The 57,671-nt window shown below is 33.8% G+C and carries 50 protein-coding genes (2 of these 50 only partly in view); 24 read left to right on the top strand and 26 right to left on the bottom strand.

Annotation, left to right across the window (positions count from 1 at the left end; genetic code table 11):
* From H600_RS0105935 to H600_RS0105910, 6 genes are all read left to right on the top strand, one after another.
* Positions 1-637: the 3' portion of an acyl-CoA dehydrogenase gene (locus H600_RS0105935; RefSeq protein ID WP_026727926.1), read on the top strand. The gene continues 506 nt to the left of window position 1, outside the view; 637 of the gene's 1,143 nt are visible here — the last part of the coding sequence; its start codon lies off the left edge, out of view; its stop codon occupies positions 635-637.
* Positions 638-779: 142 nt separating this feature from the next.
* A complete protein-coding gene (locus tag H600_RS0105930) occupies positions 780-1,757 on the top strand; it encodes a M28 family peptidase (RefSeq protein ID WP_026727925.1) in 978 nt (325 codons plus the stop codon).
* A 38-nt stretch (positions 1,758-1,795) separates the two neighbouring features.
* Entirely contained in the window at positions 1,796-2,473 is a 678-nt protein-coding gene (locus tag H600_RS0105925; protein ID WP_026727924.1) for an SDR family NAD(P)-dependent oxidoreductase, read from the top strand.
* A 27-nt stretch (positions 2,474-2,500) separates the two neighbouring features.
* Positions 2,501-2,866, top strand: a complete 366-nt coding sequence (locus H600_RS0105920) for a four helix bundle protein (RefSeq protein ID WP_026727923.1) — start codon at positions 2,501-2,503, stop codon at positions 2,864-2,866.
* Between the two features lie 22 nt (positions 2,867-2,888).
* Positions 2,889-3,485 carry a SprT-like domain-containing protein gene (locus H600_RS0105915; RefSeq protein WP_026727922.1) on the top strand — a complete coding sequence of 199 codons (597 nt, stop codon included), beginning with the start codon at positions 2,889-2,891 and terminating at the stop codon, positions 3,483-3,485.
* A 150-nt stretch (positions 3,486-3,635) separates the two neighbouring features.
* Complete coding sequence (locus H600_RS0105910; RefSeq protein ID WP_026727921.1) at positions 3,636-4,355, top strand: hypothetical protein; 720 nt, start codon at positions 3,636-3,638, stop codon at positions 4,353-4,355.
* Positions 4,356-4,446: 91 nt separating this feature from the next.
* On the opposite strand, the gene H600_RS0105905 is transcribed toward H600_RS0105910, so the two are convergent.
* The 6 genes from H600_RS0105905 to gcvP all read right to left on the bottom strand — a co-directional run bounded on the left by H600_RS0105905 (position 4,447) and on the right by gcvP (position 12,399).
* Positions 4,447-5,208, bottom strand: coding sequence for an ABC transporter ATP-binding protein (locus H600_RS0105905; RefSeq protein WP_026727920.1), 762 nt, complete (start codon positions 5,206-5,208; stop codon positions 4,447-4,449).
* Entirely contained in the window at positions 5,208-5,954 is a 747-nt protein-coding gene (locus H600_RS0105900) for an MlaE family ABC transporter permease (RefSeq protein WP_026727919.1), read from the bottom strand. Before H600_RS0105900 ends, H600_RS0105905 begins: the two co-directional genes overlap by 1 nt.
* An 81-nt stretch (positions 5,955-6,035) precedes the next feature.
* On the bottom strand, positions 6,036-6,884 hold the full coding sequence (locus H600_RS0105895; protein WP_026727918.1) for a glycosyltransferase family 2 protein: 849 nt from the start codon (positions 6,882-6,884) through the stop codon (positions 6,036-6,038).
* Between the two features lie 94 nt (positions 6,885-6,978).
* Positions 6,979-7,506 (bottom strand): methyltransferase, encoded by a 528-nt coding sequence (locus H600_RS0105890; RefSeq protein ID WP_026727917.1) that lies wholly within the window; start codon positions 7,504-7,506, stop codon positions 6,979-6,981.
* 338 nt (positions 7,507-7,844) lie between these two features.
* Positions 7,845-8,903, bottom strand: coding sequence for a 3-oxoacyl-ACP synthase III family protein (locus H600_RS0105885; protein WP_026727916.1), 1,059 nt, complete (start codon positions 8,901-8,903; stop codon positions 7,845-7,847).
* A gap of 646 nt (positions 8,904-9,549) precedes the next feature.
* Positions 9,550-12,399 (bottom strand): aminomethyl-transferring glycine dehydrogenase, encoded by a 2,850-nt coding sequence (gene gcvP, locus H600_RS0105880; RefSeq protein ID WP_026727915.1) that lies wholly within the window; start codon positions 12,397-12,399, stop codon positions 9,550-9,552.
* 196 nt (positions 12,400-12,595) lie between these two features.
* Between gcvP and H600_RS0105875 the strand changes: the two genes are divergently transcribed.
* The gene (locus H600_RS0105875; protein WP_026727914.1) at positions 12,596-13,408 is read left to right on the top strand and encodes a UbiA prenyltransferase family protein; all 813 of its coding nucleotides are present in this window, start codon (positions 12,596-12,598) and stop codon (positions 13,406-13,408) included.
* A 230-nt stretch (positions 13,409-13,638) separates the two neighbouring features.
* Here H600_RS0105875 and H600_RS0105870 read toward each other — a convergent pair whose 3' ends face one another.
* The 4 genes from H600_RS0105870 to H600_RS0105855 form a co-directional block, all read right to left on the bottom strand.
* Positions 13,639-14,544, bottom strand: a complete 906-nt coding sequence (locus tag H600_RS0105870; protein ID WP_026727913.1) for a TIGR01777 family oxidoreductase — start codon at positions 14,542-14,544, stop codon at positions 13,639-13,641.
* Between the two features lie 102 nt (positions 14,545-14,646).
* Positions 14,647-15,465 carry a thiol-disulfide oxidoreductase DCC family protein gene (locus H600_RS0105865; protein WP_026727912.1) on the bottom strand — a complete coding sequence of 273 codons (819 nt, stop codon included), beginning with the start codon at positions 15,463-15,465 and terminating at the stop codon, positions 14,647-14,649.
* A 72-nt stretch (positions 15,466-15,537) separates the two neighbouring features.
* A complete protein-coding gene (locus H600_RS0105860; RefSeq protein ID WP_026727911.1) occupies positions 15,538-15,867 on the bottom strand; it encodes a hypothetical protein in 330 nt (109 codons plus the stop codon).
* A 55-nt stretch (positions 15,868-15,922) separates the two neighbouring features.
* Positions 15,923-16,426: a GbsR/MarR family transcriptional regulator gene (locus tag H600_RS0105855; RefSeq protein WP_026727910.1), complete on the bottom strand. Its 504-nt coding sequence runs from the start codon at positions 16,424-16,426 to the stop codon at positions 15,923-15,925.
* A 138-nt stretch (positions 16,427-16,564) separates the two neighbouring features.
* Here H600_RS0105855 and H600_RS0105850 point away from each other — a divergent pair, with 138 nt between their 5' ends.
* The 3 genes from H600_RS0105850 (at position 16,565) to H600_RS0105840 (ending at position 18,608) form a co-directional block, all read left to right on the top strand.
* On the top strand, positions 16,565-17,827 hold the full coding sequence (locus H600_RS0105850) for a cation:proton antiporter (protein ID WP_026727909.1): 1,263 nt from the start codon (positions 16,565-16,567) through the stop codon (positions 17,825-17,827).
* 186 nt (positions 17,828-18,013) lie between these two features.
* On the top strand, positions 18,014-18,256 hold the full coding sequence (locus H600_RS0105845; RefSeq protein WP_026727908.1) for a type II toxin-antitoxin system HicA family toxin: 243 nt from the start codon (positions 18,014-18,016) through the stop codon (positions 18,254-18,256).
* Between the two features lies 1 nt (position 18,257).
* On the top strand, positions 18,258-18,608 hold the full coding sequence (locus H600_RS0105840) for a type II toxin-antitoxin system HicB family antitoxin (protein WP_026727907.1): 351 nt from the start codon (positions 18,258-18,260) through the stop codon (positions 18,606-18,608).
* Positions 18,609-18,642: 34 nt separating this feature from the next.
* Here the strand turns inward: H600_RS0105840 and H600_RS0105835 are convergent, their stop codons facing one another.
* From H600_RS0105835 to H600_RS0105795, 9 genes are all read right to left on the bottom strand, one after another.
* The gene (locus H600_RS0105835) at positions 18,643-19,302 is read right to left on the bottom strand and encodes a SanA/YdcF family protein (RefSeq protein WP_026727906.1); all 660 of its coding nucleotides are present in this window, start codon (positions 19,300-19,302) and stop codon (positions 18,643-18,645) included.
* 143 nt (positions 19,303-19,445) lie between these two features.
* Positions 19,446-21,473: a M3 family metallopeptidase gene (locus tag H600_RS0105830; protein ID WP_026727905.1), complete on the bottom strand. Its 2,028-nt coding sequence runs from the start codon at positions 21,471-21,473 to the stop codon at positions 19,446-19,448.
* Between the two features lie 36 nt (positions 21,474-21,509).
* Positions 21,510-21,797: a type II toxin-antitoxin system RelE/ParE family toxin gene (locus tag H600_RS0105825; RefSeq protein WP_026727904.1), complete on the bottom strand. Its 288-nt coding sequence runs from the start codon at positions 21,795-21,797 to the stop codon at positions 21,510-21,512.
* Positions 21,797-22,024, bottom strand: coding sequence for a hypothetical protein (locus H600_RS0105820; RefSeq protein WP_026727903.1), 228 nt, complete (start codon positions 22,022-22,024; stop codon positions 21,797-21,799). Before H600_RS0105820 ends, H600_RS0105825 begins: the two co-directional genes overlap by 1 nt.
* Positions 22,025-22,184: 160 nt before the next feature.
* Complete coding sequence (gene purE, locus H600_RS0105815) at positions 22,185-22,670, bottom strand: 5-(carboxyamino)imidazole ribonucleotide mutase (RefSeq protein WP_012022518.1); 486 nt, start codon at positions 22,668-22,670, stop codon at positions 22,185-22,187.
* A gap of 122 nt (positions 22,671-22,792) precedes the next feature.
* Positions 22,793-23,944 carry a 5-(carboxyamino)imidazole ribonucleotide synthase gene (locus H600_RS0105810; RefSeq protein ID WP_026727902.1) on the bottom strand — a complete coding sequence of 384 codons (1,152 nt, stop codon included), beginning with the start codon at positions 23,942-23,944 and terminating at the stop codon, positions 22,793-22,795.
* A gap of 193 nt (positions 23,945-24,137) precedes the next feature.
* Positions 24,138-24,689 (bottom strand): hypothetical protein, encoded by a 552-nt coding sequence (locus H600_RS0105805; protein WP_026727901.1) that lies wholly within the window; start codon positions 24,687-24,689, stop codon positions 24,138-24,140.
* A 24-nt stretch (positions 24,690-24,713) separates the two neighbouring features.
* Positions 24,714-26,816 (bottom strand): TonB-dependent receptor, encoded by a 2,103-nt coding sequence (locus H600_RS0105800; protein ID WP_026727900.1) that lies wholly within the window; start codon positions 26,814-26,816, stop codon positions 24,714-24,716.
* A 184-nt stretch (positions 26,817-27,000) separates the two neighbouring features.
* Positions 27,001-28,269, bottom strand: a complete 1,269-nt coding sequence (locus H600_RS0105795; RefSeq protein ID WP_026727899.1) for a PQQ-dependent sugar dehydrogenase — start codon at positions 28,267-28,269, stop codon at positions 27,001-27,003.
* Positions 28,270-28,436: 167 nt separating this feature from the next.
* Here H600_RS0105795 and hpt point away from each other — a divergent pair, with 167 nt between their 5' ends.
* From hpt to H600_RS0105770, 5 genes are all read left to right on the top strand, one after another.
* Positions 28,437-28,967, top strand: coding sequence for a hypoxanthine phosphoribosyltransferase (hpt, locus tag H600_RS0105790; protein ID WP_026727898.1), 531 nt, complete (start codon positions 28,437-28,439; stop codon positions 28,965-28,967).
* Between the two features lie 70 nt (positions 28,968-29,037).
* Entirely contained in the window at positions 29,038-29,610 is a 573-nt protein-coding gene (locus H600_RS0105785) for an adenylate kinase (RefSeq protein WP_026727897.1), read from the top strand.
* 197 nt (positions 29,611-29,807) lie between these two features.
* Complete coding sequence (locus H600_RS0105780; protein ID WP_084157355.1) at positions 29,808-31,082, top strand: hemolysin family protein; 1,275 nt, start codon at positions 29,808-29,810, stop codon at positions 31,080-31,082.
* Positions 31,083-31,224: 142 nt separating this feature from the next.
* A complete protein-coding gene (obgE, locus tag H600_RS0105775) occupies positions 31,225-32,226 on the top strand; it encodes a GTPase ObgE (protein ID WP_026727895.1) in 1,002 nt (333 codons plus the stop codon).
* Between the two features lie 238 nt (positions 32,227-32,464).
* Positions 32,465-34,609 (top strand): S46 family peptidase, encoded by a 2,145-nt coding sequence (locus H600_RS0105770; RefSeq protein WP_026727894.1) that lies wholly within the window; start codon positions 32,465-32,467, stop codon positions 34,607-34,609.
* Positions 34,610-34,688: 79 nt separating this feature from the next.
* On the opposite strand, the gene H600_RS0105765 is transcribed toward H600_RS0105770, so the two are convergent.
* Positions 34,689-41,162, bottom strand: coding sequence for an alpha-2-macroglobulin family protein (locus tag H600_RS0105765; RefSeq protein WP_026727893.1), 6,474 nt, complete (start codon positions 41,160-41,162; stop codon positions 34,689-34,691).
* A 132-nt stretch (positions 41,163-41,294) separates the two neighbouring features.
* Between H600_RS0105765 and H600_RS0105760 the strand changes: the two genes are divergently transcribed.
* From H600_RS0105760 to H600_RS0105740, 5 genes are all read left to right on the top strand, one after another.
* Complete coding sequence (locus H600_RS0105760) at positions 41,295-41,981, top strand: tetratricopeptide repeat protein (protein WP_026727892.1); 687 nt, start codon at positions 41,295-41,297, stop codon at positions 41,979-41,981.
* A 56-nt stretch (positions 41,982-42,037) separates the two neighbouring features.
* Positions 42,038-43,393: a UDP-N-acetylmuramate--L-alanine ligase gene (locus H600_RS0105755; protein ID WP_026727891.1), complete on the top strand. Its 1,356-nt coding sequence runs from the start codon at positions 42,038-42,040 to the stop codon at positions 43,391-43,393.
* A gap of 178 nt (positions 43,394-43,571) precedes the next feature.
* The gene (gene radC, locus H600_RS0105750) at positions 43,572-44,261 is read left to right on the top strand and encodes a RadC family protein (RefSeq protein ID WP_026727890.1); all 690 of its coding nucleotides are present in this window, start codon (positions 43,572-43,574) and stop codon (positions 44,259-44,261) included.
* A gap of 3 nt (positions 44,262-44,264) precedes the next feature.
* Positions 44,265-44,951: a YjjG family noncanonical pyrimidine nucleotidase gene (locus H600_RS0105745; RefSeq protein ID WP_026727889.1), complete on the top strand. Its 687-nt coding sequence runs from the start codon at positions 44,265-44,267 to the stop codon at positions 44,949-44,951.
* 2 nt (positions 44,952-44,953) lie between these two features.
* Positions 44,954-45,751 carry a hypothetical protein gene (locus H600_RS0105740; protein ID WP_026727888.1) on the top strand — a complete coding sequence of 266 codons (798 nt, stop codon included), beginning with the start codon at positions 44,954-44,956 and terminating at the stop codon, positions 45,749-45,751.
* A 13-nt stretch (positions 45,752-45,764) separates the two neighbouring features.
* Here the strand turns inward: H600_RS0105740 and H600_RS0105735 are convergent, their stop codons facing one another.
* Positions 45,765-47,042, bottom strand: a complete 1,278-nt coding sequence (locus tag H600_RS0105735) for a replication-associated recombination protein A (protein WP_026727887.1) — start codon at positions 47,040-47,042, stop codon at positions 45,765-45,767.
* A gap of 181 nt (positions 47,043-47,223) precedes the next feature.
* Here H600_RS0105735 and H600_RS0105730 point away from each other — a divergent pair, with 181 nt between their 5' ends.
* Positions 47,224-47,988: a rhomboid family intramembrane serine protease gene (locus tag H600_RS0105730; RefSeq protein ID WP_026727886.1), complete on the top strand. Its 765-nt coding sequence runs from the start codon at positions 47,224-47,226 to the stop codon at positions 47,986-47,988.
* Positions 47,989-48,052: 64 nt separating this feature from the next.
* Positions 48,053-48,556 (top strand): hypothetical protein, encoded by a 504-nt coding sequence (locus H600_RS0105725; protein ID WP_035108381.1) that lies wholly within the window; start codon positions 48,053-48,055, stop codon positions 48,554-48,556.
* 6 nt (positions 48,557-48,562) lie between these two features.
* On the opposite strand, the gene H600_RS0105720 is transcribed toward H600_RS0105725, so the two are convergent.
* The 5 genes from H600_RS0105720 to H600_RS0105700 form a co-directional block, all read right to left on the bottom strand.
* Positions 48,563-49,366 (bottom strand): DUF2490 domain-containing protein, encoded by an 804-nt coding sequence (locus tag H600_RS0105720; RefSeq protein ID WP_026727884.1) that lies wholly within the window; start codon positions 49,364-49,366, stop codon positions 48,563-48,565.
* Between the two features lie 52 nt (positions 49,367-49,418).
* A complete protein-coding gene (rlmB, locus tag H600_RS0105715) occupies positions 49,419-50,153 on the bottom strand; it encodes a 23S rRNA (guanosine(2251)-2'-O)-methyltransferase RlmB (protein ID WP_026727883.1) in 735 nt (244 codons plus the stop codon).
* A gap of 87 nt (positions 50,154-50,240) precedes the next feature.
* Positions 50,241-51,728, bottom strand: coding sequence for a SusD/RagB family nutrient-binding outer membrane lipoprotein (locus H600_RS0105710; RefSeq protein ID WP_026727882.1), 1,488 nt, complete (start codon positions 51,726-51,728; stop codon positions 50,241-50,243).
* A 10-nt stretch (positions 51,729-51,738) separates the two neighbouring features.
* Complete coding sequence (locus H600_RS0105705) at positions 51,739-54,969, bottom strand: SusC/RagA family TonB-linked outer membrane protein (protein WP_026727881.1); 3,231 nt, start codon at positions 54,967-54,969, stop codon at positions 51,739-51,741.
* Between the two features lie 85 nt (positions 54,970-55,054).
* Positions 55,055-56,773, bottom strand: coding sequence for a BamA/TamA family outer membrane protein (locus H600_RS0105700; protein ID WP_026727880.1), 1,719 nt, complete (start codon positions 56,771-56,773; stop codon positions 55,055-55,057).
* 167 nt (positions 56,774-56,940) lie between these two features.
* Here H600_RS0105700 and rpsL point away from each other — a divergent pair, with 167 nt between their 5' ends.
* Positions 56,941-57,324, top strand: coding sequence for a 30S ribosomal protein S12 (gene rpsL, locus H600_RS0105695; RefSeq protein WP_007136570.1), 384 nt, complete (start codon positions 56,941-56,943; stop codon positions 57,322-57,324).
* Between the two features lie 24 nt (positions 57,325-57,348).
* Positions 57,349-57,671: the 5' portion of a 30S ribosomal protein S7 gene (gene rpsG / locus H600_RS0105690; protein ID WP_026727879.1), read on the top strand. 154 nt of this gene lie beyond the right edge of the window; 323 of the gene's 477 nt are visible here — the first part of the coding sequence; it begins with the start codon at positions 57,349-57,351; its stop codon lies off the right edge, out of view.

The following is a 57,671-nucleotide window of genomic DNA, read 5'->3' as shown; positions in this document are numbered from 1 at the left end:
TGCTCAAACGCATCCTGAATTGAAACACAAAGGAATCAACGCTTTGATTATGACCAAAGATATGCCAGGTTTTTCTGTTGGTCCAAAAGAGCAAAAAATGGGAATTCGTGGTTCTGACACACATTCCTTAATGTTTAGTGATGTAAAAGTTCCGAAAGAAAACAGAATTGGAGAAGATGGTTTCGGATTCAAATTTGCAATGAAAACGTTGGCTGGAGGAAGAATCGGAATTGCTTCTCAAGCTTTAGGAATCGCTTCTGGCGCTTATGAATTGGCTTTGAAATATTCTAAAGAAAGAAAAGCATTCGGAACTGAAATCTGCAATCATCAGGCAATTGCTTTCAAATTGGCGGATATGGCTGTAAATATCGAAGCGGCGCGTCATTTGTGTATGAAAGCGGCTTGGGATAAAGATCAGCACAAAAACTACGATGTGAGCGGTGCTATGGCAAAATTGTTTGCTTCGCAAGTAGCAATGGACACGGCTGTTGAAGCGGTCCAAATTCACGGAGGAAATGGATATGTGAAAGAATATCATGTGGAACGTATGATGCGCGACGCAAAAATCACTCAGATTTATGAAGGAACTTCTGAAATTCAGAAAATTGTAATTTCAAGATCAGTTATCGCAGAATAAATTTAGATTTCAAATAAAATAGAAATAAGAACCCTTTCAGCTTTTTGAGCTTCGAAAGGGTTTTTTGATTTTTTTTGCTATTTTTCAGCAACTTAATCTTTAAAAAACATTTGTTTTTTATTAAACCAAACTAGCATCTTTTATGAAAAAACTATACTTTCTTTTTGTTCCACTGGCTTTGTTTGGCTGCAAATCAAATCCTTCTGTCGTAACTGAGGCAATAACTGATTCAAGTTCAAAAAAAATAGAAATCAGTTATAAAGTAAGTGAATCTGAAGTGTCAGATTTCTTGAAGTATCTTTCTTCGGATGAATTAGAAGGACGTGAAACTGGGACAAAAGGAATTGAAAAAGCTGCAGCCTTTTTAGAAGATTTCTTAAAGAAAAATAATATAGAGCCTTATTTCGCTTCTTATCGCGATACGTTGACAAATTTTAAATCGCCGGCATACAATATTGTTGGGGTTCTAGCAGGAACAGATCCTGTTTTGAAAAAAGAATTTGTGGTCTTGAGTGCACATTATGATCATATTGGAATTGAGAAAAAAAAGCAAGCCGATGTTATTAATAATGGTGCCAACGACGATGCTTCGGGCGTAACGGCAGTTGCGCAATTGGCGAAATATTTTGCGACAACAAAATCGAATAAACGCAGTATTCTAATTGTGTTTTTTGCAGGAGAAGAAAAAGGATTGCTAGGCTCTAAAAGTCTTGTTCCGAAATTAAAAAAGAGAGATTTTAATTTATATACGCAATTGAATATTGAAATGATCGGCGTGCCGATGAAGCGCGATTTTTTGGCCTACGTTACAGGTTTTGATAAATCGAATATGGCACAGAAAATCAACGAATACACAGGCAAAAACACCATTGGATTTTTGCCGAAAGAAGCAGAATACAAATTGTTTTACAGATCTGATAATTATTCGTTTTTTGAAGGCTTTGGAAAACCTTGCCAATCAATAAGTACTTTCGATTTTGAAAATTTTGAATTTTATCACCATGTTTCAGATGAATTCAAAGTAATGAATATTCCGCATATTACTGCATTTGTGCAAGAATTATTGCCGGCGGTGACTCAGATAGCGATTACTCCAACGGAAGAAATTACAATGAATTAATAACACAGCCTTTTATTGGTTTTGTTTATTTTTGCAACATGAAAAATATTATCGTTACAGGAACCAGCCGAGGAATTGGATATGAATTGGCATTACAATTTGCAAATGCTGGCCATCAGGTTTTGGCAATTTCCAGAAAAATACCGCAATCTTTATTAGAGCATCAAAATGTTACTTGTCTTTCAATTGATTTGGCAGATGAAAGTGCTTTGAGCGAAGTAGAGCATTTTCTGTCATCGACTTGGAAAAAAGTTGACGCGGTGGTTCATAATGCAGGAGCTTTAATCTGGAAGCCTTTTGCAGAAACCACTCAAGCTGATTTTGAAAATATTTATAAAGTGAATGTTTTTGCAGTAGCAAATTTGACCAGAATTTGTTTGCCGTATTTAGAAAAAGGAAGTCATGTCGTGACGATCAGTTCGATTGGCGGCGTTCGTGGAAGCTTGAAATTTGCAGGTTTAGCGGCTTATAGTTCTAGTAAAGGAGCTGTAATCACTTTGACTGAATTATTAGCAGAAGAATATAAAGAAAAAGGAATTTCGTTTAATGTTTTAGCGTTAGGTTCTGTTCAGACCGAAATGCTTAACGAAGCTTTTCCCGGATATCAGGCGCCAATTTCTGCTGAAGGAATGGCAACTTATATTTATGACTTTACTATTAATGGAAATAAGTATTTTAATGGGAAGGTGTTAGAGGTTTCTTCAACAAATCCGTAATTAATTATGAATTATGAGTTATGAATTATGAGTGAAAGTACTGTGAAAACCAAAAGTTTTGAATTAAATATAAGAGGAGTTAATTTTTATAAATGGTTAGTTGCCGAAAAGAAAGAATTTGTAATGAGTAAGCAGTTTTTGCGTTCAATTACATCGGTTGGTGCAAATGTTCGAGAAGCTGTGAATGCTCAAAGTAAAGCTGATTATATTCATAAATTATCGATTTCTCAAAAAGAATGTGATGAGTCAATGTATTCGCTGGAAATATTAATTGCAACGAATTATATTTCTAAAGCTGAATTTGAATCGATGCACAATCAATGTGAGGAAGTGCTAAAAATCATAAAAAGCATAATCATAACGTCAAAGAAGAAACTTATAACTCATAACTAAAAACTCATAATTCATAATTACCTTGAACGAAACATTAGCTAAATATATTCCTGAACATGCTGTAAAGCCTGTTTTTGATTTGATTGTTTCCAATCAGGTGCACTTGAAAATCGTAAATGAACGCCAGACGCGTCATGGCGATTATCGACGAGGACCGAGTGGAAAACATGAAATTACCGTTAATGCAAGTTTGAATAAATATCGTTTTTTAATTACGCTCATTCATGAGATTTCGCATTTGGTTGCATTCGAAAAATTTGGACGAAATATAAAGCCACATGGGAATGAGTGGAAATACACTTTTCAACGTTTGATGGTTCCGTTTATTCGTCCTGAGATATTTCCAAGTCAAATTTTGCCTTTGTTGGCGAGGCACTTCAAAAATCCTTCAGCGAGCAGTGATACTGATACTACTTTGTCATTGGCATTAAAACAATATGACGCAAGTAGTGATAAAAACTATATTTTCGAAATTCCATATGGAAGTGTTTTCAGAATCAAAAATGGCAAAGTATTTAAGAAGTTAGCCGTGAGAACAAAACGATTTGAATGTATCGAAATAAGCTCAGGCAAAACGTATCTTTTTAATCCAAATGCTGAAGTTGAGCTGATTGATTAAGGTTTAAATATCTCAAAATAGAAAAATCCAAATTCCAATTTTATGTAAGATTGGAATTTGGATTTTTTTTAATTTGTTCGTTTACAAATATTTAATGTGTAGCGCTTTGGGTATTAAAATAAATTTTGCATTTTTGACAAAACAATTTTTATGAGAAAAATATTGCTTTTAGTCTTATTGTTTGCATTAGGATCTTGTGATAAAGATCCTGTATTAATTCAATCAGGAATTGAAACCAAAGTTCACGGCAAAGTTACAGATGATCACGGCGTTCCAATTTCAAATTTAATTGTCAAAGTTGGAGAGTATAAAGTGACGGGTACTGGCTCTTATATTATGTCCTATAATGATTATGAGTTTGTGAAATGGGCTGATTCGACTCATACGGATACTAATGGAGATTATAATTTTACCTTTAAAACAAGTGGTAAAGGAAATTTTTATGATTTGGTTATAGGTGAAGAAGTAAAACTGCACGAGTCTCCAGTTATATTTTCAGAATTGAATGTTCGTATTACAGAAAGTGCAAATGATATGACATTTATTGGTAAACAATTTGAGTTTAATACAAATGATTTAATTCGATTATATCCATGTCAAATAACATTTAAGCTCAATAATATTGAAACTTTTCCTGTTCAAATTAGGCATGATTTTACAAACGCATCTAATCTAACTGATCTTACCGCAAATGGGACTTTTGAAAAAACGATATATATACAGCGTTATAATAAAGAAAAAATTACTTTGTCAAGGATGAAAAATGGAATTAGGCAGATAGCGTTATATGAGTTTCCTGCAAGTAATGTAGAAGGAATAACATATCAAACAATAACAGTTTTAGAAACAGATTTTAAAAATATAAAGTAACAAGAATAAATGAAAAAATCCCAAATTCCAGTTTTCAAAATTGGAATTTGGGATTTTATGCCGAGGCTTTGGGATGAGATTTAAAAGGCGTTTAACCTTTCAAATAAGCTTCTCTTACTTTTTTAAATAAATTAGAAGAATAAACAAACTTTACAACTGCCTCATTGTCGGTTGTAAAGATTTCCTCTTTAGTTCCTTGCCAGGCTTTTAATCCTTTCTTTAAGAAAACAATATTTTCGCCAATTTCCATCACCGAATTCATATCGTGTGTATTAATTACGGTTGTAATGTTGTATTCTCTAGTGATTTCTTGAATCAAGTTGTCGATCAAAGTTGAAGTATTTGGATCAAGACCAGAGTTTGGCTCATCACAAAACAGATATTTTGGATTGTTTACAATAGCACGTGCAATGGCAACACGTTTCTGCATACCTCCAGAAATCTCAGAAGGTAATTTTTTATGAGCATCAATCAGATTTACTCTTTCTAAAACAAAATCAACGCGTTCTTGAATTTGAGCTTTGTTTTTGTTAGTAAACATTCTTAACGGGAATGCCACATTTTCTTCAACGGTCATCGAGTCAAATAAAGCACTTCCTTGAAATACCATTCCGATTTCGGTTCTTAACTCACGTTTTTCATCTTTATCTAAATCAGAATAAACTCTTCCGTCAAATTCAATTGTTCCTGAATCTGGCGTGTGAATTCCTAATAAGGTTTTCAATAAAACTGTTTTTCCAGATCCACTTTGTCCGATAATCAAATTGGTTTTTCCAGTTTCAAAGACCGTCGAAACGCCTTTTAAAACTTTGCTGTCGCCAAATGATTTTTCTATGTTTTTTACTTCTATCATTATCCTAATAATAATTGGGTTAATATATAATTTAGAAGGATAATAGTAACAGATGTCCATACGAATGACGTTGTACTTGCTTTACCAACTTCTAATGCACCACCTTTCATGTAATAACCATGAAAAGACGGAATTGTTGCCAATAACATGGCAAAAATTAAAGTTTTGATAAAGGCATACGTAATATGAAAGGGTATGAAATCTTTCTGAGCTCCCATAATAAAATCGGCACCAGTTGAAAATCCTCCGTAAGCACATGCAAGCCATCCTCCAAAAATCCCTAAAAACATACTAATCCCGATTACAAATGGATACATTAATAAGGCAATAATTTTTGGGAAAACAAGATAATTTACTGAATTAACTCCCATAACTTCTAAAGCATCAATTTGCTCTGTAACGCGCATTGTTCCAATACTTGAGGTAATGTAAGACCCCATTTTTCCGGCCATAATTACCGAAATAAAAGTAGGGGCAAACTCCAAGACTACAGATTGACGTGTAGCAAAACCAATTAGATATTTTGGAATTAAAGGGTTTGTTAAGTTTAATGCTGTTTGAATGGCAACAACTCCTCCGATGAAAAAAGAGATAAAGCAAACAATCCCAAGTGAGTCGATAATTAAATCGTCGATTTCTTTGAAAATTAATTTTTTCATAACAGACCATTTGGTCTGTTTATTGAAAATTTCTTTCAGCATTAAAAAATATTTTCCTATTTGGGATAAATAACGAATTAGCATCATAAGTTTTACAAATATTGGCTAAGGTAAAAAGAAGTTATGAGTTTTGAGTTATGAGTTAAGAGTTTTCGGCACGTTTCCGAATCAAATTAACTTTTTTTTCATTTTTTGCAAACGATAATTTCTAATAAACTTAGCTTGTTCAGAAGTCACTAATAAAGGAGTTTTTGCTTTTTTAGCTTTCATAAATCCTTTAATGTAATCTAAAAATAAGAATGGTTTTTTCTTCATCATTGCCAATTTTGCCGAAGCAATTGCAGTAATCCAAAAACCATATCCAAGTGTATAAAAAGCTTCGCCTTGTTTATAACGAGCTGTTTTGTTGTAGTTTGCGCCGGTTGGTTTTAAATGTTTTACATGTAAAGATTCATCGGTAACTACTTTCCAATCGTAATATTTACAAAGCAATTCATCGACCGTATCCCAACCCATTGCAGGTCGTAATCCGCCAATTTGCTGAAAAGTTGCTGCACGGTATGCTTTTAAAGCGCCACGAATATGATCTTTATCAGTCAGGTTTTCTAAAACCCATTCGCCATTTTTATCGATGTAACAAAATCCGCCAGCCATTCCAATTCTTGAATCTGACTCGAAATGTTTGATTATAGTTTCGAAATAATTAGGTGGAAAAATTAAATCACCGTCAATTTTTACAATAATATCATAATCAGAATCTAAAGTTTCAAAACCTTTTTGAAAAGCCTGAATTACTTTGCTTCCCGGTAAATGAATCGCATCTGAAGTTTTGTTTACAACAGAAATGTATGGATTTACTTTTGCAAATCCTAAAACAACTTCTTCTGTTTTATCAGTCGAATTGTCATTTACAACTACAATTTTTGAAGGCAAAACAGTTTGAGAAACCAAAGACTGCAAGGTTAAACCAATTAAATCTTGCTCGTTGTGTGCGGGAATGACGATGTAATATTTCATGATAAAAATTTTAGTTCCGAAGCCTCGGGATGAGATTTTAGATTTTAGATTGTTGAGAGGTTGTCTAAAAATCAAAAACCTTTAATCTGCAATCTTAATTCTTAACTTTTTCCGCAACAACAAGGTAATATCTCGGAGTGAAGTATCTTAATAAAGGTCTGAATCCAAACTTTTTTACCGGATGTGTAAATTGAAGACGATCTGTGATTTTCCAGCCTGTTTTTTCTAAAAGCCAGTCTAATTGCCAGTCTTCAAATTCGTGGTAATGTCTGTCCCACATATCTGTTTTAGAGCGATATGCTGGTGAAAACCATAAACGTAGCGGAATCGAAATCAACAATTTATCGCATTTTACGTTTTCTAAAACCGTGTACGGATTAAGTAAATGTTCGAAAATTTCAAATGCCGTAAAAACAGTGTATTCTTCTGTTTGTAGAGCCGTATGATCGTTATCTAAATCTTCGCCTTTAGTGTTTTTTACGGTATAGCCGTTTTCTTCCATTATTTTAGAAAAGGGATTTGGAACACCAAAATCAAAAATAGTTTCAGATGTGCTAACGTGCTTTTGCAAAAATTCTAAAGTAAGCTTGAATCTTTTATTCGGAAACGTTTTTTCGTACATAGTAATTGCGAACGAATCAATCTCTCGTTCTTGATTTTAATTAGGTCGCAAATATACAAAGTTATCTTCTTTTTTATGTTTTTTAATTGGAAGGAAAATGAAAGTCCGCATTTAAAATATTATTTTTAAATACGGACTTTTATAAGTTTTTATATGATTTTAAATATAGCTTCTTAGAAGCGTAATATTTATAGCTAATTTTATAGTTCTCATAAAGAAGCTCCATAGGAGCGAAATCTTTTTGTTTGTATAATCATGTCGCTCCGATGGAGCTTTTTCTGAATCCAGATTATTTGTTCTATAAATATGGCGTCCCTCTGGGACTGGTGTTTTATAAATTAATATCTATAAACAAAAGCATTAATATTCATTCCCGCTCCAACCGAAGCAAAAATTAAAACATCTCCTTTTTTGATTTCTTGATTTTCGATTTTTCCTTGAAGAATTAAATCGTATAACGTTGGGACAGTTGCAACACTGCTGTTTCCTAAATCATGAATGCTCATTGGCATAATGTCTTTAGGTGCAGTTTTATCGTATAATTTGTAAAAACGATCGATGATAGCTTCATCCATTTTTTCGTTTGCCTGATGAATAAGGATTTTTTTAACCTCACTGATATCAATATCGCTCTTGTCTAGACAGCTTTTCATGGCGCACGGAACGTTGCTCAAAGCAAATTCGTAAATTTTACGTCCGTACATTTTGATGTATTTTGTATCCGGATCTAAATCTGGATTGTATGATTTTCCAAAGAAAAGGAAACCAGCTTCATCAGTTGCAAAGGTGGCGCTTTCGTAAGCTAATAATCCAGTTTCATCAGTTGAAGCTTCTAAAATTGAAGCTCCAGCACCATCAGAATAAATCATCGAATCACGATCGTGATCATCAACAACTCTTGATAAAGTTTCGGCTCCAATTACTAAAACTCTTTTGGCCATTCCAGATTTAATGAAAGCATTGGCTTGTAAAACACCTTCAATCCATCCAGGACATCCGAAGATAATATCGTAAGCTACACACTTTGGATTTTTAATTCCTAATTTGTTTTTAACGCGCGTTGCCAAACTTGGCAGCATGTCAGATTGTGTAGTTCCGATTTTTACATCTCCAAAATTATGGGCAATGATAATATAGTCTAAAGTTTCGGCGTCAATTTCTGCGTTTGCAATTGCTTTTTGCGCGGCAAAAAATGCCAAGTCTGAAGCTGTGTATTGAGGTTCGGCATAACGACGGTTTTGAATTCCGGTGATGCCTTTGAATTTTTTAATAACAACTTCGTTCGGATAGCCAAAAGGAGTTCCATCTTCATTTAAAAAAACATGTTTGTCAAAATCTGTGTTTTTTACTTCTAAATTAGGAATATAGCTCCCAATACCAATAATTTTTATTTTCATTTTTCCCGTAATTATCCGATAAATTTGGTGCTAAAATAGAAATAAAATAATGATAACTATCATAAAAAATACTATGCGTGCATATAATTGTGAAATAACAGATTTTTTAATGATAAACTGATTATTTTTTAATGATTTTTTAATTTTTCCGATATTTCAAACGTTTGAGATTGATTATCGAGCTTATTTTTATTTCGCTGTTTTATTTTGAAATGTTATAAAAATAAGTAAAGTTGCAGTTAATGTTATAAAAAGATGAAGTGTTGTTTTTTTTGTTTCAAGTTTTAAGTTTCAGGTTTCAAGTTATAGTTGAGCCTGAAACAAAAAAAGCCGATAGGTTTTAAAAATCTGTCGAGTTTATCGGCAGATGATTCGCGTGAGGGATAGGAGCAAACTGCCGAAGCAGTGCGGATAGCCCGACAGCATCCCGATAAAAGGGCGTGTATGCGCAAACTAAGTTGTCCTTTTATCGGGATGGTGGCACGCCCTGATGATTTTTTTGTTTGTTTTGTTTCAAGTTTCAGGTTTTACGTTATGTTGGAACCTGAAACTTGGAACCTGAAACTTGAAACCTGAAACCAAAAAATAAACCCGACAGGTTTTAAAATCTGTCGAGTTTGGAATAATATGTAAAGAAAACTATTTCTTAGTTTTCCATGTAAGCTTCAATAGGAGCACAGCTGCAAACTAAGTTTCTGTCACCGTAAGCATCGTCTACACGACGAACTGATGGCCAGAATTTATTTTCGGCGATGTAATCTAGCGGATAAGCTGCTTTTTCTCTAGTGTAAGGGAAATCCCAAGAATCTGTAGTTAACATTGCCAACGTGTGCGGTGCATTTTTCAATACATTGTTTTTGTCATCAGCGGTTGACGCTTCAATCTCTTTTCTGATTGAAATAAGAGCATCACAAAAACGATCTAATTCAGCTAAATCTTCAGATTCTGTTGGTTCGATCATTAAAGTTCCGGCAACTGGGAAAGAAACCGTTGGAGCGTGGAAACCGTAATCCATTAAACGTTTTGCGATATCACCAACTTCGATTCCGTTTTCTTTAAATGCACGGCAATCTAAAATCATTTCGTGAGCTGCTCTTCCGCATTCTCCAGTGTAAAGAATTGGGTAGTGTCCTTCGAAACGTGCTTTCATGTAGTTAGCATTCAAGATTGCGTGTTCAGTAGCGCTTTTTAATCCTTCAGCACCCATCATAGTGATGTAACCGTAAGAGATTAAACATACTAAAGCAGATCCGTAAGGTGCAGATGAAATAGCAGTAATTGCTTGCTCACCACCAACATTTAAGATTGGGTTTGTTGGCAAGAACGGAACTAATTTTTCGTTCACGCAAATTGGTCCAACTCCAGGTCCACCGCCACCGTGAGGAATAGCGAAAGTTTTGTGTAAGTTCAAGTGACAAACGTCAGCGCCAATTGTAGCCGGATTTGTTAATCCAACTTGTGCGTTCATGTTTGCACCGTCCATATATACTAATCCGCCGTTTTCGTGGATTAATTTTGTGATTTCGATAATCGAAGATTCGAAAACTCCGTGAGTAGAAGGATACGTTACCATTAAACAAGATAAATCATCTTTGTGTTCAATCGCTTTTTCTCTTAAATCTTCTACGTCAATGTTTCCTTCTGGAGTTGTTTTAGTAACAATGATTTTCATTCCGGCCATCGCTGCAGAAGCAGGATTGGTTCCGTGAGCCGATGAAGGAATCAAACATACATTACGATGACCTTCGTTTCTTGACATGTGGTAAGCACGAATTGCCATTAATCCAGCATATTCTCCTTGCGCTCCTGAGTTGGGCTGTAAAGTTGTTCCAGCAAATCCAGTAATTACATTTAATTGCTGCTCTAATTTTTTAAGCATTGTAAGGTAACCTTCAACTTGGTCAACTGGTGCAAACGGGTGAATGCTGTTCCAGTTTGGCATTGATAAAGGCAACATTTCTGAAGCTGCGTTTAATTTCATTGTACAAGAACCTAATGAAATCATTGAGTGATTCAATGATAAATCTTTACGCTCTAATTTTTTGATGTAACGCATCAACTGGCTTTCTGAATGATGATTGTTGAAAACATCATGAGTCAAGAAAGAAGATGTTCTTTCTAATGAAGCCGGTAATTGACTTGTAGCAGTTAATTCAGAAACCGTAACAGTTTCTTTTCCTAAAGCTTCAGCAAAAATCGCAACGATTTGGTTGATGTCTGCAACAGAAGTTGTTTCGTTTAATGAAATTGAAACCGAATCAGCATCAGGATAGAAGAAGTTTACTTTGTTTTGTTCTGCTACAGCTTTTACTTTTTGAGCATCCGCTTTTACTAAAATAGTATCAAAGTAAGCCGTGTTGGTTTGGTGAACTCCTAATTTATTTAAAGCTTCAGCAGTAGTAACCGCCGATGCGTGAACTTTGTTTGCAATATATTTTAATCCTTCTGGGCCGTGGTAAACTGCGTACATTCCTGCCATAACAGCTAATAAAACCTGAGCAGTACAAATGTTAGAAGTCGCTTTTTCACGTTTAATGTGCTGTTCACGAGTTCCTAAAGCCATACGTAAAGCACGGTTTCCGTTTGCATCAACAGATACTCCAATGATACGACCCGGCATAGAACGTTTGTACTCATCTTTAGTTGCAAAGTAAGCAGCGTGAGGTCCACCGTAACCCATTGGTACACCAAAACGTTGTGTTGTTCCGACTACTACAGCAGCGCCCATTTCTCCCGGAGAAGTTAAAGTTGCAAGTGATAAAATATCAGCAGCAAAGGCAACTTTGATTTCGTTTTCTTTTGCTTTAGCAACAAAAGCACTGTAATCGTTTACTTGACCATATTTTCCTGGATATTGTAAAATAGCTCCGAAAAACTCATTTGAAAAATCAAATGTTTCGTGGTTTCCAACTACTAATTCAATTCCAATTGGAGTCGAACGAGTTTGTAAAACCGATAAAGTCTGAGGTAAAATTTCTTCAGAAACGAAGAATTTGTGTGTATTGTTTTTCTTTTGATCTCTCGTACGAACATCAAATAATAAAGCCATAGCTTCTGCAGCAGCAGTTCCTTCATCAAGTAAAGATGCGTTTGCAATTTCCAGTCCTGTTAATTCAATAACAGTAGTTTGGAAATTCAAAATTGCTTCCAAACGACCTTGAGCAATTTCTGCTTGGTAAGGCGTATAAGCTGTATACCATCCTGGGTTTTCAAAGATATTTCTTTGAATTGGAGCCGGAACGATAGTTGGGTGATAACCCAAACCAATGTATGATTTAAATGTTCTGTTTTTCTTTCCTAATTCGCGAATATGATTTGCATATTCGAATTCTGTCATAGCAGGATCTAAATTCAAAGGCGCTTTTAAACGAATATCGTCCGGAAGGGTTTCATAAACAAGTTGTTCGATTGAGTCAACTCCAATAGTTTTCAGCATGTGCTGAAGATCAGTTTCTCTTGGACCAATGTGTCTTAAAGCAAAAGCATCTGTTTTCATGTAGCTATCTAAATTTTTTAAATTAATGTGTTCGTACACCATTTTGACATACGAATCACATTTAAAAGTAAATGTGTTGTTTTTTTGTGGCGCAAAATTAAGTATTATTAATAATTTAATGGGTATTTTTAACTTCAATTTTTATCAAATTTCTAACTAATGATATGATTTGTTAATAAATGATTAGATTTGAGATATGAAACTTCTAAAACAAATTTTTGATTTTTATTTGAACAGCAGTATTCACGTGGCTTTGTCGTGTTATGCTTTGGTCCGAATTACGTTTCATGTATTTCATATTCAGTACGATGAGCCAATGGCTTTGTTTACTTTTTTCGGAACAATTGTAGGATATAATTTCGTAAAATATGACGCATTGGTTCGCGTAAAGAAAAATCCAATCGGAACACAATTAAAAATTATCGCCGTTTTGAGTTTTATTTCGGTGATTTTGGTTGGCTATTATTTTTTCCATTTAAAGCGGATTACACAAATTGTCTCTGTCGTAATTTTTCTGATTACTGCACTTTACACACTTCCGTTTTTCCCAAACAGAAAAAATGCCCGAAACTGGGCTGGCGTAAAAATTTATATTGTGGCACTTTGCTGGGTAGGAGCGACTTTGGTTCTGCCTTTAATAAATGCCGAAATTCCGTTTACAACAGATTTCTTTATCAAATGCATTCAGCGGTTTGTATTGGTTTTTGTCTTGATATTAGTTTTTGAAATCATCGATTTAGCCAATGACGATCCACATCTTCAAACCGTTCCGCAAACCATTGGAGTGAAAAAAACCAAACTTTTAGGATTTCTATTGCTGATTCCGTTTTGGTTTTTAGAAGTTTTTATTTCAACATTCAATTATCATGATGCGATTATAAATCTGATTATGGTCGTCATGCTGATGTTATTTATCTTTTTTGCCAATCCAAATCGCTCTAAATATTACACTTCCTTTTGGGTCGAAAGTGTACCAATATTTTGGTGGCTGATGATTTTGTTTTTATAAATAAGGCATTCAAGTTTCTAAATAATTTGGGCGTGCCACCATACTTGATAAAAGGGCAAATTCACTTTGCGCTTATACGCCCTTTTATCAAGATGCTGTCGGGCTATCCGCGCTACTTCGGTAGCCAGCTCCTATCCCTCACGCAATAACGTAAAACGAGGAAATTCATTTTCAAAAGAAGATTTGTTGCCACAATCTTGTCATTTGACAAAACTATGTGAATTTGGGTTCTAAATTAAATCTCGAAAAGCCTCATCAATTTCCCCAAACTTAAATTCAAACCCATTTTTCAAAAGTCGTTTCGGAATCACATTTCTACTTTTCAAAACCAATTCCGTTTCTGTTCGAATAAAAAAAGATCCAATTTCAAGAAAGAATTTATTGATCGGAATTCCAAAAGGAAAACCAACAGCTTTTCGAAGTTTTTGCATAAAATCAACATTTCGAATTGGTTCCGGAGAAACAATATTGATAACTCCAGTCATTTCTTTCTGAATAATAAAATCCACCGCATTAGCAAAATCTTCCTCGTGAATCCAGCTTATAAACTGATTGCCGCCTCCTTGTTTTCCTCCAAAACCAATTTTTGCCAAAGTCTTTAACGGAATAAAAGCGCCTCCATTTTTCCCTAAAACAATTGAAGTTCGCAAAGCTGTTTTGATGGTTTTAGGAGTTTCGGTTTTAAAGAAAGCTTTTTCCCAAGATAAAGCGACATTTATAGAAAAATCATTACCAATTTCGCCATCAACTTCATCCATTTGTTTGTCTAATGAAAAACGATAAATCGTAGAAGTTGACGAATTCAGCCAATGTTTCGGCGGATTTTTACAATTCAAAACTGCTTTGTTTAGAATTTTTGTGCTGTCAATTCTAGACCAAAGAATTTCTTTTTTATTCTTTTTCGTATAACGGCAATCAACAGATTTTCCTGCGAGATTAATTAAAACTGAAGCATTTTCCAATTCTTTTTCCCAACCAGTAAAAGTTTTGGCATTCCAGTTTACATATTTAATTCCGTCAATTGTCTGAGATTTTCCTCGGGTCAGAATTATAATTTCTTCAAATTTATTTTTGAAATGATGGATTAAAACTTGTCCTAAAAATCCAGTGCCAGATGCGATTATAAGTTTACTCATTGTTGTGTTTTTTTATAGCCACGAATTGCACTAATTTCCACTAATTTTTTTAGTATTTTGGTAAATAGTAATTCGTGAAAATTCGTGCAATTCGTGGCAACTTTAATTTATAATTAAAATCAAAGCAAGAATTCTGTATAAAATCCAAGTGAAAGATAAGTAAAAAGGAAGTTTTAAAAGTTTTACCCTTCTAAAATGTTCCAAAAACATAATCAAAACCGTCACTCCAAACCAACTTAAAACAATCATTTGCGGAAGCTGGAAAAACTGACTTAAAATCAAAATCGGCATCAAAATCAAACTTCCCATCAAAGAAACTGTCATGATATTCCCAGTATAATTGATAATCGTTTGTTTGTCAAATTTTAAAAGAAATAAAGATTGAAAAACAATTTGTCCCAAAGATAAAATAAGTTCTCTTGCAATACTACTTTTTGGGAAATTCAAAATCAAATTAGAATACCCAAAAAGAATAAAAGTCGTTATAGTCAATCCGAATCCGATAAACAGAAATCTGTATTTATAATTGAAATCGGGAGTGCATTGCAATTTGTTTTCCTCTTTTACATTTCCCGGAATAATTACTTTTCTGTTATAAGAAACGAAAGAATACAGCTTTTTCAGAACGAAATGAATTGGTTTTACAGTCGCAATTTTTTCAATTAAAGGAAAAGAAAAACCAATAACTTTTATCAAACTATCAATTCCGTAAATAACGGTTTTGGTTTTATTATCGACCAACGCAATTTCGTTTGGCGCGCGTTTTAAATCCACAAAACTTTGCTCTTTTTCAGATAATTGACAATATGATTTTCTTCCGTTTTCATCAAGCATTCCGCTTTTTACAAATCCAGTCGTGTATAAACTGCAAAGCGGACAATCTTCATCATAAAGTAAGGTTTGGTTTTCTAACGTTTTCATGATTTTTGGTTTTAAAGATGAATAGTTTATGCGTATAATTCTTCTTCAACGGGAATCAGATGAAGTTTTCTTTTATTCTTTATAAATTATTACAGATAAATAAATTGCGAGTATAAGAGGGATTGGAAATAAGATAAAGGTTAAGAAGTTATTATAGCCAATTAGATGGTTTACGAACCAAAGTCCAAAGAAGAAAAAAACACCTGATATATAGATTTGCAGATTTCTGTCTTTTGGATTATCAACTAACATTTTAATGCCCAATAACACTTGAAGAAGACCTGTAACCATAGTTGATAGTAAAGCAAAAAATATTGCTCCTTCTCCAAATACAACAGCTGATAGAAAAATAATAAACGGAAGTGCAATTGCAAATGTGTTTATGTGCATTATAGTTCTCATAATTATTGATTGTTTTAAACTTTCAGAAAAAAATGAAAGTTTAGATTAAATTTTTTTATTTCATCATTTTGATGACCAATTTTCCTAACCAATTTTCATTGAATTCAGTCATTTTATCTAACATGTTATCTGCTTTCAAAACGAAGTCATACAATTTAGTTGTTTGATCCACAAAGTGTTTTTCTTCAGCAGAATCTTTTGCTTCAATCGTCGATACTTCTTTTAAGATTTTAAGAGTAGGTTTGATTTCTCTTTTGCTTCTTTCTCTGGAAATTTTAACTGCCAATTCGTCTAAATCTTTTTCGGCAGTAAAGAATTCTTTTCTTTCTCCGGCTTTAAATTCTTTATAGACAATTCCCCAATCCATCAAGGCTCTTAAGTTCATGCTTGCATTCCCGCGGGAAATCTGCAATTCTTCCATAATGTCTTCCATAGAAACAGGCTCGTTCGAAACCATTAATAAAGCGTGGATCTGTGCCATCGTTTTATTAATTCCCCATTGAGAACCTAATGCTCCCCAGGTTTGTACAAACTTATTTTTTGCTTCTTTGAATTCCATGGATCAAATGTAAGTAAAAGTTTTTAAACTTTCAAAAATAATTGAAACTTGTTTAGCGAATTGTAAAGTTATGTTAATTCAAACCGTGAAATTTTCGATTAAATAATGATACCGCTATTTTTGTAAAAATCACTTTTTATGGAATTATACTACACATTTTCGGTGCTAATTGTATTGGCATCATTCTTCGCCTATTTGAATTTAAGATTTTTAAAACTTCCGGGAACCATCGGAATCATGATTATTGCGATGTTGGTTTCAGTAGGAATTCGTCTTTTGGGAGATTCTTATTTTCCTGCAACGACCAAACATTTTTTTGATTTGATAAAAGAATTTGATTTCAATGAAATTCTGATGGGAGCAATGTTGAATTTTCTTTTATTCGCTGGAGCTTTACATGTAAACATGTTTGACCTTAAAGAACAAAAGGTTCCGATAATGATTTATTCGACAGTCAGTGTCGTTTTATCAGCTTTAATTATTTCTGTTTTACTTTATTATATAGCACCATTTCTCGGAATTACTATTCCTTACATATTTTGTTTGGTTTTCGGAACCTTAATTTCTCCAACCGATCCAATCGTAGTTTTGGGAGTTTTAAAGGAAGCTAAAGTCCCAAAAAGAATAGAAACTAAAATTGTTGGCGAATCGTTGTTTAATGATGGAGTAGCGGTTGTAATGTTTGCCGTTGTTCTAAAAATGGCAACCGATCCAACATTTGATGCTACTTTTGGTTCGATTAGCTGGCTATTTATAAAAGAAGGATTTGGCGGACTTTTATTAGGAGCCATTTTCGGATTTACGGCTTCAAGGGTCATGAAGAAAATAGACGACTATAAAGTTTCGGTTTTAATCACACTTTCTATTGTCACAGGAGGATTTTTGGTTGCTCAGGCATTACACGTTTCTAGTCCGCTGGCAATGGTTGTGGCGGGATTGATTATTGGAAATTATGGCAAAAAAGTTGCCATGAGCGAAGTCACTAAAGATTATCTTGGAAAGTTTTGGGAACTTATCGATGAAATCCTGAATGCAGTTTTGTTCTTATTTATTGGTTTTGAATTGTTGCTACTTCCAAATTTGGACAAACAATTATTGACAGGAGTTATTGCCATCTTCATTGTACTTTTTTCAAGATTAACGTCGATCGTTTTACCGTGGAAATTCTTCGATATTTTTAAATTTTTCGGAATTAGATCAGCCTACAACAAAGGTTCTCTGATGGTTTTGGTTTGGGGCGGAATTCGTGGTGGAGTTTCTATTGCTTTGGTACTTTCAATGCCTGAAGGAGAATATAAAAACCTTTTACTTGAAATAACTTATATCGTGGTATTGTTTTCAATTGTAGTTCAGGGACTGACTGTAGGGAAATTGGCGAATAGAGTTTTGGAGAAAGAGTAAAGAGAATAGAACAAAGAGTAAAGATTTTTTAAAGACTGGCATGAATTCTTGCTGGTCTTTTTTATTTGTCTCTAATTACATTTTTAAAAATATTAATTAAATTGAATGATTTTTCCTATTTTTACATCTTGCTTTTAATTTGTAACTATATTTTAGTTGCAAATTAAAAATTAATGGTAAATTTGTATGAGTAAGATTGATAAACTTATTGAAAGGTTAAAATCAAAACCAAAAGATTTTTCTTGGGATGAAATGCTGAAAGTTCTGAATCATTGTGGTTATAATCAGATTTCACAAGGAAAAACAGGTGGTTCAAGAAGGAAATTTGTGAATGAAAATAAACAGATTATAAGTCTACATGAACCACATCCGCAAAAAGTTTTGAAAGGATATCAGCTTGATATTATTATTGAATATTTAGAATTGTAAGATGAAAAACTATTTAGAATTTAACGGATACATTGGTACATTAGAATTTTCTGCAGAGGATAAAATATTCTTTGGAAAAATCCATGGTATAAATGATTTGGTAACCTTTGAAGGATCTTCAGTTACAGAATTGGAAGAATCTTTTAAAGAAGCTGTTAATGATTATTTAGAAACCTGCAAATTGTTGAATAAAGATCCAGACAAAACATATAAAGGTTCTTTTAATGTGAGAGTTTCGCAGGAATTACATCAAAAAATAGCGCTCTTAGCGACAAGAAAAGGCTTAAACTTAAATGAAGTTGTAAAAGAAGCTCTATCTTATGTTGTAAAACATGAAGAAGTTTTAAATTAGAAAACCCGAAACAGAAAATTGTTTCGGGTTTTCTTTATCGTTTATCTTCTTTAGAATAATTAGATTCACCATTTATATTAATTTCTCCACCTAAAAAGCGTGGTTCGCGATTTCTCAAAACATCAAAAAAGGATTTAAAAATAGAACCGTATTCTCTAAACGTTACATATTTATATCCTAAATATTCTCCATTGTTTGCAGAATATCCAACCGATTTAATTCCGAGTTTTTGCCCGATATAAATTGCTCGGTTTAAATGATATTCCTGAGAAATTAAAGTTGCTTTTTTAATCTTGAAAATATGTTTCGCACGATACATCGTCGAATAGGTATCGAAACCAGCATAATCGATAAATATTTTTGTGGTGTCAACTCCGTGATTGAAACAGTAGTTTTTCATAACTGTTAATTCATCATACTCATCACGGCCGTTATCTCCCGAAAGTAAAATTTTATTGATACGTTTTGCTTTCCAAAGCATAATTCCAGCATCTAGACGATCTTTTAAATATTTGCTTGGCTGATCTCCGTTAATTCCTGCGCCAAAAATAATTCCGACATCATTTTTAGGGAATTTTTTAATCGAATAATAAATGTTCTTTTTAGTCGAAGATTTCACGTAATAATTTACCGAAACAATGGCAATTAATCCAATAATGGCAAGATAAAGCACTATTTTAAAATATTTTTTCACGGCTTGTATTTGTAAGATTAAGATTTAAAATACGAAGATAACTAAAGTAAAATCAAATAAAAAACCGAAGTATTTCTACTTCGGTTTCAAAATTTAATACTCTAAGAAACTTAGCAACTTAGGAGCTTAGTATCTTAGAAGCTTTATAATAATCCTGCTCTTTTCAACAAAGCTTCAGGTTTAGGTTCTTGTCCTCTAAAACGTTTGTATAAAGTCATTGGATGTTCTGTTCCACCTTTAGAAAGAACGTTATCTTTGAATTTCTTTGCAATTTCTTCGTTGAAAATTCCATTTTCATGGAAATATTCAAAAGCATCAGCGTCTAAAACTTCTGCCCATTTGTAACTGTAATATCCAGAAGAATATCCGCCTTGGAAAATATGAGAAAAAGCAGTACTCATTGCATTTTCTTTTACGTCTGGATACAATTGTGTGTTGGCAAATTGTTCCGTTTCAAAAGCTTTTAAATCTGTGATAGCAGTTGGATCTTGTCCGTGCCAAGCCATATCTAATAGTCCGAAACTTAACTGGCGCAATGTTGCCAAACCTTCTTGGAAACTTGCACTTTCTTTAATTTTCTGTACATATTCAATCGGAATGATTTCTCCCGTTTCGTAGTGATTTGCAAATAAAGCCAAAGCTTCTGGTTCGTAACACCAGTTCTCCATAATCTGACTTGGTAATTCTACGAAATCCCAAAAAACCGAAGTTCCAGATAGACTCGGATATACTGTGTTCGCCAACATTCCGTGTAAACCGTGACCGAATTCGTGGAATAAAGTTGTTACTTCATTAAAAGTCAATAATGAAGGTTTTGTTTCGGTTGGTTTTGTAAAATTACAAACGTTCGAAATATGTGGTCTTTCGTTAACGCCATCTTTTACATATTGCGATTTGAATGAAGTCATCCACGCACCGTTTCTTTTTCCTTTTCTGGGAAAAAAATCAGCATAGAAAATCGAAACCAAATTGTTTTCGGCATCTCTTACTTCGTAAGTTGTAACTTCTTCATGATATTTATCGATATCAAAAACTTCGGTAAAAGTTAAACCGTATAATTTTTTGGCAACTGTAAAAGCGCCGTCTAAAACTTTTTCTAATTGAAAATAAGGTTTCAGTTTTTCATCATCTAAATTAAAAAGTTGTTGTTTTAGTTTTTCAGAATAATAAGCGCCGTCCCATTTCTCTAATTGGTCAATTCCGTCTAGCTCTTTTGCGAAAGCAGTTAATTCAGCAAACTCCTTTTGCGCCGCAGGTTTTGCTTTTGCCAATAAATCATTTAAAAAAGAAAAAACTTTCTCCGGACTTTCGGCCATTCTTTCTTCTAGAACAAAATGAGCATGCGTTTTATATCCTAATAAATTAGCTCTTTCGTGACGAAGTTTAGCAATTTTCAGAACGTTTTCTTCATTGTTGAATTCATTACTTTGAAAACCTTTCGCACCAAAAGCAATTGCCATTTTTTTACGCAGTTCACGATTGTCAGCATAAGTCAAAAACGGAACGTAGCTTGGATAATCTAAAGTAAAAATCCAACCTTCTTTTTCCTGATTTTTGGCTAATAATCTCGCCGCTTCGATTGTTCCTTCCGGTAAACCAGCTAAATCTTGCTCATTAGTTAAATGCAATTCGAAATTGTTGGTTTCTGCCAAAACATTTTCGCCGAACTGTAAACTCAATTTTGATAATTCCTTATCGATTTCTCTTAATTGGTTTTTCTTGTCTTCTGGTAAATTGGCTCCGTTTCTAGAAAAGCTTTTGTATTTTTTATCTAATAAAGTCGTTTGTTCCGGATTCAGATTTAAACTTTCTTTCTGATCGTAAACCGCTTTTACTCTCGCAAATAATTCTGCATTTAAGCGAATGTCATTTCCAAATTCTGAAAGTAAAGGCGAAACTTCCTGTGCAATTTTCTGCATTTCGTCATTCGTTTCAGCCGAATTCAAATTGAAGAAAATACTCGAAAGACGATCTAAAATATCGCCAGAATAATCCATTGCTACAATTGTGTTTTCAAAAGTCGGCGCTTCCGGATTGTTTACAATCGCATCGATTTCAGCTTTAGCCAAAGTAATTCCTTCATTGAAAGCAGGGACATAATCTTCGATTTTAATTTGTGAGAAAGGTGCTGTATTATGTTTGGTATTGAAATATTGTGTTAATACGCTCATAGTGTTTATGCTATTTAAAAATATAAAATTAGAAAATCATAATTTGAATTTCTCCGTATCCTGAAAAGTATTCCAAAAACGAAGCAATTCTAAATTAGTGTTTTCGATACGGTAGTAAAGTGAAATGTGTTTTGTAATGACAATTTTGTAAACATTTTTATAATTTGTTTTGAGAAATAAAACATTGTCATTTTTTAAAAGTGCAATTGTGGTATTTACTTTTTCAATGAAATTTTGAGCAACTTTCTCAGACCATTCAGCTTCCAAATAATCGATATTGTTCCAAAAGTCTTGTTTAGCTTGTGGAGCCCAAATTACATTCATTATTTAAAGTATTTTGAATAACGATTTTTGGTTTCTTCCATAACAACATCGTGCGAAATGCCTTCATTATTGTCTAAAGAATAAATAGCCTCATTTATTTTGCTTTTTTGTTCTTCTGAAAGGTTTTCTTTGGATTGAATGAACTCGACAATTTCCTGAATTAAATCGGGATTTTCAATGTCTAAAACTATTTTAGCGAGCTCTATTTTAGAAGTTTGAATGTTCATTTTGCTTTTTTCTCAAAGTTAAGTTTTTCTTTTAGAAATTTTTTATAAGGATTAGTTAATTCTTGGAGAGGTTTGTTTCACAAAGTTTCGCAAAGAAAAAACACAGAGATTCACAAAAATTTTGTGTGGCTCTGTGTCTTTTTTGTGTATCTCTGTGAAATTACTTCTTTAAACCTTCAGCTGCTTTATTAACCGCCGCTTTCAATTCTTCTTTATAAGAAATAATAGTATCTAAAACTTTTTTATCGTGGCTTCCGATGATTTGAGCTGCTAAGATTCCAGCATTTTTTGCTCCGTTTAAAGCGACAGTCGCAACAGGAACGCCGCCCGGCATTTGCAGAATCGATAATACAGAATCCCAGCCGTCAATTGAATTACTTGATTTTACCGGAACTCCAATTACTGGAAGAGGAGACATAGAAGCCACCATTCCTGGTAAATGTGCCGCACCGCCCGCACCGGCAATAATTACTGAAATTCCACGAGTGTGTGCATTTTTGCTGAAATCGAATAATTTCTCCGGCGTTCTGTGTGCCGAAACAATATCTACTTCAACTTCTACATTAAATTGTTTTAATATGTCGATTGCATCTTGCATAACTGGCATGTCTGAGATGCTTCCCATTATAATAGCTACTTTGCTCATTGTTTTTTATTTGTTGTGTTTGTTTCAGGTTTAAAGTTTCAAGTTTTTGTTGAGACTGAAAAACTGTTTATTTTGTTTTAAGTTGTGAACTGTTACTGAAAACTGCGACTGAACACTAAAATTTACTGACCACTGATCACTTTAATAGTGTTCTTAACTTCCTGTGCAATTCGTCGTGCTTCCTGCATATTTTCATTTACGATTGTTACGTGACCCATTTTTCTAAACGGACGCGTTTGTTTTTTACCGTAAATATGTGGAGTAACGCCATCCCATCCTAAAATGGTTTCGATGTTTTTGTAAACAACGTCTCCAGAAAATCCTTCGGCACCAACTAGGTTTACCATTACTCCGGCAACTTTACTGTCGGTATTTCCTAACGGAAGATCTAAAATTGCGCGTAAATGATTTTCGAATTGTGAAGTATAACTGGCTTCTATAGAATAATGTCCAGAATTGTGCGGGCGTGGCGCAACTTCATTTACTAAAATTTCATCGTCCTGAGTCTGGAACATTTCAACAGCTAAAAGTCCAACGTGATTGAAGTTTTCTGAAACCTGCAAAGCAATTGCTCTCGCTTTCTCAGCAACTTTATCGTCGATTCTTGCTGGGCAGATTACGTATTCAACTTGGTTGGCTTCTGGATGAAATTCCATTTCGACAACCGGATACGTTTTCATTTCTCCTGATGGATTTCTAACCACAATTACCGCCAATTCGTTTTTGAACGGAACCATAGTTTCTGCAATGCATTCTACATTTGGCAAGGTATCTAAATCTGATGCTTGGCGAACTATTTTTACACCATTTCCGTCATAACCAAATTCGGTGCATTTCCACACGAAAGGCAATTTCAGATCGCTGATTTTAGATTTTAGACTTTCTAAATTTTCAAATCTTTCGAAAGGTGCAGTTGGGATATTATTTTTAGCGTAAAATTCTTTTTGAACACCTTTATTCTGAATTCCTTTTAAGGTTTTTGGAGAAGGATATATTTTTAAACCTTCGTTTTCCAATTGCGTTAAAGCTTCAAGGTTTACCAATTCGATTTCGAAAGTCAAAACATCGACTTGTTTTCCGAAATTGTAAACGGTTTCATAATCCATTAAATCGCCTTGAAAAAACTTGTTGCAGGCAATTTTACTAGGCGCTTCGTCGCTTGGATCTAAAACGTAAGTTTGTATGTCAAATTTTCTGGTGTCGAACAAAAGCATTTTGCCTAATTGTCCTCCGCCTAATATTCCTAATTTAAAATCAGAAGAAAAATAATTCATTTTGTGTTGTGTTTTTGCAAAGATACTTTTTAATCTTTTTTTAGCCAAAATTTAGTTTTTCTGCCACAGATTAAAAGGATTAAAAAGGATTTTTTTTGTTTGCCACGAATTGCACGAATTTTCACGAATTATTTTTTTTCAAATTCAGCATAAAAAATTAGTGGAAATTCGTGTAATTCGTGGCAACTAAAACTTATTTTATTTTCTTCAAAACTTCTTTGGCGACGGCTTTGTAGGCTGCGGAATGATCTCCGAAATCTTTGTCGATTATGACTTTTAACTCGGGATGAATCCAGTCGTAGTAATTTCCTAGTATATATAAAGTGCGAATAGAGTAGGCTTTGGTGGCGACTTTTGTGTCATTAATTAACCAGTCGAAAGAGGCTTCGATGCAGTCTTGAAGATTTTCTTCGGAGAGTTTTATGCCGTTTTCGTTTTTCTTATAATGGGATTTTACTAAAAGCTGAACGACTTTTGCAATTGGGCGCATCGAGCTTTCATCTTTTAAAACTTTTAAATTCGAGCAGAAAAAATCCAAATGTGGCTGGAGCCAATGCAATTCTTCATACGATACAAATTCTAAAATCCAGCAGGCTTTATGATTGTTTTTGTCTTCAGGCGAAAAGCAAATTGAAACCAACTCACTAAAAAGCGAAGGGTTTTCTAAAACATCCTGTGCCGTTTTGAGGCGATTTTCTCTGTAAGCATTTACGTAGTCTAGCTTTTTCTGCAGTTCAGACAACATTGTTTTTTATGTTTAAATACAATGCTAAAATAAATAATTTAATGAGATCATTCCGTAATAGTTTATTGGCAAACCAGGATAATAAAATCGAGGTTGTGCATTTCCAACGGCGGTGGCATTGGTCAAAATCATCGAAGCGTATTTCTCATTTGTAACATTATTTATTCCTGCATCCAAATGTGCTTTTAAACCCGATAAAATTTCAAATTGATAACCCGTTTTTAAATTCAAAAGCGAATATGAATCGGAATAATCGGCATTAGAATCATTCATCGGGATTTTATCTGTAAATTGAAAATCAGCAGTAAAATAAAACCCTGAATTGGTGTTTAAATTAAAACCAGCACTTGCAGTATTGGCAGGAACTCCGGTTAATTTGTTTCCTGAATAATCATTTCCGTTATCGACAAATTCTTTGAATTCATAATTTCCGATTGATGTTCCAACATAAGAATTTAGAGTAAAAATTCGATTGAGTGGCCAATTATGATTTAACGAAATTTCAATTCCCTCATGAAAAGTTTTCCCAGCATTTACGCCTTCGTACTGATCATCACCAATTCTTTTGGCAACTAATAAATCTTTAATTTCCATTCGGTAAACGGAAATTTGTGTGTATAGTTTTTTATCGAAAAAATGCAATTTTCCACCCAATTCAAAATTATAGCCTGTTTCTGGTTTTATGTTTTGATTGATGTTTCCGGTGCTGGTCAAAGTTTCTTCGGTTGCAGGAAGAGAAAATCCACGGCTTACAGAAAAATAAACGGTCTGAATTTCATTTGGCTTGTAGAGAAAGGAAAGCTGAGGCGAAAAAATGCCATCATAACTATAATGTTCCGTTGGATTATTCGCGGAAGCAGGAAAATCATTCTGAAGTTCGAATTTGGTTTTGTTGTAATTCAAACCCGCCTGAATCTCAAAATGTTCAGAAAGCAAAGTTCTGATCTGCGAGAAAATGTTGTAAAAATCTCTTTTTTGATCGGTTGCTGTAAGTTGATCGCCTTGCAAACTTCCGTTTCCATTATTTTGCTGATATAAGTTTTGAAAAGTATTTCCGCTATAATTATCTTTGAAATATTCCAATCCTGCTATAAACTGATTGTTGATTTTTCCAATTTTAAAATCTCCTGAAAATTGCGTTCTTACGCCAGAAGCAAAAGTATATTGACGTAAAATATCAAAAGGTCGCGGTTCGTTGCTGTCTTTATAATTGATAAAAACAGAAGTTGAATTATTCAAATGATCATTAATTTTGAAATCATAAGCCAATCCTGCCAAAGTAGATTTGTATTCTTTGAATCCTTTTGAAGCAACCCAAGTTGGTGCGCCCGCTTGCGGATTATTTTCAAAAGTGGTTTTGTTAATCGAACTCGGAATAAAAGCTTTTAAATAAGTGTAATTCGAAAAGTAAGTCAGTTTGCTGTTTTTCTTTCGGAAAAATTCTCCCGAAAGCGTAATTCCTTCTCGGTTATAAGCGCTGTTTTCGCGCCAACCGTCAGTTTTTAAATTATGATAACTTAGATTTAGTGAAGCACTTTTTTCGTTCCAATTAAAACCGACTCTGTTTTTCAGTAATCCAAAAGAGCCAAAAACAGAACTGACTTCGGTTTGATAATTTCCTTTATTAAATGTTTGAGGCGAAATCAAAATCGCTCCTCCCAATCCTGCGCCATAAATACTAGATAGCGGACCTTTAATCACTTCAACTTGATTAATATTTTGAAGATCAATATCATCAATTACGGTTTCGCTGTTTCCAGATGTCAGTGGGATAGTCCCATAGAAAGCCCTTATTTTATTGGTTCCGTATGGAGTTCTCGCGCCAATTCCGCGAATCGAAATTCGGGTTGTGGTAATATTCGACGACTGCATAAAAACTCCGGGAATTGTGTTGATGACGTTGCTAATGTCTGTAGTGTTATTTCGAAGTAATTCTTTCTCAGATAAAATGCCAATTGAAGCCGGACTATTCTGCAAATCACGATTAATATGAAGTGGACTTATTAAAACTTCGTTTAGTTTTTGGGTTTTGATAGAATCAATATTTTGAACTTCTTTTTCCTGTGCTAAAATGTTTAAAGAAACAAAAAGCACAAAAAGAAGAAGGAAATATTTTTTTAAAATCATGAGAAGATAAAATTAAAGACGAGTTTTTTAATACGTAGAAATGTAGCATTAATCGAGGCAAAAAGACATTTTACTTATTAAGATTTTAATATATTTTTTAACCGCAAATTGCACAAATTCACACAAATTAATTTGCGAAAATTTGTGTAATTTGTGGTTAGAAGCAATCAAATCTTATTACAATTTATTTAGCTGTCACTTTCCAAATAGTATTCCCGCTGTCATCGTTTACTAAAAGCGATCCGTCGTTCATAACCGTTACAGCAACAGGACGCCCATAAACTTCTGCTTTTTCATCATTTGAAATAAAACCAGTTAAAAAATCTTCCGGTTTTCCTGAAGGTTTTCCATCTTTAAAGGGAACAAATAAAACTTTATAACCTGAAATTACAGATCGGTTCCAGGAACCATGCTGACCTACAAAAGCACCATTCTTGTATTTTGCCGGAAAAGCATCTTTAGTGTAAAATGCCAATCCCAAAGAAGCAGTATGAGCACCAACCGGAACATCAGGAACAATAGCTTTTTTTATTAAATCTTTTCGTTCGCCTTTCCATCTCGGATCAGGAATGCTTCCAAAATACGAATAAGGCCATCCGTAAAAACCGCCTCTTTTTACACTCGTAATATAATCGGGAACCAAATCGTCGCCAAGTTCATCTCTTTCATTTACTGCCGTCCAAAGTTCTTTTTTGTTTGCCGGATTCCAGTCCATTCCCATTGGGTTTCTAAGTCCTTCAGCATAAATTTTTTCACCCGTTCCATCAGGATTGATTTCTAAAATTGCGGCGCGGCGAATTTCTTTGTCCATTCCGTTTTCTCCGACATTGCTTCCAGAACCGACACCAATATAAATTTTTGTTCCTTCAGGATTTGCAAGCAAACTTCTTGTCCAGTGATTGTTGTAGCCACCAGCAGGAAGCTCAACGATTTTAGTTCCTTTAGTTTCTAATTTTAAAGGAGCATTTTTATAAGGGTAACGGTAAAGTCCGTCAGTATTGGCAACATAAAAAAAGTCTTTAAGAATTAGCATTCCTAAAGGTCTGTTTAAACCAGAAATAAAAACTTCGCGAGTTTCATAGGTTCCGTCTTTATCATTGTCGCGCAAAACTATAATTTGGTTTTTACTAGTTCTTGTGCCACTTTCAACAACAAAAATATCATTGTTTGGGCCAATATAGCTCCAACGCGGATTGCTAAAGCCGTCAGCAAATTTTGTAACCGTAAAACCTTCGGGCGCAATTGGTGTTTTTCCTTCTGGCCAGCCTAAAACTTTGCTGTTTTTTCGAGCGGATTCAGTTGCGTATGGAGGTGGCAGTGTAATGTTTCCAATAGCAGTTTTTACAACATTTGCAGGTTGTTTCGACAAAGCTTCTTTTTCTTCCTTTGTTACTTGTCCGTGACATGCTGTTAATATCAAGAACGCAGAAAAGATTTGTATTGTGGTTTTCATTGAGGATTAATTTATAGGTTTAAAAAGGCTACAATTTACTAAAATTAAAAAGTTTTTTTTCGAAAAGATGTACTTAAAGTGTTTAAAAATGCTCAGACAGTTTATTTTGATATTTACAGTTAAGTTGTAATTCTGTATCTTTGTCCATTATTTTAAATTTAAAAATAATGATACAACTTCACGATAAACAATTTGTTCCGTTTATTTCGGCTAAAGAAATTGATTTTGCTTTAACTAAATTAGTGGCTCAGGTAGAAGATGATTTTGGAGATGATACTCCAATTTTTATTGGAGTTTTGAACGGCGCCTTTATGGTTGTTGCCGATTTTTTGAAAAAGTATAAAAAACCATGCGAGGTTTCATTTATCAAAATGGCTTCGTATGAAGGTACAGAAACAACAAATTCGGTTAAAGAATTAATAGGAATTAATCAGGATTTGTCTGGTAGAACTGTTGTTGTCATTGAAGATATTGTTGATACTGGAAATACGATCGAAGAATTAAAACATTTGTTTAAAGCGCAAAATGTAAAGCATTTTAAAGTTGCTACATTGTTCTTTAAGCCTGAAGCGTATAAAAAAGACATGAAAATAGATTATATCGGAATCAGAATCCCAAATAAATTTATTGTCGGTTACGGATTAGATTACGACGGTTTGGGAAGAAACCTTGCTGAAGTTTATAAATTAGCAGAATAATTAAAAACAAACACAACTAAATATTCATTTAAAGACTTCTGAAAAAAGAAGTACAACACTCATTTCAATTATGATTAACATCGTTTTATTTGGAAAGCCTGGTGCAGGAAAAGGAACGCAGGCAGAATTTTTAAAAGAAAAATACAATTTAACGCACCTTTCAACAGGAGATATTTTTCGTTTCAATTTAAAAAATGATACTGAACTAGGGAAAAAAGCAAGAGTTTTTATGGACAATGGAGAATTAGTTCCTTGCGAAGTAACAACTGCAATGTTAATTGATGAAGTAAAAAAACACCCAGATACAGCAGGATTTTTGTTCGACGGTTATCCAAGAACAATCAATCAGGCTGAGGCTTTAGATAAATTTTTGCCAACAATCGGATCTACCGTAACAGCAACAATCGCTTTAGAAGCTGATGACGAGATTTTGGTAAAACGTTTGTTAGAAAGAGGAAAAACAAGCGGAAGAGCTGATGATCAAGACGAAGAGAAAATTCGTGTGAGATACCAAGAATACAATGAAAAAACAGCTCCTCTTATTGGATACTATAAAGAACAAGGTAAGTTTTATGCCGTAGATGGTATTGGAACTATTGAACAAATTACAGAGCGATTAACGTCAGTTATAGATAATTTGTAGAAGCTAGTCCAGCTGTACGTGAAATCCCGATAGCTGTCGGGAAATAAAGAACTATTTTTCTAACCATAAAGCTAGCTTCTTAAGATATTTAAGAAGCAATGTTTTCGGGTTAGAAAAATTAGTTTTTTAAGCAACAGCTAAAATCAAGATTGCGAATTATTTTTAACGAGACTATTTTATAACGAACCTACAATCAATTGGAAATACTAATTATATTTTTTCTAATTTTATTAAACGGAGTTTTCTCCATGTCTGAAATCGCTTTGATTTCGGCCCGTAAAAACAGGCTTGAAACCGCTGCGAAAAAAGGCAACAAAAGTGCTAAAACAGCACTCGACTTAGCCAATTCCCCAAATAAATTTTTATCAACAGTACAAATCGGAATTACCTTAATTGGAATTTTAACCGGTATTTACTCTGGAGATAAAATCACTGCTGATGTTGAGGTTTTTGTGTCAGGTTTTGCAGCATTAAAACCTTACGCACATTCAATTGCAGTGGGAATTGTGGTTGTAGTTTTAACATTCTTCTCACTGGTTTTAGGAGAATTGCTTCCAAAGCGAATCGGATTAAATTATCCAGAAGCGATTGCTAAAATGGTAGCAATGCCAATGAAAGTGATTTCTATTATCACGGCTCCATTTATTTGGTTGCTGACTTCATCAACAGATTTTTTGTTGAATGTTTTTCAAATAAAACCAACCGCTGACGGAAAAGTGACCGAAGAAGAAATTAAAGCCATCATTAAAGAAGGAACCGAAGTTGGAGAAGTTCAGGAAATTGAACAAGATATTGTGGAGCGTGTTTTCCATATTGGAGATAGAAAAGTAAGTTCGTTAATGACACACCGTAAATCGGTTGACATGTTGCCGTTAAAAGCAGATAAAGACAAGATTAAAGAATTGGTAGTTCAGGATCTGCATGCTGTTTATCCAGTTTATAATGATAATTATGATGATATTGTTGGAGTGGTTACACTAAAAAATATCTTCGCCAGCATCGAAAAAGATAATTTCGATTTGTCGGTAATAGTTTCTGATGCGCCTTATTTAATGGAACAGACCACGGCATATAAAGCATTAGAAAATTTCAAGAAGACAGGAGTTCATTATGCTTTGGTTTCAGATGAATATGGTGTTTTTCAAGGATTGATTACTTTGAATGATATTCTGGAAGCTTTAGTTGGAGATGCATCAGAATTTTATAAAGACGAATTCCAGCTTATAGAAAGAGAAGATGGTTCGTGGTTAGTTGATGGACATTATTCGTTGCACGATTTCTTAACTTATTTTGAGTTGGATGAACTGACAAACGATTACGAAGTGAACACCGTAAGCGGAATGATTATGACCGAACTTTCACATATTCCAAAAGAAGGCGAAAAACTGGTTTGGCAAAAGTTTGTTTTAGAAGTCATCGACATGGATGGCGTTAAAATTGACAAAGTGCTTGTAAAAGCGCTTAAAGAATAAAGAAAAATAGTTTTCAGTCGCAGTTTTCAGTCACAGTTTGTGCTGAAAATTCAGATTGAAACTGAAAAATAAATAAAATAGAATTTAGAATAGAATTTAGAGTAATCTAAAATCTAAAATCTAAAATCTGAAATTCAGAAAAATGACAGAAGGAAATTTTGTAGATTACGTTAAGATATATGTTTCTTCCGGAAAAGGAGGAAAAGGCTCTACGCATTTACATAGAGAGAAATTTATTGAAAAAGGTGGTCCAGACGGTGGAGACGGTGGCCGTGGAGGACATGTGTATTTGGTTGGAAATAAAGGACTCTGGACATTATTTCATTTAAAGTTTGCGCGTCACATTAAGGCGGGTCACGGTGGAGACGGTGGTGGAGATCGTAGTACTGGTGCAGACGGAGAAGATAAAATTATTGAGGTGCCACTAGGAACTGTTGTAAAAGACAAAGAAACGGGTGAAACACTTTTTGAAATTACAGAAGACGGAGAAAAAAGAATCCTTGCAAAAGGAGGAAAAGGAGGTTTAGGGAACTGGCATTTTAGAAGTTCAACAAATCAAACGCCTCGTTATGCACAGCCAGGTTTGCTGGGTGTAGAAATGGATGTGATTTTAGAATTGAAAGTTTTGGCCGATGTTGGTTTAGTTGGTTTTCCAAATGCAGGAAAATCTACTTTATTATCTGTTCTGACTTCAGCAAAACCAAAAATTGCCGATTACCCGTTTACGACTTTAAAACCAAATTTAGGAATCGTAGCGTACAGAGATTTTCAATCTTTCGTAATTGCTGATATTCCTGGAATTATCGAAGGTGCCGCAGAAGGAAAAGGCTTAGGACATTATTTCTTGCGCCATATTGAGCGTAACTCAACTTTATTGTTTTTAGTTCCGGTTGATACTCCAGATATTAAAGCGGAATATGATATTTTGGTTAACGAATTAACGAAATACAATCCTGAAATGCTGGACAAAGAACGTCTAGTAGTAATTTCAAAATGCGATATGCTAGATGATGAACTAAAAGCAGAATTGAAAGCTGAACTTGATGTTTCTTTCAAAGATGTTCCTTATATGTTTATTTCTTCTGTTGCACAGCAAGGTTTGACCGATTTGAAAGACAAGCTTTGGAAAATGCTTAACGAGTAAAGTTCTAAGTTTCTAAGCTACTAAGTTCAAAGAAAAAGCTTAGATTCTTAGTAACTTAGCAGCTTAATAACTTTTAAAAAATAAAGGCGTTCTATTTTTAGAACGCCTTTATTTTTTAAAAACAATGTTAAATTCTTAATAAAAGACTAAAAAAGCGAAAGCATGTGCAATTTTAGAATTGTTTTGAACGGAATAATTATAAATATGCCCTATATTCGCGTCACTTAAACAAAATAACATGAAAAAAGTAATTTTATTCTTTACCATGTGCCTTGTGGCTTTCCCAATGAGAGCCGATGAAGGAATGTGGTTTTTGATGTTTATCGAAAGATTGAACCATAGAGATATGGAAAAAATGGGCTTGCAATTGACAGCCGAAGAAATTTATAGTATCAACAATCATAGTTTAAAAGATGCGATTGTACAATTCAATGGAGGATGTACTGCTGAAATCGTTTCGAATACTGGATTGGTACTTACAAATCACCACTGTGGATATAGCGCAATTGCTGAACTTTCGTCAGCAGAACAAAACTATTTGAAAGATGGTTTCTGGGCTAAAGATCGTAGCCAGGAAATGAAACCAAAATCTTTATTTGTTCGTTTCTTCGTTCGTATGGACGATGTTTCTAAAAGAATTTTATCTAAAGTAAACGATCAAATGACTGAAACGGAAAGAAACAAAGCGATTCAGCAAGAAATCAGTTTGATCGAAAAAGAAAACAGCGAAAACGGAAAATATACAGTTTCTGTTCGTCCTTTCTTTCAAGGAAATGAATATTATTATTTTGTTTACCAAGATTACACAGACGTTCGTTTAGTGGGAACACCGCCAGAAAGCGTTGGTAAATTTGGTGGAGACACTGACAACTGGGAGTGGCCTCGCCAAACTGGAGATTTCTCTATGTTTAGAGTGTATGCAGATAAAGACGGAAATCCTGCCGCTTATTCAAAAGATAATGTGCCTTTAAAACCAAAACACTATTTGCCAGTAAGTATCAAAGGTGTAAAAGAAAATGATTTTGCAATGATCTTAGGTTATCCAGGAAGAACAAACCGTTGGATGCCGGCGGGCGGAATCGAGCAAAATGTAAAATATGCTTATCCTGCTTGGGTTGAAGGTGCAAAAACCGGAATGGATGTAATGAAAAAGTATATGGATAAAGATGCGACTGTTCGTTTAAACTACGCTTCTAAATATGCTTCGACAGCCAATTACTGGAAAAACCGTCAAGGTATGATTGATGCTTTAACAAAAGCTGGAACAGCAGATGCAAAAGCAGAACAAGAAGATAAATTTTATGAGTGGGCGAGCAAACCTGCTAATAAAGAGAAGTACGAAAATGTAATACCAACAATCAACGATTATTATAGAGAAACGAACTTAAAAGCGCGTCATGATAATTATTTGACTCAGCTTTTACGTACTTCTAGTTATGCAACTGCACCAGCTAATTTAGGAAATGCATTAATTGCTTACTACAAAGAAAATGATGCGAAAAAAGCAGAAATGCTTCCTAAAATTAATGCAATGGTTGAAAATATTTATGGTGATTTTTATGCGCCATTAGAAAAAGATGTTTTAACAGCTCAATTGAATTTATACGCTTCAAAAGCTTCTGAATACGGACTTGCACCAGAAATTGCAAAAATGAAAGCTGCAAATAATGGTGATTTTACTGCAGATGTAGCAAAAGCAACTGAGGTTAGTTATTTTACAACAAAAGAAAAAGTATTAGGGTTTTTAGCAGATCCAAAACCATTGGCAATTGTACACGATCCGTTGTATATTATTTCTAATGATTTGATGACTAAATTCCGTGCTAAAACAGACGATCAGGCAAAAGCTGATGATGGTTTTGCAATTGCTTACCGTAAATTAGTTGAAGGTTTAAGAGAATCTAAATTAAACGCGATTAAATATCCAGATGCAAACTCTACTTTGAGATTGACTTATGGAAAAGTTCGTGCATTGCCAGCAGATCCTCGTAACGATGCTAAAATCAACAACTATACAGATATGACGAGTATGGTTAAAAAATATAAAGCAGGAGATCAGGAATTTGATTTGCCAGCTCGTTTATTGGAGTTGAATAAGAAAAAAGATTTTGGTCAATATGCTGATAAAGCAGGTTACATGCCAGTAAACTTCTTAACAGATAATGATATTACAGGAGGAAATTCTGGTTCACCAGTTCTTAACGGAAAAGGAGAATTAATCGGAATTGCTTTTGATGGAAACATTGAAGCGATGGCTGGTGACGTAATTTTTGATTCTAAATTGCAAAGAACAATCAACGTTGATATTCGTTACGTTCTTTGGATTATCGACAAATACGCAGGAGCGAAAAACATTATCGACGAATTGACGATTGCTAAATAATCTCAATTTTTAGAATTTTTTTCCGCCACGAATTCACGAATTTTATTTAATTAATTCGTGAATTCGTGGCGGATTTTTTTTATTGAACTTTCACTTGAGTTCCTTTTGTATGGCTTGCAAATTCGGGAGCGTACATACTTTGGATTGTTGTAATTCCGTTGGAGAATTCACCACTGTTGTTTACTCGGATGTCATATTCTAAAACGTAAGTTCCTTTGTTGATTCGGTCAAAGAAGAAATGTGTTGCAGCATCTTTTGTGCTCATATAATACCCAAGACGGTCTCTATATTGATATTCAGAAAGAACATTTACAGGTTCAAAACAAGAAGCACGCATATCTTTTAAATGAACATATTCCATGTCTTCTTTAGAAGTGATAATTAGTCGAACGGTAACTAAGTCGCCCACTTTTAAAGCATTTTCATTTGTGATTTTTTGCAATTCGTCACCTTTTGAAGTGTTTTTCTTTAGATATAATTCCTTCGAAACAGATATAACTGCTCCTGAGTTATTTTTGATTTTTTCCAAATCTTCAAAATATTGCCAATAAACGCCGCCAAATCCAGGAACTTTAGATTTGTTTTCGATTTTGATCGACGCCATTTCTTTTTTAATTTCTTCAGGTTTCCAGTTTAATTTGATGTATCCGGTTTCAGCTTCTTTTTCGTTTTCGGCTAATTTTTTGGTTGCGATTTTTTCATCTCCCAATTTTATGATGGTATTATCTTTTACTGAAAGCCAGTCGGTTCCTTGCATTAATAGGGCATAAATCGCTTCGGTTGTTGATTTTGTTGTTGGCCAGTTTTTGGTTTGTTTGTTTTTCAATAACCATACTTTCATCGCATCAACCGATTTGGTGTCGTTTGTCACTTCGGCGAAAGCCTCAATTAACAAAGCCTGAGTTTCAATCGGTGCCTGATACCAATACCAGCCTGCTTTGTTGGCAATCCAGTACATTCCCCAATCTTCGTTGTTAGAAGAAGTTTCTTTTAAACTTTCGATGATTTTCTTAGCAGTTTCTTTATCTCCAAAACGATTCAAAACCAAAGCAGTCATTCCTTTTTCGTAAAGCGAATATTGAAGCCAATCTTTTTTAGCCGTTTCTAAATATAATTTTGAAGCTTTTTTCAGTTCATCCGATAAAGGATATTTTTCCAAATAGAAACTTCTAGTATACAAATAATGCAAATCAGAATAAGGATTGATCCAGATTAATTTGTCAGCGGAGTTCATTTTTTGGATTCTGCTTCTATAATATTCTAAAAACTTGTTGTCTAAAAAAGGAATCGCGGTTTTGGTAATTTGATCTATTTTTTCTTCATTATTTTCAGATTTGCTCAGCTTTGCTAAATGTCCAAAACCAGCAAGAATATGTCTTGTAATATATTCGTTTTCTTCATAACCATCGAACCACGCAAATCCGCCAGAGGGTTTCTGTTTCTTTTTTAATTTTTCAAAAGTGGCTTCTTGTGAAGTTTTCATTTTTTCTAAATCAAACAAAAGCGATAATTTTTTCTTCTTTTCATCTTCATTTTGTGCGTCATTCAGCCACGGTGTTTCAGCAAGAATTATCGATTTTAATTCTTCATTTTCTTCTAATTTAGAATGCAGTTTCCCGTTTTTTCTCCAATTTTCAAAAATCGCAGCAATTTTCGGATTGCTCGAAATAATTTCTGATGCCAATGCATTTGCATAAAATCTAGCAAAAGTCTGTTCGGCACATTCATGTTCATATTCCATTAAATAAGGTAGCGACTGAATGGCAAGCCAAGTTGGGTTTGAAGTATATTCCAACGTAAACTGATGGTTTCTTAAAGTCGTTGAACTGTTGTTTTTTAAGTTTTCAAACGTGTATTCTTTAGTCGAATTTTCACGAACCCAAATCGGAATGCTTTCTGTAACCAGCATATTGTTGGTCAAAACCGGAAGAATGTTTTCTTCTCCATCTGAAAAGTTGCCCGCTTTTGCTACGATTTTATATTGAACACCTTGCAAACCTTCAGGAATTGTGATAGTCCAGTTTGCAGTTGTATTTCCGAAGGCAGGAATCATAAAGTTTTTGATGTTTTTTGCGTTCAGCATTTTGGCATCAATTGGTTGCATGGTTGTAGCATCGAAAAATTGCAAACTCGCGATTCCGGTTTTTGCTTCGTTGGTTACGTTTGAAATTTTGGCACTAATCACGATTGTATCTTTTTCTCTCAAGAATCTCGGGAAATTCGGCAAAATCATTATTTCTTTTTGCGTCACAATACTTTTCTCCAAATAACCAGAAACGGCATCTTTATTATGTGCCAATAAACGGAATTTCCAAGCAGTCAAAGCTTCGGGCGAAGTAAAGTTGAAACTTATATTTCCGTTTTCATCTGTTTTTAAATTTGGTAAAAAGAAAGCGGTTTCAGATAGATTTTTTCTGGCTTTTACTTGGGTTAATTCTTCGAGCGCTTTTTTGGTCGTTATAATAAAGACTCCATTTGCGCCTCTACTGCCGTAAAGTGCTGTTGCTTTTTCGTCTTTTAAAGCATCTATGGAAAGAAGATCGTTAGGACTTATTTTTTTTAAATCGTTTTCAGTTGCGATTTCTCCATCAATAACATACAAAGGATTTTGGCCAGAAAGACTATTATTTCCCCTGATTTTGACTCCTGATACTATCCCGCTTAACATATTGCTTCCTGATGAATCATAGACAGTATTGTCTTCTTCTACGACTACTTTGGCGACAGCGCCAGTAAGAGATTTTTTTTTCACAGTTCCATAACCAACTACAACAACTTCTTCTAGATTACTAGAGTCGTCCTCTAAAACAAAATCAAGAGTTCTTTTATTTGTAATAATGGCAGATTGACTTTTGAAACCAATAAAAGCATAAACGATTTCTTCTTTTTCAGTTGCTTCAATTTCGTAATAGCCATCAAAATCTGTCGTTGTACTTCTTTGAGTGCCTTTTATGTTAACTGAAACTCCGGGAATTGGCAAGCCGTCTTTGTCCGTAACGATTCCTGAAATCATTTTGGCATCTAAAGGTTTTTTAATTTTTTTATTAAGTTGTCTTTGATATTCTCTTTGCAGATAAAGTGTATTGCTGTTATTGTTAAAATCAAAACCAAACCACATTAAACTAGTGCCTTCATTTTTCAATTCAATTCGTTTTGATGGTGCATTTAAATTTAGAATTGTAGAGTATGTTTTATCAAAACCTAAAAGCGATTTATTATTAATTCCGGAAGTGTAATACTCACTAAAATTTAAAGTATTCCAATCTTTTGTTGTAAACTGATCTAAAGAACTATCATACATAGAAGCCAAAACTTCAGCTTCTTTTTTTGTATTATTTGCATTTAATTTAAAAGACCAACTTTCGGCACTTCTTGGTTCTATTTTATTTCTGAAAGTTTCTACTGCGAAATCCAATTTTGGTTTGTCAGTTTTTAAAAGAACAAAGAAGTCGGTATTGAATTTTTCATTTTCAAAAAAGCTTTCCAGATTAATTTGAACAGCATTTTCAAATTCTTTTTTCAATGGAATTTTAATAACGATTTCGTTGTTTTGAAGATGATACATTTCTTCTGAAAAGATCATGTTGTTGTAGTTTCCTGAAGCTGTAATATACAATTCGGGAATTACAGAAGTTATTTTAATTAGCGCAAAACCATCTTTTTTTGCATCCTGATTAATTTGTTTTGCAGTAAATAATCTGCTGATGTCAAATTTGTCTTTGCTTTGTTTAAGTTCAATATTCGTCGCATTTTCGATTAAATTATTGTAACTGTCTTTGGCCGAAAAAACTATTCTGTAATTTCCGGATTTATAATTTTCAATAAAATCTAAGGCGACAATTTTGTCTTTTTGTGTATCAATGTTTTTCGAGAAAACCAGAGTTTCTATGTTTTTTATTTTTGAATCCGGATTGATTTCGTATGGAAATAACCTTTCAAAATCTGATGCTGGAATAGTTTCAATTTCCGGTTGCGGAAATACTCTTCCTTTAAATTTTGTGGAAGGCGGACTGATAAAATAAATTTTTAATTCGCCTTTTGTAGCTAAAAATTCACCATTTAAATTGTTGCTCGAAAGTTGTATTTCGTTTTTAGTATTCGTTTGAATTATTGATGGAATCGTAGCGTTTAATTTCAAATCATGATAACCCACTTTTACTGTAGTTTCAGATTCACGTGTTTCGCCATTGATATCGGTTACGGAAGCTTTAATCACATAATTGAAAACGGGTAATTGTTCTTTATTACTGTTTTTAGAAGGTAAAGCAACAAAGTCAATACTGAATTTTCCTGACGCATCCGTTTTAGTTTCTCCTGTTGCTAAAACTTCATTTTGTTCCTGAGAATAATAATTTCCAAAATAACTGGTTTGTCTAGTTACAGTATACGTTACTTTAGCGTCAGAAATGTTGCTTCCGGCAAAAGCTTTTGCATTTCCTTTAATTTTAATAGCTTGATTTAACTGAAAACTTTCTTTTTTAGGTTCAAAAGTGACTTCGAATTTTGGGCGTTTGTATTCTTCAACTTTAAATTCAATGCGAGATTCATCAAAATTGATACGATCCCAAAACGGATGTTCGTCTTCTTTTTTATCATAAACTGCATCATTTTCATAATTTGTGGGTTCATCAGCAGTTATATTGAAATTTCCTGTAAGCACGTTTTTGGGTATAACAAATTCGCCTGAAAAAGAACCAAATTCATTTGTTGTAACATCAAATTTTTTAAGTTCATTATTATCAGCATCTTCAATAGTGACTTCAAAGGTAGTTTTTGGAACTACAGAAGTTTTATTTCCCAATTTTTGAACTGCAATTCCTTTGTAATATAAAGTTTGCCCTGGACGATAAATAGCGCGATCGAGATAGAATTCAACTTTTCCTTTAAAACTTTCTTCGTTTTTATTTGAATAATCAATGTTGTAACTCAAATAATTTTTTTGTATTGAAAGTGTATCATTAGAATTGTAGAAAGTAACTAATCCATAATTTGAAGAACCTTTAGGTTTTTCATAAATAACAATACCATTTTTATCACTTTTTGCCGTCGAAGCTGGAAATTTTCCCGTTATATTTTCTAGTGGTTTTCCCGTTTTTCGATCTAATATCTGATATTTTTCAGAGGTATCATTTTGAGAAGCTAATACAATAAAGTTAGAAGTAGTAATGGTTTCAAATGCAAAAGCTTTTTTGGCTTTCGAATCTGATTCACTTTCAAAATAAACCAAATAAGAGCCTGTTTTTAGTTGCGGAAGCAGGAATTCAGTTGAATGTTCCAGAAAATCTTTTTTATTTTCGAGCGTATAAGATTTAGTTGCAACTGGTTTTGCCTTTTCTATAATTGCATTTTTTACACTATCCCTATTTTTATTATATCGTTCTAAATTGAATAGTTGGTTTTGTTCAATCTTGAAAAATGAAATATTAAGATTCTCTACATTTTTGTATTGAATATATGCACGAATGTTTTCGTTATCGTAATTGTATTTTTGAAGTTGAACGGTTATACTTTTGTACAGAATAGTTTCTTTTTTTTCGACCGCCAGCTTGTAAGCATTAGATCTGTTATTAATTTTAATTATGCTGTCTAAAGTTGCAACGGCTTTGATTTTGTAGTCCGGATGTTTTTCTTTCGAAGCATTTTCATTGAAATAAATAGCTTTTTCCAGTTGAATTTTTTGAATTAAAATTGCATCTGTAGTGCTTTTTTGAAGCGAAACCAAAGCCTGAAAATAATTTTCATCAGCGTCAATTAAAAAGTTTTTACAAAACTGAATTCTATCCCAAAGATTACCTGTTGTCGGATTATTGGTTTCTTGTTTTTGATATAATTTTAACGTGAGGCGTAAATTTTCATGCGATATTGAATCAAAATTTAATTTCGAAAATAAGTTGGATTGTGCCAAAAGTTCTTTTTTAGAAGAAGTAAAATCACTTTTTAGAAATTTCCATCTTTCAATTCTACTTGTGTAGAGATTTATATTTTCAGAAGTGGCATAATCTAATAAATTTAAAGCGTTGAATTTTTCTATTGACGGATAATCGAATATGGTTTCATATTTTGTTAAAGGAGTGTTTTTAAGAACTGCTTCATTTTCCAGAGATTTTTTTAAAGCCAGGTTAATTTCATCTGTAAAATTAGTTTCGGTCCACGTCAGGAAATCTTCTGCAAGAAAGGTGGTGTTTGTTCTTCTTTGAATTGAATAAGTGTTACGTTTATAATAATCATTTAAACATTTTGCGTAAACAAGGTTCAAAATCGCTTTCGATGGAACAGAAACCTGATTTATAGTCGATTTTAAATTGTTTATAATCTTGGTTTGTGCATCTTCTTCAAGAATTTGGATGTATTTAGATTGATAGAAAAAGCATTTTATTATTTGTTCTTCGTCCTTTTTGGCTTTTGCATTTTTGTAAATGTCAGGGACAACTTCATTTGCCGATTTTATTTTGCCTTCGGTTTCAAGAGCAGTAATTTTACTCCATTTTTTATCATATTGTTGCGCAAAAATTGTTGATGAAAGAAATAAGAATACAAATAATATGTTTTTCATAAACTGGGGTTTTCTAGTATAGAGGATTATTTGATTTAAAAGGTTGGTTTGGATTAAAAATAATTTTCGTACAAAGTACTAATTTCTATTCAAAAGCAAATTATGCATTTTTTATTTCCTTATTTTTGAGATATGAAAAAGCTGCTGATTTTCTTTTTAATTGTTCCAATATGTTGTTGGGCGCAATCTAATTTTGATAAAGCAGAAAAATTATTTCAGTCTAAAAAATATACTGAAGCCCAATTGCTTTTTGAAGGAATTTTGAAAAGTAATCCATCAGATTTGAAAACTTTGGAGTATTTGGGTGAAATTTCGGCGCACCAAAAATCTTGGGTGAAAGGCGCAGAATATTTCAAAAAATTGAAAGAATTGAAACCCACTGTAGCCGATTATTTTTTTAAATATGGAGGCTGTTTGGCAATGCATTCTTTAGAAGTGAATAGAATCAAAGCTTTTGGTATGGTTGGCGATATGAAAGAAGCTTTTGAAAAAGCAATTGAACTCAACCCGAAACATGTTCAGGCTAGGTGGGCTTTGATCGAAATTTATTTGCAATTACCTGGAATTCTTGGTGGAAGCGAATCAAAAGCACTCGCATATTCAAATGAATTGGCACAATTTTCTCCAATTGACGGTTATTTGTCAAAAGGACGAATTGACGAATATTTTAAAAGATATGATTCGGCCGAAAAAAATTATAAAAAAGCGCATGAAATTGGCAATTCAAAAGTCACGTTTCAAAAATTATATAATTTATATTTGAACAAATTTAAAGATCCTCGAAAAGCGCAGGATCTTAAACGAAAATTCGAAGCTTAAAAAAAATTAATTGGAATTTGTCCCGATAGCTATCGGGATTAATAATTGGAATTTAAATGAAAACACATTTCATCGCGATAGGCGGAAGTGCAATGCACAACTTAGCGTTAGCATTGCATAACAAAGGATATCAGGTTACTGGAAGTGACGACGCTATTTTTGAACCATCAAAATCAAGATTAGAGAAAAAAGGAATATTGCCAGCTGAATTAGGTTGGTTTCCTGAAAAAATAACTGCAGATATTGATGCAATCATTTTAGGGATGCACGCAAAAGCAGATAATCCAGAATTGCTGAAAGCGCAAGAATTGGGATTAAAAATTTACTCCTATCCAGAATTTTTATACGAGCAATCTAAAAATAAAACGCGTGTTGTAATTGGCGGTTCACATGGAAAAACTACAATTACTTCGATGATTTTGCACGTAATGCATTATCATAATATTGCGGTTGATTATATGGTTGGCGCACAATTGGAAGGTTTTGACACAATGGTGCATTTGACAGAAGAAAATGATTTCATGGTTTTGGAAGGTGATGAGTATTTGTCTTCGCCGATTGACAGACGTCCGAAATTCCATTTATATCAGCCAAATATTGCTTTGATTTCTGGAATCGCTTGGGACCATATCAATGTATTTCCAACTTATGAAAATTACGTTGAACAATTTGAAATTTTTATTGAGAAAATTACAAATGGAGGAATTTTGGTTTATAACGAAAATGATCCTGAAGTTAAACGTGTGGCCCAAGCGGCAACAAACCCAATTCGCAAATTGGCTTATTCAACTCCAAATTACAAAGTTAGCGACGGAGTAACTTTGTTAGAAACTCCAGAAGGTGATATGCCGATTGAAGTTTTTGGAGCGCACAATTTAAATAACCTTGCCGGAGCCAAATGGATTTGCCAAAATATGGGCGTTGATGAAGCTGATTTCTATGAAGCTATTGCAAGTTTTAAAGGCGCTTCAAAACGTTTGGAAAAAATTGCTGAAGGAAAAGGAAAAGTAGCTTATAAAGATTTTGCGCATTCACCAAGTAAAGTTGCCGCAACTACGAAAGCAGTAAAAGAACAATATCCAAACAGAACATTAGTCGCTTGTTTAGAATTGCATACATACAGCAGTTTAAACGCCGAATTTTTGAAAGAATATGAAGGTGCATTAGAATATGCTGATGTTGCAGTTGTTTTTTATTCGCCAGATGCTGTAAAAATTAAACAATTGGAAGAAGTAACATACGAACAAATTGCTACCGCATTCAACAGAAAAGATTTAATTATTTATACTAATCCTGCTGAATTTGAAGAATATTTGTTCAATTTAAATTTAGACAATTCAGCACTTTTATTAATGAGTTCAGGAAATTACGGAGGTTTGAATTTTGACGAAGTAAAAGGTCTGGTTAATTAGATAATTTGTCAATTAGTCAATGAGATAATATGCCGATTGTTACAGACAATCGGCTTTTTTTTGGTTTAGAATTTTTTCATTATCTAATTTTCTAATTGCCACATTTTCTCATTAATTTTATTTTGAGCGATTTTTCTTTCTTTTTAAATATCTTCGCTTTTTGAAAATTTATTTTATTATGGAAAAATCTCATTTCCCAATTACCAATTGGTCAGAAGATGATAGGCCGCGTGAAAAATTAATGCTGAAAGGGAAAAACGCTTTAAGTGATGCTGAATTGATTGCAATTTTGATTGGTTCGGGAAGCCGAAACGAATCGGCTGTTGATTTAAGCAAAAGGATTTTGGCGAGTGCGGACAGTTTAAATGTTTTGGGAAAAATGTCGATTTCTCAATTAATGAATTTTAAAGGAATAGGAGAGGCGAAAGCTATTGCGATTATTGCGGCACTAGAACTTGGTCGCCGACGACGTGCTGAAGATGCGGTTGAACTAATTAAAATAACTTCTAGTAAATTGGTTTTTGAATTGATGCTTCCAATAATTGGCGAATTGGCGCATGAAGAATTTTGGGTGCTTTTTCTGAATAATTCGAATAAAGTAATTTCGAAATCGCAATTGAGCAAAGGTGGTATTACGGGGACTATTGTTGATGTTCGTTTGGTTTTTAAATTGGCACTTGAAAATGGAGCTACGAGCTTGATTTTGTGCCACAATCATCCTTCGGGAAATGTATTGCCAAGCGAAGCCGACAAACAAATTACAAAGCGAATCAAACAAGCGGGAGAAAGTTTAGATGTTAAAGTTTTGGATCATTTGATCATAACTGAATCAAAATATTATAGTTTTGTAGATGAAGGAATTTTTTAGATTATGAATACCACTATTACCGATGTCTTTTTTGATTTAGACCATACACTTTGGGATTTTGACAAAAACTCAGAAATGGCTTTTGATCGTATTTTCAAAGCAAAATTTCCGGAAATAAAAACCGAAGATTTTATTGAAAAGTATATCCCTATAAATCAGTCTTGTTGGAAGTTATATCAAAACGATGAAATAACTCATGTCGAATTGCGTTACAACAGATTAAAGCTTTCATTTGATGCATTGAACTGCGAGATGTCAGATGAAAATATAAATGAAATTGCAAATGACTATATTGAGTTTTTGACAGATAATAATCATCTTTTTGATGGTGCAATAGAGGTTTTAGAATATTTAAAACCAAAATATCGCTTGCATATCATTACAAATGGTTTTGCAAAAGTTCAAGACAAGAAAATTAATAATGCCATGCTTTCAGGCTATTTTAATACTATTACAAATTCTGAATTGGCTGGTGTAAAAAAGCCAAATAGTATTATCTTTGATTATGCTGTTAATTTGGCACGCGCTTCAAAAGAAAACAGTATCATGATTGGAGATTGTTTGGATGCGGATGTTAACGGTGCATTGAATGCAGGTTTGGATGCCATTTTTTTTAATGAAAAAAAAATAGATGTTGCTCAAAATATTAAACAAATAAACCATTTATTAGAACTTAAAAAATATTTATAATGATGAAAATTAAATTTTTGCTGACTGTGCTTTTTGTTTCAGTTGTTGGGTTTGCACAATCTGCTCAGTCTGCTCAGTCTTCACAAGCTGTTAATGATTATAAAGCAGTTATCGTGCCTTTGAAATATGATTTCTTAAAATCTGACAATCAATACAGAATGGCAACTATAAGCAAAGGAAATTTAACTAAAGCTGGTTTTCAGGCGTTTTATGCAAATGAAGAACTTCCGGCGGAACTTAATGATCGTTGCCAACTTTTATATATGGATGTAAAAAAAGACAGCGGCTTTTTAGTGACTAAACTTTTTGTGGAGCTAAAAGATTGCTACGGTACAGTAGTTTACACTTCAGAAATTGGGAAAAGTAAAGAAAAGGATTATGAAGCAGCGTATAGAGAAAGTTTGAATATGGCTTTTATTTCAATCAACGGTCTTCATTATAAGTATAGTGGAAAAGCGGTAACTCCTAGCGGAAAAGCGGGTATGATTACTGCAGCTCCAGTTGCGGTTGCGGCAGTGGCAAAACCAGCTCAAACACCTGTGCAAACAGCAGTAGCAACTCCAGTTGCAGATATTACTGACCCCAATTTATTGTATGCTCAACCAACTGAAAACGGATTTCAGTTAATTGACAAAACACCAAAAGTGGTAATGAAATTGTTGAAAACATCTCGTCCAGATTCATTCATCGCTATTAAAGATGGAATACAAGGATCTTTGAATGCAAAAGACAATCAATGGTTTTTCGAATATTATCAGAATGATAAATTAGTTTCTGAAAAAGTTTCAGTTAAATTCTAAAATAAAATTCGGTTTAATAACCGTATTTATCTTTCCAGCGGTTCTTTAAAAATTCGCGGGTACTGTTCTCTCTAGAATTGTTCCCCGGATTGTAAAGAACCGTTTGTTTTATGGCATCAGGTAAAAATTCCTGTTCAGCAAAATTATTGGCATAATCATGCGAATATTTATAGTCATCACCATAACCCAGTTCTTTCATTAGTTTGGTTGGTGCATTTCTTAAATGAAGCGGAACCGGCAGATCTCCGGTTTGTTTTACCAATTGCTGTGCATTTCCAATTGCTATATAAGAAGCATTACTTTTAGGAGATGTTGCTAAGTAAATTGCGCATTGGCTTAGAATAATACGGCTTTCAGGATAACCAATAGTTGTTACGGCTTGAAAAGTATTGTTAGCCATTATTAATGCCGTCGGATTGGCATTTCCAATATCTTCGCTTGCTAAAATCAGCATTCTTCTCGCAATGAATTTTACATCTTCGCCGCCTTCAATCATTCGAGCAAGCCAGTAAACAGCTCCGTTGGGATCGCTTCCACGAATGGATTTTATAAATGCAGAAATAATATCATAATGCTGTTCACCCGTTTTGTCATATAAAACAGTGTTTTGTTGCACAAGTTCAAAAACACGATCATTTGTGATTGTAATTTCATCGCCTGCAGAAGCATTTACAACTAGCTCAAAAATATTGAGCAGTTTTCTACCATCTCCGCCTGAAAGTCGTAATAAAGCTTCAGTTTCTTTTAAAATTATTTTTTTTGAAGCAAGGTAAGTGTCTGCTTTCATTGCGCGATGCAATAGCGCCTCGAGATCTTCTTTTGTAAACGCATTTAAGATGTAAACCTGACAACGCGACAATAATGCAGGAATAACTTCAAAACTTGGGTTTTCAGTTGTTGCACCAACTAGAGTGATCCAGCCTTTCTCGACTGCTGCTAAAAGCGAGTCCTGTTGTGATTTGCTAAAACGATGAATCTCGTCAATAAATAAAATCGGATTTTTAGCAGTAAACAAGCCGCCGCTTTGTTTTGCTTTGTCAATTACGTCGCGAATGTCTTTTACGCCTGAGTTTATCGCGCTAAGGATATAAAACGGACGTTTTGACTCCTGTGCAATAATTTGTGCCAATGTGGTTTTTCCCGTTCCTGGTGGCCCCCAAAAGATTAATGATGGAATAATTCCTTTTGAAATTTGTTGCGTCAATGATCCATTTGGGCCAACCAAATGACTCTGACTTACATAATCTTCTAATTTCTGTGGGCGAATACGCTCGGCTAACGGTGCTTCCATTTTGTAAAATTACTATTTTAGAATATATTTTATTGTTTTGAGAAGTTAAACCTTTCTTTCAGATAAACTTTTGTTACTGACGATAACAATTTTATACGATGATACTTGCTCCTGACATTTTATCAGTAAATTAGATTTGGATAGTTTTTTGATGCCAATAATTGAATTGATTTCTTAAAAGATGAATGATAAAGATTTTAAATTTTCTACTGCTGTAATAGGGCTTCCTTTATTTTTTGTCCTTTTTTTGTGGATCGTATACTGGTTCCAAATTCGGTTTGATTTTGATTTTTATCAAAACGGAATTTATCCAAGGGATTTTTCGGGTTTGCAAGGCATTTTGTTTAGTCCTTTTATTCATGAAAATTTGGAACACTTATACAATAATTCAATTCCGCTTTTGGTTTTGTTGGCAGCATTGCAATATTTCTATCCAAAACAAACTGTTCCGGTTATTGGTTATGGAATTTTATTTTCGGGTTTAATAACTTGGATTATTGGTCGCGAAAATTATCATATTGGAGCAAGCGGATTGATTTATGTTTTGGTGAGTTTTATATTTTTTAAAGGAATTCAAACGGGCTATTATCGTTTGGTTGCGCTTTCGCTATCAGTAATTTTATTATATGGGGGAATGATTTGGTATGTTTTTCCTGATGTTGATGCTGCAATTTCTTGGGAAGGTCATTTAGCAGGTTTAATTACTGGATTTGTACTTTCATTTCTTTATAAAACGCCAGAATATGCCAAACCTATTGTTTACGATTGGCAAAGACCCGACTTTAACCCAAAAAATGATCCTTTCATGAAGCATTTTGATGACAACGGAAATTTTGTTCCTGTTGAAAAACCTGAAGTAGATGAAGATTTGGGCAATACTTATTTTAGTTCAAACTTTCCGGTTTATTATGTTGTAACCAAAACAGAATCACAGGATAAATCCTAAATGTTGATTATGGATTTGATTTAAAAAGATTATTTTTGTTAGGAGTATTTTAATTTGGTTTAGTATGAGAATGGTCAGTTATGCAATTTTGATTTTTTTTATTTTAATCAGCTTCGAGACTATCGCACAATGTGATGTGAAGAATAAAGTGCTCGCAGACGGTACAATGATGTATTATTTTGAACCTGCAGTCTTTTATACCACAAACACTAAATCATTAAAAATAAATATTGTTACAGACGAAGAACATTATTTTATTGCTTTGCAACCAACTCCTTTTCCGTCAAAAAAAGAAGGGAAAAAAATCAAAGATGATTTAATCATACATTTAGCAGATAATAAAATCTACAAATTGACACATTATGATACGCAGTATATTCATAATGATTCAATCATGCAGGTACTGTATTTAATTGATAAAAATGATGTGAGTTCTTTTTCTCAGTTTGATGCTGTGACTGCAGAAATCAATATGCAAGGGACGGAGTTTATAAGAAGTTATAATTTCAAGCTTCATAAAGATGCTATTAGGGAACAGCTTGAATGTTTTTTGAAAAAAGAAGATTGATATAGTTTAGTCTTCGTCTTTAATTTCACTTTGCGCATTGTGTTTTATTTTCTTTTGAAGATTTCTAATTAGATTATTAAAAGTAATAGTAACCGAAGCTGCATTTGTTACTTGATTTCCACTGTTTCTAGGAAGGTATTCATTGCAATATGTTAACTCAAACTGAATGTCATCAGTAAATAAATAGCCAGCCCCAATATTTAATCTATTTCGGTCAAAGAAACTTTCTCCAGTTACTTTTGCTCCAGATTTGAAATAAAGTTCATCAGATGCTATTGCATATACGACGCCAGATCTCAATACTTTGCTGTTTAGCGGTTGGATGTATTTTATTTGTTGTCTGTACCTGAATACGTTTTCATAATCATCATCTTGATTTCTCATATGGCGAAATTCAGTGCGCATTCGCGTGCTTAAGGTGTAGCCAGTTTTATGAAAATAATAAATTCCTTGAAGTGCAAAACGCCATTCTGGTGATTCAAATTGCCCAATTTCCGGAACGTCTTTGTTGTTGAAATAAGCTAGGAAAGTAGAGAATTTCCATCGTGGGGAAAAATAGTAATGTCCCCAAGCCCTAAAAGATCTTTGAATAGTATTTTCAAAGATGTTTGACGAAGATTCTGTTCCACTGTAAGCTGCAGCCACATCTATTTCAGTAGACCATTTTTTGTTTATCGTCTGATTGAACTGAATTTCATTCCAAAATTGATTATATGTGGTATTTTGTCCGTAGCTGTTTGTTGCTATAAAAAGAACAAACAGCAATCGGAAAAAAGTGCGTTTTTGTTTTAAATCAGATTTTGAAAGCATTAATTAATTGTTGGAATTTAATTATTCATTCTAATCCTAACTGTGATGCGGTTTAACTTCTTTGACGAACCGTTTCGTATAAAAATGCGCCACAGGCTACTGAGACATTTAATGAGCCAATTGATCCAAACATTGGTAGTTTTGCTTTTTCGTCTACAATTTTTAGTACTGATGGATTTATTCCTCTGTCTTCAGAACCCATAATGATTGCGACAGGTTCACTCAATGTTATGTCGTAAATGTTTTGATCTGTTTTTTCAGTTGCGGCAACTGTTTTGATTCCTGATCCTTGCAAATAAAATATTGCGTCTTTGATATGCTCAACTTTGCAGATTGGTACATTAAAAACAGCTCCAGCTGAAGTTTTCACTGTGTCGCCATTTACAGGAGCTGATCCTGCTTTTTGAATAATGATTCCATTTACACCAGTACATTCTGCAGTTCTGATAATAGCTCCAAAGTTTCTTGCATCAGAAATTTGGTCTAAAATTAAAAATAAAGGTTTAGCACCAGACTCAATTGTTGATTCAACTAATTGTTCTAATTCCATAAAACCAATCGGTGATATTGTTGCAACAGCACCTTGGTGATTATTTGGCGTCAAGCGATTTAGTTTTTCAACAGGAACGTAAGAGAAATTAATGTTGGCACGTTTCATCACCTTCATTAAATCTTTCATTAATTCTCCAGAAATATCTTTTTGTATAAATACCTTGTCAACTTCTTTTCCTGCCTGAATTGCTTCTATAATGGCTCTAATTCCAAATATTTGATGTTCTTTTTCCATGTTGCAAATATAGGTATATTGTTTATATAAAAAAAAACCACTCTGAATGAACAGAGTGGTTTTAATATTAAGACTTTCGGTTTAAAATTAGAATTTATCCCAGAAAAGTTTTGTTTTAAGCTTATCGCCACCTACTGCAGTTCCCGCAGCTTGATAGTTAGCTTTATTTAATGTTTGTTCTAATACTGGGTAAGTAAATCTTTTTGGAACTTGTCCTTCAGCAGCAGGAACTGCAGAAGATGGAGCAGTTAAAACTGGGAAGTCTAATCTTCTCCAAGATGTCCAAGCCTCATAACCTCTGTTGTAGAAACCAATCCAAGCTTGCTCACCAATTTTTTGTTTCCAAGTACCAGTTGCTGTTGCATAAGCAACAGCTGGTTGAGCTAAGTAAGCAGTTGCTTCTGCACTAGTTCCACCCCAGTAAAGGATTGAAGATGTAATTGCATTGTTGTAATGCCCAGCAGCAGTACCACCAACAGCAAAACCTCTTTCAACAGCTTCAGCTAAGTAAAACTCAACTTCAGTGTAGTCAAGTAATAAACCTTCTAATGTTGGGTCTAATAATCTTGTATGATCTCCTTCATCATCAGCTGGGTCACCAGCAGAAGAGTAAGATTCAAAATCTACACCTTGAGCATAAGGAGCACCAACAAATACACCTCCAACTGGAATGTAGTAGTTTGGTCTTCTTGGGTCATTTAGTGTGTTCATTTTTGTTACTAGTGGTGCAGCAGCAACAAAATCATATCTTCCACTTGTTACAAGATCCTCATATAAAGGGTTTGTATTTGGTTGAGTTGATTTGTATTGTAATGTTGCATTGTCAGCAGCAGAAGCAATAAGACCAGCAGCAGCAGCTTGCTCAGCAGCAGTTTTCGCTGTAGCGGCTAAAGTTGGTTCATCAGCAACTGTAATTGCCATACGCAATTTCAATGAATTTGCAAATTTTTTCCAGTGTGCAACATCTCCAGCATAGATGAAATCAGATTCTCCAAAACTTTTTGCAGAAACATCAAGTTTAGCAATTGCAGCATCTAATCTTTTGAATAAATCAGCATAAATTACTTTTGCATCATCATAAGCTGGGCTTGGGTGTGCATCTGGGTCTAATGCTTCAGTGTAAGGAACATTACCAAATGTATCAACTAAAATAGTGTATGTATAAACATTCAAAATTTCAATAATAGCAAGCTTGTTTGTTTTTATTTTTAGCTCAGCTGGAGTTACAGTTTCTTCAGCATCAGTAAGTTTAGTAGCCTCTTTCAAGTCTTTAAGTACATCACGGTACAAGATTTGCCAGTGGCCATCTGGAACGTTTCTCTGTAAGATATCATAGTTTGATTCGTCAAGATACGTTGTTTCTGACCAATGTTGAGCCCAAAGTCTAAAAACGTTTGTGTTAACATTAGTATTGGTCATTTGGTCAAAAAGATCCTTTTCCGCATTACCAAGTAAAGCACCAGATGGAACTCCAGAGCTAGGGTTTTTGGTATCTACGTTTAAATCGGTTAGGCTATCATCGTTACATCCCCATGTAAGCGTTAATATTCCTATGAATATAATTATTTTTTTCATGTTTTCTTAATTAGAATTTAGCTTTTAAATTTACAGCAAAAGTTTTTGTTGTTGGTAGAACCCCAGATTGGTATCCTTGTAAATTTCCAGCACTTAAACCTGCTTCAGGATCAGCATCTGGCAAGTTTTTATGGATGATCCATAAGTTGTTTCCAGATACACCTAAATAAAGTTCTTGAAATGCACCGCCTAATACTTTTTTGTCAAAAGTATAACCTAATGTTAGCTCACGAAGTTTAACATAAGAAGCATCGTAAACATAGTCTTTATTTGCAGAACCTAAGTAACCGAATGATCCGTCAGTTCCGTCATTAGCTTCAATTCTTGTTGTGTTTGGTGTTCCATCAGGATAAACACCTGGAAGGATGTGTCCACCACCATCAGCAATTGTATTTCTTACTGGATTTCCTAAGTCGTTTGTGTAAACCGTGTTAGTGTATAAACCAGAACCTTCTCCATACCATCTATCAAGAGAGAATACATCGCCACCTTGTTGTACGTCGATTAAGAAGCTGAAAGAGAATCTTTTGTAATTAAAGATGTTGTTGATACCACCTGTCCAGTCTGGTGTAAAGTTTCCAATTACATTATCATTTGTACCAGTAATTTGGTATTTTCCTGTTGCAGGATCAATTACTCTTTGTCCATTTAAGTAAACGTAATCAGATCCTTGGATTGTTCCGTACGGTTGACCAACTGTAGCGTTGATTGTGATTCCTCCTTGGAAAGAACCAAGTTGGTAGTTATCGATACCTTCATCTAAAGCAATAACTTTGTTTTTGTTTTTTGCCCAGTTTGTAACCATTGTCCAAGTGAAGTTCTCCATTTTAACAGGAACTAAAGTTAAAGTAGCTTCGATACCTTTGTTTTCAATGTTACCTACGTTTTTGAATAATTTAGTATAACCTGTCGCTTCAGAAACTGGCAAGTCAACAATTTGATCTACAGTGTTAGTTTTGTAAACAGATAAATCTAAACCAACTCTTCTTTGGAACATTTGCATCTCTAAACCAGCTTCCCAGCTTTTTGTTCTTTCTGGTTTCAAATCAGGATTGTTTCTTGTTGATGGAACAGAGTATAATGGAGTTCCAAATGGAGAGTTACTTGTGTAAGTATCTAATGTTTTAGCAAAAGGTGCATCGTTACCAACTTCTGCATAACCTAATCTAACTTTTCCTAATGTTAACCAATCTTGTTGTAATGTGTTTGAGAAAACATAACTTCCAGAAACAGAAGGATAGTAGTACTCATTGTTATCACTTGGTAACGTAGAAGAAACGTCTCTTCTTAATGTTGCATCTAGGAATAAATAATCTTTATATCCTAAAGAAGCACTGATATAGTATCCGTTTACTCCTTTGTCAGACATAGCTTCAACTGGTTTTTCAACCGTGTTTACAGAGTTAGTTAAAGCAAATAATTTTGGAACGTAAAGACCTCCTGAAGTTGATGCTAAAATTTGATCAACTTGTTGTCTTCTAATGTTGATACCTGCTACTCCTTTTAAGTTTAAATTTTCATTTAAGTTAGTGTTGAAGTTTAACATCAAATCGTAGTTAAACTCAGAGTAGTTTCTGTTAAGTCTTTGGTATCCTGATTCTTCATTGCTTCTAGCAATACCGAATGGATCTCCAGCGTAAGAACCGTTAGCTCTTCTTTCTTCTTGGAAATCTGAATAAGTATCCACAGAAACTCTACCAGTTGCGTCTAACCAGCTTGTGATTTTGTAGTTTAAACTTGCATTTCCTAAGAATCTATTTCTTGTATCACTTTCGTAGTTTTCGTAAAGTTGGAAGTAAGGGTTGTTCCAGAAAGCAGGAGTAATATTTGTTGGGCTGTTAGCATTCCAAGTATAGTTTTTTCCTGTTTGTTGGTAGATAGCTCTTTGCTCCAATACGTCAACGTTAGTACCCCACCATTGTCTGAATCCAGAAACTAAGTTACCGTTGTATCCAGTTCCGTTTCTTCCTTTTGTATCTGTAACTACATAGTTAGCAAAGAAAGAAGCAGTTAATTTGTCAGTTAATTTATAGCTAGCATTACCTAAGAAAGAGTTTTTCTTTTGCTCGCTGTTTGGCATAAGACCAGTTGAGCTTAAATTAGTGTAAGATAAGTTGAAAGTTCCTTTGTCATTTCCACCATTAACAGCAATTGTGTTAGTGTTTACAACAGGGTTTTCAAAGAAATCAATTGGGCCGTGCTTAGCAATTTGCCATGGACGTGCAGTTTTGTAAGTTGAAGATTCTGGAACAAATGAATCCCATCCAAAAACCATTAGAGAAGAATCGTAAGCAGGACCAAATGAAGCATCATGGTTTGTTCTTACTGTGTTGTCTAAACTACCGTTACCATCAACATCAAAAGTAGTTCTGAAAGATGGAAAATAACCTTGTCCATATTGTGTTTGGTATTTTGCAAATGTAGATTTGTCAACAGTACCAATACTAACACTTGAACTCAAAGAAACTCCAAGACCATTTTGTTGTTTTCCTTTTTTAGTTGTGATCATGATCGCACCATTCGCAGCTCTAGATCCGTAAAGTGCAGTTGCAGCAGCACCTTTCAAAACGTTTACAGATTCGATGTCTGCAGGGTTGATGTCAGAAGCAGCGTTACCATAGTCATAACCAGCACCAGCTTGTTTTTGTGAAGATGTGTTACCAAGAACCTCGTTGTTGTCAACTGGAACTCCATCAATAACGAATAAAGCCTGGTTGTTGAAACCAATAGATTTGTAACCTCTAATTACAACGTTTGTAGATCCACCTAAGTTGTTGTTGTTTTTGATTTGAAGACCGGCAACTTTACCAGACATACTGTTAACAAAGTTAGTTGAAGGTGTTTTGTTTACCTCGTCTCCATCAATTTTTTGAGTAGCATATCCTAGAGATTTTTTCTCTCTTTTAATACCTAAAGCTGTTGTAACTACAACACCTTCAAGTTCTTGAGCATCTCCAGCCATTTTTACATTAACTACAGATGAACTCGCAGCTATTTCTTGAGTTTTCATCCCAATGTAGCTAAATACCAAAACTTGGCTTGATGATGCTTTGATAGTAAATTTACCGTCAAAATCAGTTTGCGTTCCAGCTTTTGTTCCTTTAACTAATACACTTACACCTGGCAAAGGCATTCCTGCATTATCAGAAACAGTTCCCGAAACGGCTCTTTCTTGCGCAAAAGTAAGTTGCGCCACTAGTACTAAGAAAAGTACTAAGAATCCATTGAACTTTAGTTTCATTTTTAAATATTTTGAATTAGTATCGCAAAACTCTTAATAATTTGTTAACTATCCTAATATTAGATTAAACTTTTTTCGGTTACTACTAAAATTTAACATTATAACATATATTTACTATAGTGTTATATAATTGTAATTCTTGAGCATTTTTCCCGCCGTTTGTAAGGTTTATCCTTAGTAGCCCGTTTGGTGTTTGCAAAACAGTTCCAAGTCCAAGTCCGATTAGTTTTTTTGTTTTGTTGGGTTCGATTGTTGATGTTAAATCTTGGTAGATACCATAATCGGCAATTGTATGCGCATAAATGTTATTGGAAAATTTATATCTGTATTCGGTCAGAATTAGAAAATTGAAATTACATTGTAGGCTGTTTTCTAAAAAACCACGAATCGAATTCATTCCCCCAAAACGGAATAATTCGTTGGAAATGTAGTTTTTGCTACTGAGGTAAAAATTTTGTGAATTTATGTTAATGAAATTTTTAGGGTTAATCTCAAAATTGTAAGACGCATTTAAGTTCGTGTAAAACTGTGTGCTTGGTCCTGCTGTTTCGGGATCGTTGTTGGTGTCTCTCTTTCCGTAGCCAATAATCCAGTTCACTAGCGCTTTTCTTGGAATAAGATTGTTTTTGTGATCTACTTTTTTATAGTCAAAGCTCGATGTAAAGTACGCATTTTTGAAATCGCTGATAAGTGAGTTGTTTGTATTTTGAATATCGCTTGACTCTGTTGATTGGTATCCGGCATAAATTCTGGAATTGTAATTTAAATAATAGCCTAAATCAATTGCGGTTTTTGTGTTTTGAAAAGTACTATCTTGTTTGAAAATATTTAGCTGTGCTTTTACTCCTAGTGCCGATTTAAATATATATGGGATTTCTAGTCGGGTATTGAATGTTTTTTGTTGATTGCCGTCACTTTTCCAATACAAGGAAAATTGTTCTCCTGAGTGAAGAGTGTTTAGGAGTGTAATGTCTATGTATCCATTTATGTTGACTTTATCATTGTCATCATTTGAAAATCCAACATATCCGTCAAAAGTATTTGCTTTCCTTTTTTCAATGTAGGTATAGATTTTGGTTGAGTCAGTTGTAAATAATATTTCAGGATATTTGGTTTGCGAAATAAATTCGTAGCTGTTTATGTCGTCATAAAGTTGTTGTGTAGTTTCTTGATTGAATGTTTTGTTTAAGTATTTTTTGTTCAATTGTTTTAAATGCCCTTTCGGAAAAAAATCCTTTCCTTTTGGATCAGCATAATTTAAAATAATTGAGTTTATGATTCTTTTTTTTTCTGATTTAAAATTTAAATCAGCGTACATTATGGTATTCTTTTTTTTGATGTTTTCTAATTTGATCTTGCTTAGGGCGAAACCTTGTTTTTCGGCGTCAATTATTTTTTGATTCAAATAATTCGCGACTTCGTTGTATGGGAGAATTATAGTGTCGTTTTTTGTTTTTTCAAAATAAAATAAAGAATTGTTTATACCTATATATATATGTATAAATTTAGTTTGGGTTTTTAGTTCTATTTTAGAGCTGTAAGTACTGTCGTTTATTTGAATAGTATGTAGAATGTTGTTTTCTAAGTATCCAATTTGAGACAGTTTTTCAGATGTTTGTTTTACTTCGTCAAATAATGATTTTAAATTGAGATGATTGGTCTTGTATGTTAATGAGTCAATAATTTGATTTTCAGCTTCATTGTTTCCTGTTATTGTCAGATGTAAATTTTGAGTATAAGCAGAGTAGCTCATAAAGCAAAAAAAGAGTATTTGGGAAATGAGTTTCAAAAGCTGGTTTTTCATTTGTTAAAAGTATTGCAAATATCTATTCTTTGTTTGTAAAATCATAAGCATAAATAAGGTTATTGAAAATTAATGGTTTAACGTTTGTATAGTGAAAAATATTTTATACATTTGCAACCCCGTAAAAAGCGGGAATTTAATAAACATAATAATTTTTAGTATTAATTATGCCAACAATTCAACAATTAGTAAGAACAGGAAGAACTCAGATCACTAAGAAGAGTAAATCGGTTGCTTTAGATTCTTGTCCTCAAAGAAGAGGGGTTTGTACGCGTGTTTACACTACTACACCAAAAAAACCAAACTCTGCAATGCGTAAAGTTGCGCGTGTACGTTTGACAAATGGTAATGAGGTGAATGCTTACATCCCAGGAGAAGGACACAATCTACAAGAGCACTCGATAGTATTAGTGCGAGGTGGAAGGGTAAAAGATTTACCAGGTGTTAGATATCACATCGTTCGTGGAGCGCTTGATACGTCAGGTGTTGCAGGAAGAACGCAAAGAAGATCTAAGTACGGTGCTAAACGCCCAAAAGAAGCAAAAAAGTAATTTAAAAACTTTTAAGAAAAAGACATGAGAAAAAGAGCGGCAAAGAAAAGACCACTTTTACCGGATCCAAGGTTTAACGACCAATTAGTAACACGTTTTGTGAACAACTTAATGTGGGATGGTAAGAAATCTACAGCTTTTAAAGTATTTTATGATGCTATTGATATCATTGAAACTAAAAAGCAAAATGATGAGAAAACTTCATTAGAGATCTGGAAAGATGCTTTAACAAACGTTATGCCTCACGTAGAAGTACGTAGCCGTAGAGTTGGTGGAGCTACATTCCAAATCCCAATGCAAATTCGTCCAGACAGAAAAATTTCTATGGCAATGAAGTGGTTGATACT

It is taken from the genome of Flavobacterium denitrificans DSM 15936 (assembly GCF_000425445.1).
Classification (GTDB): domain Bacteria; phylum Bacteroidota; class Bacteroidia; order Flavobacteriales; family Flavobacteriaceae; genus Flavobacterium; species Flavobacterium denitrificans.
Note: the sequence above shows the minus strand (reverse complement) of the source record. Positions and strands in the feature narration are given on the sequence as shown.

Excerpts from the sequence above, each read along its gene's own strand:
- H600_RS0105930 (WP_026727925.1), top strand. The coding sequence starts at position 780 with ATGAAAAAACTATACTTTCTTTTTGTTCCACTGGCTTTGTTTGGCTGC.
- H600_RS0105925 (WP_026727924.1), top strand. The coding sequence starts at position 1,796 with ATGAAAAATATTATCGTTACAGGAACCAGCCGAGGAATTGGATATGAA.
- H600_RS0105920 (WP_026727923.1), top strand. The coding sequence starts at position 2,501 with ATGAGTGAAAGTACTGTGAAAACCAAAAGTTTTGAATTAAATATAAGA.
- H600_RS0105910 (WP_026727921.1), top strand. The coding sequence starts at position 3,636 with ATGAGAAAAATATTGCTTTTAGTCTTATTGTTTGCATTAGGATCTTGT.
- H600_RS0105905 (WP_026727920.1), bottom strand. The coding sequence starts at position 5,208 with ATGATAGAAGTAAAAAACATAGAAAAATCATTTGGCGACAGCAAAGTT.
- H600_RS0105900 (WP_026727919.1), bottom strand. The coding sequence starts at position 5,954 with ATGATGCTAATTCGTTATTTATCCCAAATAGGAAAATATTTTTTAATG.
- H600_RS0105895 (WP_026727918.1), bottom strand. The coding sequence starts at position 6,884 with ATGAAATATTACATCGTCATTCCCGCACACAACGAGCAAGATTTAATT.
- H600_RS0105890 (WP_026727917.1), bottom strand. The coding sequence starts at position 7,506 with ATGTACGAAAAAACGTTTCCGAATAAAAGATTCAAGCTTACTTTAGAA.
- H600_RS0105885 (WP_026727916.1), bottom strand. The coding sequence starts at position 8,903 with ATGAAAATAAAAATTATTGGTATTGGGAGCTATATTCCTAATTTAGAA.
- gcvP (WP_026727915.1), bottom strand. The coding sequence starts at position 12,399 with ATGAAAACAGATGCTTTTGCTTTAAGACACATTGGTCCAAGAGAAACT.
- H600_RS0105875 (WP_026727914.1), top strand. The coding sequence starts at position 12,596 with ATGAAACTTCTAAAACAAATTTTTGATTTTTATTTGAACAGCAGTATT.
- H600_RS0105870 (WP_026727913.1), bottom strand. The coding sequence starts at position 14,544 with ATGAGTAAACTTATAATCGCATCTGGCACTGGATTTTTAGGACAAGTT.
- H600_RS0105865 (WP_026727912.1), bottom strand. The coding sequence starts at position 15,465 with ATGAAAACGTTAGAAAACCAAACCTTACTTTATGATGAAGATTGTCCG.
- H600_RS0105860 (WP_026727911.1), bottom strand. The coding sequence starts at position 15,867 with ATGAGAACTATAATGCACATAAACACATTTGCAATTGCACTTCCGTTT.
- H600_RS0105855 (WP_026727910.1), bottom strand. The coding sequence starts at position 16,426 with ATGGAATTCAAAGAAGCAAAAAATAAGTTTGTACAAACCTGGGGAGCA.
- H600_RS0105850 (WP_026727909.1), top strand. The coding sequence starts at position 16,565 with ATGGAATTATACTACACATTTTCGGTGCTAATTGTATTGGCATCATTC.
- H600_RS0105845 (WP_026727908.1), top strand. The coding sequence starts at position 18,014 with ATGAGTAAGATTGATAAACTTATTGAAAGGTTAAAATCAAAACCAAAA.
- H600_RS0105840 (WP_026727907.1), top strand. The coding sequence starts at position 18,258 with ATGAAAAACTATTTAGAATTTAACGGATACATTGGTACATTAGAATTT.
- H600_RS0105830 (WP_026727905.1), bottom strand. The coding sequence starts at position 21,473 with ATGAGCGTATTAACACAATATTTCAATACCAAACATAATACAGCACCT.
- H600_RS0105825 (WP_026727904.1), bottom strand. The coding sequence starts at position 21,797 with ATGAATGTAATTTGGGCTCCACAAGCTAAACAAGACTTTTGGAACAAT.
- H600_RS0105820 (WP_026727903.1), bottom strand. The coding sequence starts at position 22,024 with ATGAACATTCAAACTTCTAAAATAGAGCTCGCTAAAATAGTTTTAGAC.
- purE (WP_012022518.1), bottom strand. The coding sequence starts at position 22,670 with ATGAGCAAAGTAGCTATTATAATGGGAAGCATCTCAGACATGCCAGTT.
- H600_RS0105810 (WP_026727902.1), bottom strand. The coding sequence starts at position 23,944 with ATGAATTATTTTTCTTCTGATTTTAAATTAGGAATATTAGGCGGAGGA.
- H600_RS0105805 (WP_026727901.1), bottom strand. The coding sequence starts at position 24,689 with ATGTTGTCTGAACTGCAGAAAAAGCTAGACTACGTAAATGCTTACAGA.
- H600_RS0105800 (WP_026727900.1), bottom strand. The coding sequence starts at position 26,816 with ATGATTTTAAAAAAATATTTCCTTCTTCTTTTTGTGCTTTTTGTTTCT.
- H600_RS0105795 (WP_026727899.1), bottom strand. The coding sequence starts at position 28,269 with ATGAAAACCACAATACAAATCTTTTCTGCGTTCTTGATATTAACAGCA.
- hpt (WP_026727898.1), top strand. The coding sequence starts at position 28,437 with ATGATACAACTTCACGATAAACAATTTGTTCCGTTTATTTCGGCTAAA.
- H600_RS0105785 (WP_026727897.1), top strand. The coding sequence starts at position 29,038 with ATGATTAACATCGTTTTATTTGGAAAGCCTGGTGCAGGAAAAGGAACG.
- obgE (WP_026727895.1), top strand. The coding sequence starts at position 31,225 with ATGACAGAAGGAAATTTTGTAGATTACGTTAAGATATATGTTTCTTCC.
- H600_RS0105770 (WP_026727894.1), top strand. The coding sequence starts at position 32,465 with ATGAAAAAAGTAATTTTATTCTTTACCATGTGCCTTGTGGCTTTCCCA.
- H600_RS0105765 (WP_026727893.1), bottom strand. The coding sequence starts at position 41,162 with ATGAAAAACATATTATTTGTATTCTTATTTCTTTCATCAACAATTTTT.
- H600_RS0105760 (WP_026727892.1), top strand. The coding sequence starts at position 41,295 with ATGAAAAAGCTGCTGATTTTCTTTTTAATTGTTCCAATATGTTGTTGG.
- H600_RS0105755 (WP_026727891.1), top strand. The coding sequence starts at position 42,038 with ATGAAAACACATTTCATCGCGATAGGCGGAAGTGCAATGCACAACTTA.
- radC (WP_026727890.1), top strand. The coding sequence starts at position 43,572 with ATGGAAAAATCTCATTTCCCAATTACCAATTGGTCAGAAGATGATAGG.
- H600_RS0105745 (WP_026727889.1), top strand. The coding sequence starts at position 44,265 with ATGAATACCACTATTACCGATGTCTTTTTTGATTTAGACCATACACTT.
- H600_RS0105740 (WP_026727888.1), top strand. The coding sequence starts at position 44,954 with ATGAAAATTAAATTTTTGCTGACTGTGCTTTTTGTTTCAGTTGTTGGG.
- H600_RS0105735 (WP_026727887.1), bottom strand. The coding sequence starts at position 47,042 with ATGGAAGCACCGTTAGCCGAGCGTATTCGCCCACAGAAATTAGAAGAT.
- H600_RS0105730 (WP_026727886.1), top strand. The coding sequence starts at position 47,224 with ATGAATGATAAAGATTTTAAATTTTCTACTGCTGTAATAGGGCTTCCT.
- H600_RS0105725 (WP_035108381.1), top strand. The coding sequence starts at position 48,053 with ATGAGAATGGTCAGTTATGCAATTTTGATTTTTTTTATTTTAATCAGC.
- H600_RS0105720 (WP_026727884.1), bottom strand. The coding sequence starts at position 49,366 with ATGCTTTCAAAATCTGATTTAAAACAAAAACGCACTTTTTTCCGATTG.
- rlmB (WP_026727883.1), bottom strand. The coding sequence starts at position 50,153 with ATGGAAAAAGAACATCAAATATTTGGAATTAGAGCCATTATAGAAGCA.
- H600_RS0105710 (WP_026727882.1), bottom strand. The coding sequence starts at position 51,728 with ATGAAAAAAATAATTATATTCATAGGAATATTAACGCTTACATGGGGA.
- H600_RS0105705 (WP_026727881.1), bottom strand. The coding sequence starts at position 54,969 with ATGAAACTAAAGTTCAATGGATTCTTAGTACTTTTCTTAGTACTAGTG.
- H600_RS0105700 (WP_026727880.1), bottom strand. The coding sequence starts at position 56,773 with ATGAAAAACCAGCTTTTGAAACTCATTTCCCAAATACTCTTTTTTTGC.
- rpsL (WP_007136570.1), top strand. The coding sequence starts at position 56,941 with ATGCCAACAATTCAACAATTAGTAAGAACAGGAAGAACTCAGATCACT.